Origin of the sequence: Virgibacillus sp. AGTR (genome assembly GCF_016919725.2) — a bacterium.
Classification (GTDB): Bacteria; Bacillota; Bacilli; order Bacillales; family Amphibacillaceae; genus Virgibacillus; species Virgibacillus salarius.
On the sequence record NZ_JAJERH010000024.1, the window covers coordinates 1 to 55,580 of the forward strand.

At 35.7% G+C, this 55,580-nt stretch carries 50 protein-coding genes, 3 pseudogenes and 2 other annotated features; of the genes and pseudogenes, 2 read left to right on the forward strand and 51 right to left on the reverse strand.

Annotated elements, in window-relative coordinates:
- Window positions 1-197: 197 nt before the first annotated feature.
- The 3 genes from JUJ52_RS10660 to JUJ52_RS10670 form a co-directional block, all read right to left on the reverse strand.
- Window positions 198-953, reverse strand: coding sequence for a metallophosphoesterase family protein (locus JUJ52_RS10660; protein WP_121604676.1), 756 nt, complete (start codon window positions 951-953; stop codon window positions 198-200).
- A 176-nt stretch (window positions 954-1,129) separates the two neighbouring features.
- Window positions 1,130-2,953 carry a YhgE/Pip domain-containing protein gene (locus JUJ52_RS10665; RefSeq protein WP_205389630.1) on the reverse strand — a complete coding sequence of 608 codons (1,824 nt, stop codon included), beginning with the start codon at window positions 2,951-2,953 and terminating at the stop codon, window positions 1,130-1,132.
- A gap of 4 nt (window positions 2,954-2,957) precedes the next feature.
- A complete protein-coding gene (locus JUJ52_RS10670; protein WP_226983645.1) occupies window positions 2,958-4,901 on the reverse strand; it encodes an efflux RND transporter permease subunit in 1,944 nt (647 codons plus the stop codon).
- A 268-nt stretch (window positions 4,902-5,169) separates the two neighbouring features.
- Here JUJ52_RS10670 and JUJ52_RS10675 point away from each other — a divergent pair, with 268 nt between their 5' ends.
- Window positions 5,170-5,736, forward strand: coding sequence for a TetR/AcrR family transcriptional regulator (locus JUJ52_RS10675; RefSeq protein ID WP_026679742.1), 567 nt, complete (start codon window positions 5,170-5,172; stop codon window positions 5,734-5,736).
- A 359-nt stretch (window positions 5,737-6,095) separates the two neighbouring features.
- Here the strand turns inward: JUJ52_RS10675 and JUJ52_RS10680 are convergent, their stop codons facing one another.
- The 14 genes and pseudogenes from JUJ52_RS10680 to JUJ52_RS10745 all read right to left on the reverse strand — a co-directional run bounded on the left by JUJ52_RS10680 (window position 6,096) and on the right by JUJ52_RS10745 (window position 16,804).
- On the reverse strand, window positions 6,096-6,407 hold the full coding sequence (locus JUJ52_RS10680) for a hypothetical protein (RefSeq protein WP_026679741.1): 312 nt from the start codon (window positions 6,405-6,407) through the stop codon (window positions 6,096-6,098).
- A 112-nt stretch (window positions 6,408-6,519) separates the two neighbouring features.
- Window positions 6,520-6,717, reverse strand: a pseudogene (locus tag JUJ52_RS10685) (transposase); the annotation flags it as partial.
- Between the two features lie 18 nt (window positions 6,718-6,735).
- The gene (locus tag JUJ52_RS10690; protein ID WP_026679740.1) at window positions 6,736-7,338 is read right to left on the reverse strand and encodes a GNAT family N-acetyltransferase; all 603 of its coding nucleotides are present in this window, start codon (window positions 7,336-7,338) and stop codon (window positions 6,736-6,738) included.
- A gap of 29 nt (window positions 7,339-7,367) precedes the next feature.
- Window positions 7,368-7,853 carry a tetratricopeptide repeat protein gene (locus tag JUJ52_RS10695; RefSeq protein WP_026679739.1) on the reverse strand — a complete coding sequence of 162 codons (486 nt, stop codon included), beginning with the start codon at window positions 7,851-7,853 and terminating at the stop codon, window positions 7,368-7,370.
- An 89-nt stretch (window positions 7,854-7,942) separates the two neighbouring features.
- Window positions 7,943-8,503 (reverse strand): AAA family ATPase, encoded by a 561-nt coding sequence (locus JUJ52_RS10700; RefSeq protein WP_026679738.1) that lies wholly within the window; start codon window positions 8,501-8,503, stop codon window positions 7,943-7,945.
- Between the two features lie 475 nt (window positions 8,504-8,978).
- A complete protein-coding gene (locus JUJ52_RS10705; RefSeq protein WP_026679736.1) occupies window positions 8,979-9,443 on the reverse strand; it encodes a hypothetical protein in 465 nt (154 codons plus the stop codon).
- On the reverse strand, window positions 9,443-9,640 hold the full coding sequence (locus JUJ52_RS10710; protein WP_026679735.1) for a helix-turn-helix transcriptional regulator: 198 nt from the start codon (window positions 9,638-9,640) through the stop codon (window positions 9,443-9,445). Before JUJ52_RS10710 ends, JUJ52_RS10705 begins: the two co-directional genes overlap by 1 nt.
- 264 nt (window positions 9,641-9,904) lie before the next feature.
- Window positions 9,905-10,102, reverse strand: coding sequence for a hypothetical protein (locus JUJ52_RS10715; RefSeq protein ID WP_121604669.1), 198 nt, complete (start codon window positions 10,100-10,102; stop codon window positions 9,905-9,907).
- A 56-nt stretch (window positions 10,103-10,158) separates the two neighbouring features.
- Window positions 10,159-11,187, reverse strand: coding sequence for a S66 family peptidase (locus JUJ52_RS10720; RefSeq protein ID WP_205389629.1), 1,029 nt, complete (start codon window positions 11,185-11,187; stop codon window positions 10,159-10,161).
- 40 nt (window positions 11,188-11,227) lie between these two features.
- Window positions 11,228-11,441 (reverse strand) — a binding site (T-box leader).
- A gap of 86 nt (window positions 11,442-11,527) precedes the next feature.
- Window positions 11,528-12,146 (reverse strand): annotated as a pseudogene (locus JUJ52_RS10725) (AraC family transcriptional regulator); the annotation flags it as partial.
- A 15-nt stretch (window positions 12,147-12,161) separates the two neighbouring features.
- Window positions 12,162-13,883 carry a methionine--tRNA ligase gene (gene metG, locus JUJ52_RS10730; protein ID WP_308036025.1) on the reverse strand — a complete coding sequence of 574 codons (1,722 nt, stop codon included), beginning with the start codon at window positions 13,881-13,883 and terminating at the stop codon, window positions 12,162-12,164.
- Window positions 13,867-14,131 (reverse strand) — a binding site (T-box leader). (Overlaps the previous gene by 17 nt.)
- Before the next feature lie 276 nt (window positions 14,132-14,407).
- Window positions 14,408-14,863, reverse strand: coding sequence for an NUDIX hydrolase (locus JUJ52_RS10735; protein ID WP_121604664.1), 456 nt, complete (start codon window positions 14,861-14,863; stop codon window positions 14,408-14,410).
- Between the two features lie 223 nt (window positions 14,864-15,086).
- The gene (locus JUJ52_RS10740; RefSeq protein WP_034679700.1) at window positions 15,087-15,794 is read right to left on the reverse strand and encodes a metallophosphoesterase family protein; all 708 of its coding nucleotides are present in this window, start codon (window positions 15,792-15,794) and stop codon (window positions 15,087-15,089) included.
- 123 nt (window positions 15,795-15,917) lie between these two features.
- Window positions 15,918-16,804: pseudogene (locus JUJ52_RS10745) on the reverse strand (AraC family transcriptional regulator).
- A 124-nt stretch (window positions 16,805-16,928) separates the two neighbouring features.
- Between JUJ52_RS10745 and JUJ52_RS10750 the strand changes: the two are divergent.
- Window positions 16,929-17,843, forward strand: coding sequence for a DMT family transporter (locus JUJ52_RS10750; RefSeq protein WP_205389625.1), 915 nt, complete (start codon window positions 16,929-16,931; stop codon window positions 17,841-17,843).
- A gap of 152 nt (window positions 17,844-17,995) precedes the next feature.
- Here the strand turns inward: JUJ52_RS10750 and JUJ52_RS10755 are convergent, their stop codons facing one another.
- The 34 genes from JUJ52_RS10755 to JUJ52_RS10915 all read right to left on the reverse strand — a co-directional run.
- Window positions 17,996-18,391: a VOC family protein gene (locus tag JUJ52_RS10755; protein ID WP_026682809.1), complete on the reverse strand. Its 396-nt coding sequence runs from the start codon at window positions 18,389-18,391 to the stop codon at window positions 17,996-17,998.
- 198 nt (window positions 18,392-18,589) lie between these two features.
- A complete protein-coding gene (locus JUJ52_RS23515; RefSeq protein WP_121605866.1) occupies window positions 18,590-18,673 on the reverse strand; it encodes a MerR family DNA-binding transcriptional regulator in 84 nt (27 codons plus the stop codon).
- A 134-nt stretch (window positions 18,674-18,807) separates the two neighbouring features.
- Window positions 18,808-19,425: a lysozyme inhibitor LprI family protein gene (locus tag JUJ52_RS10765; RefSeq protein ID WP_034679703.1), complete on the reverse strand. Its 618-nt coding sequence runs from the start codon at window positions 19,423-19,425 to the stop codon at window positions 18,808-18,810.
- Window positions 19,426-19,982: 557 nt separating this feature from the next.
- On the reverse strand, window positions 19,983-20,708 hold the full coding sequence (locus JUJ52_RS10770; RefSeq protein WP_121604659.1) for a pentapeptide repeat-containing protein: 726 nt from the start codon (window positions 20,706-20,708) through the stop codon (window positions 19,983-19,985).
- Window positions 20,701-21,054 (reverse strand): PadR family transcriptional regulator, encoded by a 354-nt coding sequence (locus JUJ52_RS10775; protein ID WP_121604658.1) that lies wholly within the window; start codon window positions 21,052-21,054, stop codon window positions 20,701-20,703. Before JUJ52_RS10775 ends, JUJ52_RS10770 begins: the two co-directional genes overlap by 8 nt.
- A gap of 955 nt (window positions 21,055-22,009) precedes the next feature.
- Entirely contained in the window at window positions 22,010-22,327 is a 318-nt protein-coding gene (locus JUJ52_RS10780) for a cupin domain-containing protein (RefSeq protein WP_080668761.1), read from the reverse strand.
- A gap of 170 nt (window positions 22,328-22,497) precedes the next feature.
- Window positions 22,498-23,475 carry an iron-siderophore ABC transporter substrate-binding protein gene (locus JUJ52_RS10785; RefSeq protein WP_205389624.1) on the reverse strand — a complete coding sequence of 326 codons (978 nt, stop codon included), beginning with the start codon at window positions 23,473-23,475 and terminating at the stop codon, window positions 22,498-22,500.
- Between the two features lie 86 nt (window positions 23,476-23,561).
- Window positions 23,562-24,389 (reverse strand): helix-turn-helix transcriptional regulator, encoded by an 828-nt coding sequence (locus tag JUJ52_RS10790; protein ID WP_205389623.1) that lies wholly within the window; start codon window positions 24,387-24,389, stop codon window positions 23,562-23,564.
- A gap of 152 nt (window positions 24,390-24,541) precedes the next feature.
- Complete coding sequence (locus tag JUJ52_RS10795; RefSeq protein WP_121604654.1) at window positions 24,542-25,030, reverse strand: VanZ family protein; 489 nt, start codon at window positions 25,028-25,030, stop codon at window positions 24,542-24,544.
- An 80-nt stretch (window positions 25,031-25,110) separates the two neighbouring features.
- Window positions 25,111-25,878, reverse strand: coding sequence for a VanZ family protein (locus tag JUJ52_RS10800; protein WP_121604653.1), 768 nt, complete (start codon window positions 25,876-25,878; stop codon window positions 25,111-25,113).
- Window positions 25,839-26,201: a PadR family transcriptional regulator gene (locus JUJ52_RS10805; RefSeq protein WP_121604652.1), complete on the reverse strand. Its 363-nt coding sequence runs from the start codon at window positions 26,199-26,201 to the stop codon at window positions 25,839-25,841. The genes JUJ52_RS10800 and JUJ52_RS10805 overlap by 40 nt, the downstream gene beginning before the upstream one ends.
- Before the next feature lie 921 nt (window positions 26,202-27,122).
- Window positions 27,123-28,814, reverse strand: coding sequence for a methyl-accepting chemotaxis protein (locus JUJ52_RS10810; protein ID WP_205389622.1), 1,692 nt, complete (start codon window positions 28,812-28,814; stop codon window positions 27,123-27,125).
- Between the two features lie 933 nt (window positions 28,815-29,747).
- Window positions 29,748-30,119: a TniQ family protein gene (locus JUJ52_RS23715; protein ID WP_374488431.1), complete on the reverse strand. Its 372-nt coding sequence runs from the start codon at window positions 30,117-30,119 to the stop codon at window positions 29,748-29,750.
- Window positions 30,109-30,933: a DUF4037 domain-containing protein gene (locus JUJ52_RS10815; protein WP_228088948.1), complete on the reverse strand. Its 825-nt coding sequence runs from the start codon at window positions 30,931-30,933 to the stop codon at window positions 30,109-30,111. Before JUJ52_RS10815 ends, JUJ52_RS23715 begins: the two co-directional genes overlap by 11 nt.
- An 89-nt stretch (window positions 30,934-31,022) precedes the next feature.
- Window positions 31,023-31,244, reverse strand: a complete 222-nt coding sequence (locus JUJ52_RS10820) for a hypothetical protein (protein WP_228088949.1) — start codon at window positions 31,242-31,244, stop codon at window positions 31,023-31,025.
- Window positions 31,245-31,580: 336 nt separating this feature from the next.
- Entirely contained in the window at window positions 31,581-31,772 is a 192-nt protein-coding gene (locus tag JUJ52_RS10825; RefSeq protein ID WP_228088950.1) for a hypothetical protein, read from the reverse strand.
- Between the two features lie 632 nt (window positions 31,773-32,404).
- The gene (locus JUJ52_RS10830) at window positions 32,405-32,602 is read right to left on the reverse strand and encodes a hypothetical protein (protein ID WP_026682825.1); all 198 of its coding nucleotides are present in this window, start codon (window positions 32,600-32,602) and stop codon (window positions 32,405-32,407) included.
- A 673-nt stretch (window positions 32,603-33,275) separates the two neighbouring features.
- On the reverse strand, window positions 33,276-34,661 hold the full coding sequence (gene rlmD, locus JUJ52_RS10835) for a 23S rRNA (uracil(1939)-C(5))-methyltransferase RlmD (protein WP_205389619.1): 1,386 nt from the start codon (window positions 34,659-34,661) through the stop codon (window positions 33,276-33,278).
- An 85-nt stretch (window positions 34,662-34,746) separates the two neighbouring features.
- Window positions 34,747-35,661, reverse strand: a complete 915-nt coding sequence (locus JUJ52_RS10840) for a diacylglycerol kinase (RefSeq protein WP_205389618.1) — start codon at window positions 35,659-35,661, stop codon at window positions 34,747-34,749.
- A 222-nt stretch (window positions 35,662-35,883) separates the two neighbouring features.
- A complete protein-coding gene (gene gatB, locus JUJ52_RS10845) occupies window positions 35,884-37,314 on the reverse strand; it encodes an Asp-tRNA(Asn)/Glu-tRNA(Gln) amidotransferase subunit GatB (protein ID WP_205389617.1) in 1,431 nt (476 codons plus the stop codon).
- A complete protein-coding gene (gene gatA, locus JUJ52_RS10850; protein WP_026682829.1) occupies window positions 37,311-38,780 on the reverse strand; it encodes an Asp-tRNA(Asn)/Glu-tRNA(Gln) amidotransferase subunit GatA in 1,470 nt (489 codons plus the stop codon). The genes gatB and gatA overlap by 4 nt, the downstream gene beginning before the upstream one ends.
- An 11-nt stretch (window positions 38,781-38,791) precedes the next feature.
- The gene (gene gatC / locus JUJ52_RS10855; RefSeq protein ID WP_121604640.1) at window positions 38,792-39,082 is read right to left on the reverse strand and encodes an Asp-tRNA(Asn)/Glu-tRNA(Gln) amidotransferase subunit GatC; all 291 of its coding nucleotides are present in this window, start codon (window positions 39,080-39,082) and stop codon (window positions 38,792-38,794) included.
- A gap of 654 nt (window positions 39,083-39,736) precedes the next feature.
- A complete protein-coding gene (gene putP, locus JUJ52_RS10860) occupies window positions 39,737-41,257 on the reverse strand; it encodes a sodium/proline symporter PutP (protein WP_026682832.1) in 1,521 nt (506 codons plus the stop codon).
- A 922-nt stretch (window positions 41,258-42,179) separates the two neighbouring features.
- Entirely contained in the window at window positions 42,180-42,323 is a 144-nt protein-coding gene (locus JUJ52_RS10865) for a hypothetical protein (RefSeq protein ID WP_161629293.1), read from the reverse strand.
- Between the two features lie 14 nt (window positions 42,324-42,337).
- Entirely contained in the window at window positions 42,338-43,615 is a 1,278-nt protein-coding gene (locus tag JUJ52_RS10870) for a helix-turn-helix domain-containing protein (RefSeq protein WP_026682833.1), read from the reverse strand.
- 418 nt (window positions 43,616-44,033) lie between these two features.
- Entirely contained in the window at window positions 44,034-45,146 is a 1,113-nt protein-coding gene (locus tag JUJ52_RS10875; protein ID WP_205389616.1) for a CamS family sex pheromone protein, read from the reverse strand.
- A 3-nt stretch (window positions 45,147-45,149) separates the two neighbouring features.
- Window positions 45,150-47,162, reverse strand: a complete 2,013-nt coding sequence (ligA, locus tag JUJ52_RS10880; RefSeq protein ID WP_205389615.1) for an NAD-dependent DNA ligase LigA — start codon at window positions 47,160-47,162, stop codon at window positions 45,150-45,152.
- 13 nt (window positions 47,163-47,175) lie between these two features.
- A complete protein-coding gene (pcrA, locus tag JUJ52_RS10885; RefSeq protein ID WP_121604636.1) occupies window positions 47,176-49,398 on the reverse strand; it encodes a DNA helicase PcrA in 2,223 nt (740 codons plus the stop codon).
- Between the two features lie 18 nt (window positions 49,399-49,416).
- Entirely contained in the window at window positions 49,417-50,094 is a 678-nt protein-coding gene (gene pcrB / locus JUJ52_RS10890) for a heptaprenylglyceryl phosphate synthase (protein ID WP_205389748.1), read from the reverse strand.
- A 392-nt stretch (window positions 50,095-50,486) separates the two neighbouring features.
- The gene (locus JUJ52_RS10895; RefSeq protein ID WP_026682838.1) at window positions 50,487-50,789 is read right to left on the reverse strand and encodes a YerC/YecD family TrpR-related protein; all 303 of its coding nucleotides are present in this window, start codon (window positions 50,787-50,789) and stop codon (window positions 50,487-50,489) included.
- Between the two features lie 21 nt (window positions 50,790-50,810).
- The gene (locus tag JUJ52_RS10900; protein WP_166530069.1) at window positions 50,811-51,860 is read right to left on the reverse strand and encodes a DUF3048 domain-containing protein; all 1,050 of its coding nucleotides are present in this window, start codon (window positions 51,858-51,860) and stop codon (window positions 50,811-50,813) included.
- 45 nt (window positions 51,861-51,905) lie between these two features.
- Window positions 51,906-53,648 carry an adenine deaminase C-terminal domain-containing protein gene (locus tag JUJ52_RS10905; RefSeq protein ID WP_026682840.1) on the reverse strand — a complete coding sequence of 581 codons (1,743 nt, stop codon included), beginning with the start codon at window positions 53,646-53,648 and terminating at the stop codon, window positions 51,906-51,908.
- Window positions 53,649-54,156: 508 nt separating this feature from the next.
- The gene (locus JUJ52_RS10910) at window positions 54,157-55,047 is read right to left on the reverse strand and encodes a M15 family metallopeptidase (RefSeq protein WP_205389614.1); all 891 of its coding nucleotides are present in this window, start codon (window positions 55,045-55,047) and stop codon (window positions 54,157-54,159) included.
- Between the two features lie 106 nt (window positions 55,048-55,153).
- Window positions 55,154-55,580: sensor histidine kinase (locus JUJ52_RS10915; protein WP_228088951.1), on the reverse strand; the 427-nt coding region annotated here is incomplete at its 5' end.

Consider the following 55,580-nt stretch of genomic DNA (forward strand, 5'->3'; position numbering starts at 1 on the left):
GCGGAAAGCGAAGTAATTAGTCGGAGCATTGCCAATATACATCAAACATTTCAAAATAATTACTTGGCTTAACGCAGTCATTGCACTGATTTTATACTTTCTTAACTTTTTAAAAAAAAGCTAGGTACCATAAGATCCAGTTTGTATCTACTGAAATGCCGACCACATTGACGATCATACTTAACTAAGCATGAAAATCAGCGTTTCTTTACCAAGCTTTCTAAGATTTCCATTCCCTTACTCTTTGTCATTACATTCTGAACATATGTGTTAACAAACGCTTGAGCCTGCGGATCATTACTAGCACCTATCTCTTTGGCAGCTGCTTCCTCGTCATATGGCGTACGTCGAAATTCATATCCCTGAGAACTGAGTAAGAGCCAATAAGCACCACGTTCATCTGCAAATGGCATTCCTACACTTCCCGCGTTAAGAATACATAGATCCCCAACCTCTGCCTTAAATTGTATATGTGTGTGTCCACATACTACAATTGGTTCGTTCACATCATTAAAAATGGCTTCGAGGCGTTCCTTTGATGTATGGGGTGTAAATATCTCTTCATCGCTAGTTGGGGTAGCATGACAGAATAAAATATTACCTAACCCCTTAATATAAAGCGTTTTCTTTGTTGGCATTTTAGATAAAAAATCGCGTTGGGAGCTAGTTAGTTGATTGGCGACCCATTGTTGCTTCTCACTACCTTTTTCAGACATATGTTCGAGCGACTCACCGTCAAAGGCCATCACCACTTCTCGATCGCCATTCCCACGAATGTAGCGAGCCTTATCACCCAACTGAATCAAGCGTTCTAACGTTTTTTCTGGCATAGGACCAGAAACAATATCTCCTCCAATGAAAATCAAATCCGGTTGTACCTCTTTAAGCTCGTTCAGCACTGCATTGAGTGCTGGTAAATTCCCATGAATATCATAAAGAGCAGCAATTTTCATTTTAACACTCCTATATCTAGTGTTCTTATATATTTCTACAGTCAGATTGCAGAACCCTCTGTCATTTTTATGTATATTTTTTCTTAACTATTTCATTAATGGAGAGATAAATGTTAGAACAGAGCAGTAGATACAATAGCCTCCCCACTTTTCCAAGTAAGGAGGCTTATTATCTTTTATCTAAAAAGATCTAAAAATCGTTCCCAAATCCCCTTTTCCTCTTTTACCGGTGCCTCGGTTATTTCAGGTTCTGGAATTTTAATGCTTTCTGTTTGCAAGACAAACTGAACAACTTCGACATTCTTATTTTGGTCAGATACAAAAGACTTTGGCTCAAAATCGGAGTTATCATATTCCTCCATCATCTCATCTGTCTCTTGTTTAATTTGTCCTGGTAAATCATTCGTCGCCTCCTGTAACTCGTTGGTGCCTTTATGCAGTTCATTTGCACCATCACTGGTTGCAGCGGTTCCTTTTTCCAGTTCTTGTATACCAGTATCTAGCTTTCCGTACGAAGATGCCAGCTTACTTACACCATCTGTATAGCTTAATAGCCCATTATGGAAAGATTGGTATTCGGAAGATAGAGAAGAAAATCCTTCTTGAAGCTGAGCCATGGCATCCATTCCATCCATGTTTTTAAGAGCCTTCTCTAATTCTGATGCCATCGCTTCTAAATTAGCTGCCATTTCCCTTGTGCCGCTAGCAGATTGATTTAGTGAATCTGTCACACTTCCAAATGCGCCTTTAACTGCATTATATGTTTGTTTTGCAGCATTTGCTGCTCTATATGTCTCTACTAATTGATTAACTACTTCCTTATTTGCATTACTTTCATATAACTTGTTTATCTGTGCTTCACTAATATTATAGGAAGGAACATTGGCGATTGCTTCATCCAACTTATGATATGCTTTGCTATAGTTTTCTTTTAACGTGTCAATACCTTGAGCGTTTTTTTTCAAGCCTCCAGCAACTTGACGGAGCCCTGCTGGTAATTCTTGAAGCTGACTAAGATCTAAATTCCCAGTACTCGCTTGAACAGATTTATTTATCTTTTTTATTGCATCCTGAATGGAAGAAGACCCATTAACTAATACGCTAGAGGATTGATCTAGCTCTTTGATACCGCTTCGATATTCACTTGAACCATTACTTATTTCCTTTGCCCCTTGATTGAGTTCATCAATTCCAAGACTTAACTCACCAACACCTGAATTAACTTCACTAATCGCTCCAGCTAAATCCTGCATTTTCCCAGTCATGCCACCGATATCTGGACTTTCAATAGACATGGAATAAGGCGCTGCGTTTATTTCAATTGGCTGCATTTCAAAATTGGTGACATCTGCTGATACAATTACCTCTTCTTCTTGTTCAGGCATTACCGAAAAGGTAATTTGCTTATTTTTAGCATTAGCTTCCGTTCCCTCTGGAGCTTGGATGTTATTCGCTTTTGCCGGATCAAGTGTAATGGCAATTTGTAGTATATAATTCTCAAAGAATACAGGATCTACCTCTTCATTTTTTGATGTCGATAATTGGATTTCCAAAGATCCACTTTTTCCAGCTAAATCATTTGGTTCGATTTCTTTTCCATCCAGCAAATAGGTGATAGAAACATCCCATGGCAATGGCTGGTTTTCCATTTTTCCCTGATAATAAAATTCTTCTTCATCTGCTTGAAAATGCACGGTATTATTCTGTTTTTTTTCCATTTCGTGCAAATTACTTAAATTCCTGATAGCTGTATAATCCCCATGATCTATCATTTTTCCTGGCTCTGTTACACGAAATGTATTCACTACATACAAATCCTGCATCATTCCATTTGCATCCATATTTCCATATATGACTTCATCCTTGGAAGAGAACGCTCCATCGTTTTGAGTAGTAGCATCTTCCTTATCTGACTTTTCAGTGGCGAGCGTAACTGGCGGAAAGGAAGCTAATACAAGAATTGCGCTCCATATCACAAGACTTACTTTTTTTGTTCGCACTTCATCACTTCCCCTTATAAAAATTTGGTTTCCATATGGTTTTTTCAATTATTCGGTCAAAAACGAGTAACAATGCCGGAAGGAGTAAGACAACCATTACAAATGCTAATAACGCACCTCGTCCCAGCAATAGTCCAATGGACGATACGATCGGATTCGTTGACGTAAGCCATAAAATGAATCCAACACTGGAAAGAATGGAAGCAGAAACTCCAATGGAAAATATCTTTTCATTAATGGTCTTTCGGATGGCATCCTTAGCGGTCATTTGCTTGCGGTTTTCTTTATATGCTTCCGTTAATAAAATAGCGTAATCAACTGTTGCCGCAAGCTGTACCGTACTAATAATCAAGTACCCTACGTATACGAGAGATGTATTTGTAAAGTATGGAATGGATAAATTAATCCATACAGCCGACTGAATCGTTACTAATAATACTACTGGAAGTGAAATCGACCGGAACGTAACCAGTAAGACAATTGCTATCATCATAACCGTCAGTACGTTTACGACTGTATTATCTTTTTCTACGATATGCTTCATGTCATACAGAGTTACACTTTCTCCTAGCACATGATAATCATCACCATAATAGTCTGCTGCCGTTGCTTTTACTTCATCAATAAAATCAAATGTTTCTTCACCTTCAGCATCAATAGTCGAATTTAAGATAATCCGGCTATAGTTTTCTGAGTAGAACTGATCTGTTACCGATTCATCTAAATATTCAGGTGGTATAGCAGCACTAACTGAATCAACATAGGATACAGTACTTTTTACAGCATGTAATTCATTTAAATCATCTACCAGCTTTTCCTCTTTGGCAAGATCTCCTTTCGGAACTAATAGAACCATTGGTGTATGTTTGCCAAAACTGTCTTCAATTTTTATCGAATCACTCCCCGCACGGGTCGATTCTGGCTGATCACCAACTCCATACATGAAATTAGTCTGACTTTGTCCTAAGAAAGCTGGGATAATCAAAACCATGACAATAATTAGCGCTGGAATACGTAGTCTTATCAGCGACTTCCCGACATTAGGAATGCTCGGCAATAATTGTTTATGCTGTGTTCTGTCAATCCATTTATAAAACATTACGGTTAGTGCTGGTAAAAAGACCATTACACTAATGAAGCTAAGTAAGATACCTTTTACTAAATTGAGACCTAAATCTGCACCGATTTCGAAATCCATAAAGGTCAATGCAATAAATCCAAAGAACGTTGTAGAAGCACTTGCTGCAATTGCAGGGAAAGATTGCTTCATCGCTAGTTGCATCGCTTTTTCTGGACTATTTACTTCCCTTCGGTGATCAGAAAAACTATGCAGCAGAAATATAGCATAATCGAGCGATACGGCAAGTTGCAAAATTGGTGCAACAGATTGTGTAACAAAGGATATTTCAGAAATAAATACATTGGTACCCAAGTTAATAAGTACAGAAACTCCAATTGCTGTTAAAAAGAATACCGGCTCAGCCCATGATCTTGTGGATAGGATAAGAATTAAAATAATAATTGGTATTAGCAATGCTGCAGCATACATCGTCTCTTTCCCAGTCATTTTCTGTGATGTTGCTGTATCAAGTGCCTCACCAGACATCGCGTTGTCTTTACCAATTAATTGGTAGATTGCATCTGTCGTATCTACTTCTTTTCCTTCAGCAATATGAAAAGAAAACAGTGCATTCCCGTTCTTGTAATAGGATTCCACCGTATCTTCGTCTGCCATTTCTACTGGTGTTTTTATATCGATTACATCATCCAGCCACGTTACTTCTGAGACGCCATCAATGGCTTCTAGATCTTTTTTTACTGCTAAAGCCTCTTGAATACTAACATTTTTCATCATCACACGGGTATTTGCAACCGCCCCATCAAATTCTGCATCCATCGTTTCCATGGCAACGGTAGACGGTGCATCCTCCGGGAGATAATCTACCATATTGTAGTTAACTGATACGGCAAACTGGGCAACAACACAAATAGCTGCCAATATCACAAATGTAAGTACAACCGATTTTTTATGCCTTAGTATCTGCGCTGTCCATTCAATCAGTGTTCATCCTCTCTTGCATCGTTAATTCAAATCTTTTATTATTATAATATACACCGTGTTGGATTAACAACAAACAGTTTATAAACATACGTATAAAAAGCAACAGATTTTTTTGAAATGTTGGATATCAATGTAAAGAAAGTGTGAACAATGTATGAACCCGAAATTAGATCGACGAAAGAAATATACACGCATGGTATTGAAGGATAGTTTAATTAGTTTGTTAAGCACGAAGCAAATCGCAGCAATTACCGTTAAAGAAATTTGTGAGCAAGCCGATATTAACCGTTCTACCTTTTACACACACTACAAAGATCAATTTGATTTACTTAGACAAATAGAAGAAGAAATCATTGCAGATATGAACACCTATTTAAGTCAACATAATTTTAGTGAAATCGAGAAGTCGTTACAAACAACAGAAAGACTATTGGAGTATATCGTTTCAAAGTCTGATATCTGTAACGTCCTATTAAATGAAAATGGGGATACTTCTTTTGAGCGAAGAGTAATGGAAGTAGCACGTAGCTTTCTCATTACTACGTGGATGGATTGTCAGGAAAATGATGCGGCTGTATCTGAATACATAAGTACATTTATTATAAGCGGAAGTATTCACGTCATTAAACATTGGCTTGCCAACAACATGGATAAAACACCTCAGCAAATTGCCCAAATCATTAACAGCATTGCCATTAATGGAATAGATCAAAACTCTTGATCTATAACGTACGGAAAAACACACATCATTTCGTTCAGTTTTCAAATACAGATAAACCAAGACTTTCAAAAGATGATTACGACATAAATTCGTGGTCATCTTTTTATGCATTTTAGTCATAGCATATTTTCAAGCTTAAATTCATTAACAATAAGAAACCCGATAAAGTGAAACATCAATCAGTTAAAGGGTTTGGTTTATCCCCACTGATTGTTCGTGCCACAAGGGTATGAACTAAAGGTCCTAAAACCAATTCGACATTTACTGGCAGTTGCCCCCCTCTTATCCATATTGGTTCACTTTATTGCTTGAAGTGGGAGCTTACTGCAAGTTATATGCGGGATAAAGTGAAATTTCAATTATTTGAACTGATTATAGTACTCTTTCGGATTAGAAATATGGTTCTCAACAAAAAATCTAGCTTCGGCTTTAATCATGCTTGTATAAGCGTTGTTGTCCATCGTATTATTTTCTAATCCTTCCACATTCCCCTTTACATGGACTCTATTTGCCTTTAAATCTACAAGCACGGTTAAATAAATTTTGTCATGAGATGATACAGTTCCAGTTACTTGTTTTTTCTCTAAATCGACAATAGGATATTCTACCTTCACTCCTATTGGTTTAAATATAGTATATCCCTCATTTGATTTCTCCTTTTTATGTTTCATCTGAAATATTCCCTCACCTTTACCATTGTTAAACGAGTCTTATACGCCCATAAGGTGAAATCCCTTCCACCAACCTACAATAATGACTCGCAAGCGTGAACTACTCCCACCACTAACCACCCTTACGGGTTGCTTGAAGTGGGGGGTTTCTCGGGTAATCGCCACTTTTGGTAGCTGACGAACCGCCAGTCGTCAACAAACAAAAACTTCTTGACCAAAACATTTCTTTCCATAACTTTTTACGAACAGGAGGAAAATCCCTCTTGATAAGTCTTGAACTGGCACTTTTATAGGCATTGATGAATTTCGACCTTTATAGAACCAAAAATTAATGATTATTGCGTTGCTCATGATTTAATATTAGCTCATACATGCTACATTCATGGACTCTGTTAAATCTATTCAAGATTTCTTCGTTGTTACCTGTATAGTGGGCGCATGCGGAAACTGGTGTTAATTGTAATACTTCTGATTTCAGCGTGCCTTCTACCTCTTTCCCCTCTATATAAACATGAAAATAAGCATCCTTTTTTATAAAATGATTTGATTCATACCAGCTGTTCACCCATCTATCATCCCGTGTCCATGCTTCGATTCGACGAATCCCCATATCTCTAAGATATTTAATGGCTTTGTCTAATAGTGCTGTAGCAACTCCCTTTCTTTGAAAGTCTGGATGAACTGCAATATGCCAAATCATTCCGCTAATTATATTTTCATTAGAACAGATTGTATTTGGTTTCTGCTCACATTCAATATCCATGATACCTATAATCTGGTTACCCTCTTCTGCAACTAGTTCAACAGATGGATGAGCATAATTTTCCTTCTCTCTTCGTACATCATCAAAATAAGCAGTATCCAGGAATGATAATACTCGACATCGCAACCAGCCTTTCTCATCATTATCTTCGTATGTCCTAATTACCATGTAATCACTCCAAACCTACATGTTCTAATCTACTTCCAAATGTTATCTAATTGATTAGCATAGAAATTAATTGCTTTTTTGTAGCGTTCTATCTTTTCATCAGTTGTCGTATCTACTAGACAGTTTAGTAATATCTCCATTGCTTTACTATGTTCACTTAGATTATATAACGTCATTGAATAGAACGTTTGAATGGCTCGATTATCAGGAAATAACTCGATAGCCTTTAGAAATGTATCTTTTGACTTTTCATATTCGCCTAATGTTCTATACGTACTCCCTAGCCCCAATAATGCGTCTTCCAACTCCTCTGATGATAACCCTAATTGAATCGCTTTTTCATAATAAGGTACAGCTTGTATTTCTACTCCTAGTAAGTCAAAACTCCAAGCACATTGATAATTTATCGATGCATTTTCAGGAAATTGCTGTACCAGTTTGATGAGCAATTCATTCGATTCTTTATGGTTTCCATTTTTACGTAAGTGAATCGCTTTTTCTAATTCTCTTTTCATCATTTTCAGCTCCGATGTTTTTATTAGATTGGATTCCGTAACTCGATTATTGATTAAATTATCTACAATCCAAGTCGGTGATACATAGGTTATACGTTTGCTTCCAAAGTTACTATTCTTTGAATAACAGACTGAACTTCTGTCTCTTTTTTGATTACAAATAAATGATCTGCTTCGTCTATCAATGGTGCTTTTATATCCTCCTTATCCGTTTCCGCTTGTTGTCGCGTAAGCACTTCTTCAAAATTGGAAACAAACCTAAATATAGCTGTACTGCGCTGACTTTTAATCACTCGCTCTTGCAGAATAGGATCAGGGATATCAAAATTAACAAGAATGCTAGTAAAACCGTTACGTTGAAAATACGAAAGCAGTTCTAAACGATCCTTGCGAGAACGATTTGAGTTACAAAGAATGAGATGTAAATTAGTTTGTTGAACAGCATAACTAACAATTGATTGTGTGATCGTGTATTTAATAGCATTGGGCCCTTGTTTTGGTAGTAAGGGTTTGTAATAGGTGTTGATGAATTCAGCATGGTTATCTTGGTCGATCACCAATGAATGATGTAGCTGTTGCTCAAGGGCTTTAGCAAATGTAGTTTTCCCGCTATGTGTTTTACCAACTGTAATAATTACTAATCTTTTCAATAGCACATTCCTCTTCTAAATTTTTATGCTGAAAATTTAGAATTCGATAGATTATTACTAATTTCCTTCTTCTCATTTATAAATGAATTATAGAAAGGCATAGAATAACATGTTACCCATTTTAAAATCTGGATATAAAAGAGAAAAATGACATCCCTCATTAAAGTGAAACCTCAAACAGTGGGGGTTTGTTTTATCCCACACAGATTGTTCGTACCACAAGGGTATGACCTAAAAGCCTTCGAACTAATCGGACATTTACTGACAGTCGATCCCCCACTTCCCCATATTGGGGATGACGTTTCACCTTATGAGAAATGATTACAAAAATAACAGCTATCAAATAATAAGGTAAAGACAAAAAAATAACGATTCCTCTGTTGAAGAATCGCCAGCTTGTAAATAAACCCCTATGTTTTCTACAAGCTTTTTTGTACTGGTAGGCTGCTCGCTCTTTTTTAGTCTGTAAAATGAATTATAACAATTCTTTATTCTTTTTATAGGAGATCTTTAAGGAAATAAAACTTATAATAAACCAAATGAGGCAAATACTTAAAAGTAATCCCAAAAGCTCTCCCCATTCATTTTGCTTACTTGGGATACCGACAAAAATGAAATAGAGCAACATATAAATAATCCCAAAACTACATGTCCTGCTAAAAATATGCTTTAGCTCTTTCTTGTAGGCATGTTCTGTAGCAACATCTGTATATTCCATACCAGATATAATATACCTTAATAGAACATATCCTAAAAAAATGAATATAGAAGCAAACAAAGCAAATTCTATATCGAGCTGAAAATTGAATACGTACCGACTACTGATAAATATACTAAATAACGCTATCAGTAGAACAATGGATCCTTCTGATAAAAAGTAAAGAATCTTTTTTTCTTTATATTCGTCATTTGGTAATAAAAACGATAGCCATGACTTCATTACATTTCCACCTCCCAGAATAATTCATCTAACGTTTTATGAAGTTCTTTTGCTATGGCAATGCAAAGTTGGAGACTCGGATTATATACTCCCTTCTCGATTAGTCCTATTGTCTGCCTTGTTACGCCTACTTTTTTGGCTAATTGTGCTTGCGTCATCGATAATTTTATTCTTGCTATTTTCACATTGTTTTTCATACATTCACCTACGCAATGTAAATTATATATTACTTTTGCAATTTATATATTACATTGTAATTTAAAAGAAGTCAACCTAAGCCGATTAGTTACATAAAAAAGCGATCCCTCCTAAAGGACCGCATGATTATCACCAATATAGCTTAATAAATAGGCTATACCATTGGCGATAGTCAAAATCTTAATCATTTTACTTTAAAAGCACCATTTTCTTTACTAACTATAGTGTACAACTTTTTGCATTCCAATATAGCCTGCAAACAACTATTCACTAGATTTGCTATTAGCCATTTTTATAGCCATCTTTATTCCTGTTGCAATCAACATACCAATTAATCCAGCGATACTCATTGTCATAATATGATCCCAATCTATCTCTTTTTTATTCCACAAGCTTATTGCAACTACTGCTACGATTACACCTAGCACCCAAGGTAGCCAGAACCTCGATAAGCTCTTCATACCCATTCCCTCCTCCTTCCTTCATTTCTCTTACCGTCATCGCTTCCAGTTTATTTTTATTTAAAATGTATATCTATTTTCCCAGCACCTTTTTCATAGAATACCTGTGCCAAAGCACCATTGACTAAGGTGAGTTGTGGAGGTAAGTGACCTGTATCTACATCGTAAATAAATGAGATATTCTCCTTAGAGAAAATATCGATCAATACATCCTTTAGTTGATAATCCTTTGTAGGAGTATATCCACTTAATCTACCGATTAGGACACCATTTGTATTTTTAAACCATCCATTCGCTTTCATTTGCCACAAAGCACGATAAATCTCAGCTGCACTCATATCAACACTTTCAAGATACCAAATCGTCCCTTCATTTTCTGTATACGTATCTAGGTAATTTTCCACTTGATCAAATGGTGTACCATGAATATTTTGAAGTGTATTAATGACACCACCTAACAATCTTCCAGAGAAAGTTTCCTTCGTATTGAGACTTTTCCATTCCGTTTGGCTATCCAAATAGAAGCCAGTTGCCGGGTTTTTAAACACCTTCTCCCATGAAGACTGAAATTTAGAAGATGATTGCTGTGTAACAATTTCTTTCTGATTAGCTGTTAATACACGCTCCCAACCACTACTTGTTTCATCTAAAGTTGGTGCAGACATCTCCACAAAATTTATTCCATGGGCTGATGCATTGCCAGTAATTGTTGTATACACAAAGTTCATTGTACTAATATCGGAATATCCTAGTATCCACTTTGGAGGCATCTTCTTGATTTTCTCCCAATCTAACAATGGAAAAATTTCTAATGAAAATTGTCCACCCCACGGTGGAATAATTGCTTTAACTGTCGGGTCCATATAGAGATCCATAAATTCTTTTGCTCTTTTTTCTTTTGTTGCACTTCTTGCTTTTTCTTCAGTCCATACGGTTTCTGCCAATTCCACTTGATACCCAAGGGATTCCATATTACTTTTTGCTTCCTCTAATAAAATATGTAACGGTCTTTCTACACCACTTGAAATAGCAGTAACAGCAATTTTATCCCCTTTTTGTAGGGGAGTTGGATATTGTATTTTCAATTGTACTCCCTCCTTATCATATAAAAAAGCCCATCATCCCATAAGAGACGACAGGCTTTACTTTCGTGGTACCACTCTTTTTGATTCATTTACAAAACAAATCCACTTCATTAACCAATTACTGAGTTAACCGTTAAGACCTACATATCAGCCTTACCACTCCAGGGCGAGTTGGGGTTATATTGACTACCTTACACCAACCGGCAGCTCTCTTAACAATAATAATCCTTAATACTCCCTATCATCGTGTTTCCTTTTATGAAATTTCCAATAGTTTATAATTGATACACATTTTTGTCAAGTTTAGAACCCAAGAATTCGATTAGAAAAAACATCCGCTTTAACTAATTTCCTCCTCGAATGATAGGTTTACTGGCTCATCCAATAATTCTGTTTGTATTTCCAAATTAGTTGTTGCCACATTTTTATCCACTTCTTCAAAACGAAATTGGTCTGCCCATATAATGCCTTGACCCGTTAATATAACTCCAAATGATATGACCGAGCTTTCAGAAGGAACATCCAAAACAATCGTATATCGGTTCCATTGCGTAGTCCCTTTGATAGGGCGATTACTCATATTATCAAACTGTAAAACATCATCAAAAGCATTATCTACTCTCATCCACATACCAGAAAAAGTGTCTACATCTTTTGTTTTTAAAAAACAAGATAGTCTCATTCGTTTTCCGATAAATTTATCTGCTTTGAATTGCTGCATCATCGTAGCAAAGTTTGAAGAATCAATCACCGTTTTAGCTTAAATAGCCTGATGATTTTCCACAATGTACGACCTCCCGATCCATTCCCATCTCATAATTAAACGGGTCCGACCCACTTAAAAACCAACCTTTCACTTGATTATCCATATAAGATTCCTCCTTATTTTTCAGTACATCCGACATTAATTTTCGATACTTCCCAGGAGGCAAATGATAAGCCTTTTTAAAGACCCTAGATTTATGATATAAAAATCACAACGAAGCTTGTTTATGCAACTTTTCAATTTCCATTGTGATCGTTTTAACATCAATTCTTTCAAATAGAGGACTAACGTGCTTTACAGCAGTTGCATATTTATCCGTTGGATTCCAAGTAAAGTTTGATATTCCTAACATTACCTTGACCTCATTACTGGAAAATGGCAGGAATGGGCTCAATAGCTGCGCTAAATTTGCAATGATATATATACAGGTTGCTAATGTATGTTTACATGCATTAGGTGATTCATTTATTTGAATCCAAGGTTGTTGAGCATCAAAATATTTGTTCGCTCTTCTTATAAAATGGAATAGTAATTCTAACGCTTGTTTGAAATGTGCTCCTTCAATAAGTGACCCTATTTGTTTATAAAGATCTTGAATCTCATTCATTATGCTTTTATCAACTTTTCCATCTGGAACAAATCCCTTAAATGATTTCTCTATAAACTTTAATGTCCTATTCACAAAGTTACCATAGGCTCCTAGCAATTCACTATTATGACTATATACAAACTCTCGCCACGAAAAATCGGAATCTCTATTTTCTGGTGCATTTATGGTTAAGAAATACCGAATGGAATCAGGATGATATTTTTCAATCATATCTGGTACCCACACTGCCCAATTCTTACTTGTTGAAAGTTTCTTTTTTTCAACTGTTAAATACTCATTCGAAACAATATGAGTAGGTAAACAATCCTTTTCAATTCCCATTAATATAGATGGCCAAATGATAGAATGAAATGGAATATTATCCTTTCCGTGAATATAATATGTTTTTGTATCATTACCCCAAAAAATGGAATCCTCCACGTTATTTTTCTCTGCCCATTTTTTACTGGCTGCATAATATCCGGAAACAGCTTCGATCCATACATAAATCTTCTTCTCCTCATATCCCTTTACTGGAACTGGAACACCTATTGGTAAATCTCTTGAAACTCCTCGATCGGGCAATCCTTCCATTAAATATCTTTCCGATAATTGAATCGCATTTTCTCTCCATAAGTTCTTCACTTTCGCATTAGTTACGTACTGCTGTAGTTCTTTTTGGAATGCACTTAACTTAAAATAGAAATGTTCTGTCTGTTTCGTAGTTGGAGAATCACCACAAATCTTACATTTCTTATTTATAAGGTCTAGTGGTTCTAATATTTTTGAGCAGTGGTCACATTGGTCACCACGAGCATCCTGTCCACATTGTGGACAAGTTCCTTCGACAAACCGGTCGGGTAAAAATTGTTCACACCTATTGCAATACGCCTGTTCAATTTCCTTTTTATAGATTTTTCCATTATCAAATAGCTGCAAAAATATATTTTGCACAATTCTATGATGATGGGCACTATCTGTCCTTGTATAGCAATCATAAGTAAAACCCAACTTTTCAAAACACGCACAAAACTCTTTATGATACCTATCAGCAATCTCCTTAGGTGTTACATCTTCTTGCTTTGCTCTAATCGTAATTGGAGTTCCATTGCAATCACTTCCTGATACATAAAGAACATTTTCTCCTTTCATTCTATAATACCGGGCTAAAACGTCACCTGATAATAAACTAGATATGTGGCCTAAATGTAGTGAACCATTGGCATAAGGCCATGCTCCTCCGATAAATACATTCATCTTATTTCCTCCCTTACTATTTTCATCTCTTGAAAATAAAAAACCTCGTCCAAAGACAAAACAACTGTCTAAGGACGAGATTATTCTCGTGTTACCACCTTAATTTGCTAACCACTCACATGATTAGCCTCAATAAGTACGGAACGATAAAGTTCTTATACCCTGACATTTATAACGAGTGCCAAATCTCGTCATAGCCTTACGCTCAATAGAACGTTCAACTATGCAGCTCAGAGACCATATTCAATCAAATAATTCCATGCTTCTTTTCAGCCAACGAAGCTCTCTGTAACGGAATAAAAATGATTTACTCTTCTCATCATTGCTTTTACATTTAACTTATTATTACATTTCATATTCATAAACACAATAGGAAATTATATTTCTACTTTGATCAACGGTACAATTTAACCTCTCCTCAATATTCCACCCAACAGCATTTCACGGCCACTGTATATATGCAAATCTCATATTTAGCATGTAAACTTCAATTACTCTTTTAATAAAATATATTTTATACATCCTTCAGCATCTTACAATAAAAACAATTTATTTTAATAGTAAAATTAATACGTTCATCCACATGCTTATTTAAGAATTGCAGAAACTTAACCAAACACCTTAAAAAACACTTTAAATAGTGAAATTTTAAATCGAGAAACGGTTATTGAATCTTTTATTACTGTATTTTTATGTCTAAGAAAATTTTTAATTTGCTTTCTTCTATTGGGAATCATAAACATAGGTAATTTTTTTGGATGAAACCAATCCACTTTATCTGTTTCAGGACCATTTTTAATTAGCGTACCACCTAGCAATTCCCCTAAAAATATGTGTTGTAAATCATCAAATTGAGGTTGATAATATTCTCCTATTTTTCGTTTAATCGAAATGATATACCCCGTTTCCTCTTTAGCTTCTCGTATAGCACAATTCTCTAAGTGTTCATCTTTTTCTAACATTCCCCCAGGTAAATCCCAGACAGGATAATCCTTTCTCTTCACTAACAATATGTAACCCTTTTTATTAAAAACGATGGTAAAACAGCCTGAAGTTTTTGCCATATCAATTATTGCTCCTTTTTGAAATAAAAATATACATTTTACCATAAATTCAAAATATTTTAACTGGATTATCTTTAGGTTAATAATTTTTTAATCATCTCTTCTAAACTCCCCATTTTCTATAGTGGTGTTAAGAATTTTTTCTCTTCTGCCTCTGTAATTTTAATAAGGAGAAGTTACATCTTGAGTATTTTAGATGAATTAAAAGTAATAACTTATTGAATTATGGACCAATATTTGGAGGGTTTCGTATATGTTCAGCAAAATCTTCTTTATATGGACAGGTACCTTGGAGTATTTCCTTCACAGCTTTTTCTATGTCATACTGCGTTTCCTTATGTTCTATTTCATCATCATGAATAAATAGCCAACAAGCCCCCTTAGCTTTACTCTGTAGACCAACACTACCAGCATTGACTATTCGCCTACCAGCTACTAATCTGTCAAACTGAATATGCGTATGGCCGCATACTATAATATTCGCTTCAGTATCCTTTACCATCTCATTAATTTCTCGTTCATCGGTATCAGCTCTTATTGCTTCTTCGTCATTCCTTGGAGAACCGTGTACAAACAATACATCGCCTAACCCGTTAATAGCCATCCGTTGTCTCTCAGGCAATTCTTTCAAAAAACTCAAGTGCTCCCTTGTTAATTGATCTGCACACCAGTAATTTATTTCTGCTACAAAATCCTGACAGCCATCTTCTATGCTATATCGATGCGCTACCTCTCTATCTGCATTACCCATTATAAATAAAAATGTATCCTTATATCTCATTAAAGTTTCCATGACTTCTCTAGGCTGCGGTCCCCAGACTAAGTCCCCACCAACTATAACTTTTTCAGCCTTTTCATTTGCCACTTCAGTTAAGACAGCTTCTAATGCAACGTTATTACCGTGAATATCATAAATTGCTGCTATTTTCATAACAAATACCTCCACGTATTAACATTTTCAGATACTAGATTAAGATGATAATCAATCATTTTTGCTAAAAGGTATATAGTGCCGTTCACACAAGATATCAATGTTCTTCAACACTCGCGGTCATTAATAGCTATTTTTATATTTTTTATATGCTAATGGTGTCATGTTCATCGATCTGCGAAACTGAGCAATGAAATAGCTTGTACTATTAAAGCCTACTTCATAGGCAACATCCGTGACATTGGATTCTATTTGTTGTAGTAAAATTAAGCTTTTTTGAATTCGATAATCGGTTACATAATTCAATGGTGTTTTCTTTAAAATTCGTTTGAAATATCTACAACATTCGGATCGACTCAATTGACCAGCACGTGCAATATCGTCTAAAAGAATTTTTTTCGCATAATGTGTGTGTATCCAATTTAACATTTGCTTCATTCGATGACTCTTTAGCTTTTCTACCTGTTCGTACTCTAAATCAAAACCATTTATGATTAAATTTTTCCAAATTATCGTTAGCTGCATGCTAATATCGATTTCATAACATGAGGGATTTTGTTGTATCAGTTGATTGATGTTTACAATAGCAGCTAAAATATTTTTCTCCCAAACTTCCTCTGTATCCAAGTGAAGGTAAGGCAAATTAGTGGCTTGCGTATACGGACTTACATGGGTTGTATAAAGCTCTTGAGATAAAATAAAATGTGGAGATACATTACATTTAAACAAATATAAATACAGCCCGAATCATTTTCATCTGTTGCCATGTGCAAACACCCACTATTTATAAACAGTCCCTCGCCCTCTCGAACAGTTATTTTTTCTTCATTAACTTGGAAGATTGCTTCTCCTTTTATAATGAGAACAAATTGAATTTCATCATGCCAGTGCAGTGGTATAAAGCCATGTATGTTTTTAGTAATCATCGTTTCGTAACATGCAAGCGGTAATACAACCGTGCGATGTTCCGTTAATTCTTTTAAATTTTGGTCAACGATAAAATTTTTTATTTGCATAGCAAAACCTCAATATAATTATACTTTTTGATTCGATTTACGTATTATTCCAAGAATTCTCCTCTTATTATTATCCATATGATAACACTATTTTTATCATAAAGGTGGAGAATTCATCATGAATAGAGGGAAAGGAATGTTTCTTGTAATAACGGGAGCAGCATTTTGGGGGATTGGTGGCACAGTTGCAAAAAAGCTATTTCAAGAATTCTCTATTGATGTAGATTGGCTTGTTGCGACCAGGTTACTACTGGCTGGTTTATTACTATTAGCAGTTCAATTTTTTGAAAAAGACCGTTCCCAAATAATTGCTGTTTGGAAAAACAGAAGGATCGCTATTCATTTACTTATTTTCGGGTTACTTGGTATGCTTGCTGTTCAGTACACATATATGGCTTCGATTGAACATGGCAATGCTGCGGTAGCAACACTATTACAATATTTAGCACCAGTAATGATTATTCTTTATCTCATTTTAAGCAGACAATCTGTTCTAACAAAAAAAGATGTGTTAACTATTTTGCTAGCTTTCGTTGGATGCTTCTTCTTATTAACCAATGGCTCATTCTCACAACTATCTGTACCGTTACTAGCAATCGTTTGGGGTGTTTTATCTGGGATAGCTTTAGCATTTTATACGTTGTATGCCATTCCTTTGCTAAAGCAATACGATTCGCTTGTCATTGTTGGCTGGGCTATGATTATCGGAGGTACTGCATTAAGCTTTATCCACCCACCTTGGGAACTTAACAATAGCAGCATAACGCTAGAAGCATATTTATATATAGTCTTCGTTATCATTTTCGGAACGATGATTGCATTTTGGTTTTATATAGAAAGTTTACAGAGCCTGTCACCTAAAGAAACGAGTCTTATAGGTAGTATTGAACCCCTAGCAGCTGTTTTAACAACTGTTTTCTGGTTAAAACAACCCTTTGGCATTTTCCAATGGGTTGGTACAGCTTGTATCATTATCATGATTTTAATAGTAGCTTTACATAAAGATTCTTCAGCAAAAAATCACGCCGTCTAATTAGAAAAAGCCCCCCAGGATTAACTAGTTTCGTTTTTCGCTGAGAGGGCTTTGCGTCTCTAATCTGAACTAAGTAAACAAGGATATATTCGTTGTTTTTTAGTAACAATTAAGGGGAGCTCAAATTTTCACTAAAGGTAAAGGTCTATTTGTTATTCTTTTCTAGGTTCGAATAAATCAAGATTATTCCCATATAAATCTTTAAATACTACCCCTTTACCTCCTGGTACCCCTTGTATCTCTCCTTGAAAAACTACTCCTCGCTCCTGCAAATCACTAACATCTCTTTCAATATGATCGGATTCAAACATTAGCATGACCGTATCGCCGCCTTGTTTGCCTATCAATTGTTCTTGTTTAGGAGTTTTAGCTTCAGCTAGTTCAATCATGGTTTCGTTACCATTCTCAGGGGAAACAGCAAGATAACGCCACCCTGGTTCGAACTCCTCTTCTTCCCGTACTACAAATCCTAACTTGTTCACGTAAAAATCTTTCGCTTCTTTTAAATCATGGACGAACAATGTCAGTTGAATCGCCTTTTTTATCATAATTATCCTCCTTCTAGCAAATTACTACTAGGTTAGCATAACAACAACCGGCAAACTTCTTTTCAATTGCTCCATATAACTTTTTTTGAGGACATTTACTGACAGTCGATCAATATGTAGACGCTTTAAAAACAAGATTATTTTAATTGCTTCAATTTTGTCATAATCATAATAACGATAATTCGTTTCAACTTCTATTTACGAAGGCTTTAATAAGTCAATTTCATCATAATACCGTAATATTTTAACAGACACATTACATATTTTTGAGAACCTTTCTATGGTATATCATTTTATTCTTTCAATCATTTTAATGTTCTGTATAAATAGTATTAACTATTTATTTTATAATAAACAATATTTTTTTAAATTATCATAATTTTCAACGTATTCCCCTTCACGGTAATAATGAAGGGTTATTTCATATAGTCTTCAACTAATTCAAAACACTTTTCTTCGGTAAGATTGTTCTGGACCGTTACATATTCTAACTGTTCCATCGTGCCACCTTTATATTTTAGCGATGCCTCTTTTGCAGTATGATCTCGGTACGCTATCCATTCACGCTGTTCCTTCCTTAGTTGATCCATCTCTTCTTTAGGTAGTTGCTCCTTTAGGGCTCCATAAATTTCATTTAACAATTCATCCCAAATATCGTATGCATCTCCTTCAACTTTTTTCAACGCATATGTTGTATCGTCTATCGGATTTTTTCGCATCTCCTCCACTTCATTCTTCGTATCATTTAATTTCTTAAGGTACTGATCCTTCAAACTAGCTGTATCTTTTGCTGGTACATTGTTTGTCGTATCTCCCTTTTCATCGGTACCATTACTTCCAGTATCTGTGTTCGTATTGTTGGTATTTGTGTCATTATCTGTCGAAGCTGCACTTGCAGAATCGTCATTTGTATTTTGACTAGAGTTTTTATTTGGTGACTGATTGTCCAATGTAGACTCGTCAGATGAGGTTCCACAAGCAGTCAATATTACTAAAACTACTGTTAACATGCCTAATAAGAATTTGCGTTTCATTGAAATACTACCTTTCTTCTCATTATTCTTCCTCGTGACTACATTTAATTTATCAAAAAAGATGCTCTTCCTAAATTAATCTACCTAAAACTTTCCCGAAAGCCATCCATTTTTGTTTTTGTAACCTATTGAATTTGGTTTACTTTGTTCAACTCTACTAATTCAATGGCTTCCATTATTTAACCCCCGTCACATATTAAATCCTATTACTGAAGTATCTGGTTATCACTATTTAACAATCTTCGTTATGTTTTTTTATTTTATCATATTTTAAAATTACTTATGATCTAGATCTATCCTTACACTTCTCATTTCAATTAAATTCAACTTGGATTGATATTGATTTTAGGATTGAATCTAAATAAGTACTATTGCTCACTCTCTTCTTTTTCCTCCCTCTTTCTTCTTTAGACTATACCAACTTTTTAACAGAAAAAACTAGATGAAAGACCAACGATAAGTTTATAACAATAAGGTAACCACTTTATGATCCCCAACCATTAGAAAAGGAACGAGGTCTAATGAACTCCGTTCCAACTAATAATGCTTTATTTAGTTTAAATTACTGTAACATTGGTCAAATCTGCTTTATTCTTCTTCAGTACTGCATATGTTACCTTATCCATTGTTGCACCATCAAAATTCGCTTTGTTACAAGCGTATGCATACTTGAACGAAGCATTTTTAAATACAGCATTTTTAAAATTCGTACCCTTTAATCCCGAACTATAAAAATTCGTGCCATTGAAAATTTGATTTTCGAATGGAACACCCGATAAATCAGAATAGCTTAAATCTGTATTATTCAACTTGGCATGTTTAAAACTTGTCTTGGATAAATCCGACTTTGATAATTTAGCTCCTGTAAGATTTGCACCATCGAATATTACATTCCTTAAATCACAAACGATAAATGAGCTATAAGATAAATCGGCTTCAGTAAAATCGGCATCTCTTAGATCGCTTTTGCTAAACTCTGCTTTTTTTAAACTTACCCCTTTAAAATCAGCTTCACGAAGATCCATTTTAGTGAAATCCATTTCCTTTTCCTGCTGCTGGAGCATAGTTTGCTTTTCTGCATTAGAATCCAACATTTCGGATATATTCCCAATAGATTTTATCGTCATGCTAAAAGCAGTTTCATCATCATGTCCCTGTTCTCTTAAATCATTTAATTTCTCTTGCAAATTATTCATTATTTCTTCTTTTAATTCCTTAACTGAGTTTGTCTCCACATAAGGTGAAAACTCATTATCCAGATATTTACTTAACTTTTCATTCATTTCCATATCCACCTTTCTCTAATAATTGATCTAAAATCCGTTTAGTGTTCTCCCAGTTCTTTATATTTTCGATATACGTGTCTTTCCCTTTTTCTGTAATTTTATAATATTTCCTTCTTCCACCAGAGGTCTCATCTCCCCAGTAGGACACGATATGGCCATCTTTTTCAAGCCTTTTCAGACTTGAATACATGGTAGCCTCTTTTAATTCATATTCCCCAGCTGAGTTCTCTACTATTAACTTGGTTATTTTATACCCATATTTATCTCCAGTCATCAACAGGTTCAAAATTATTGTATCGGTATGTCCTCTTAGTAGATCCGAGGAAACTTTCTTATTTACCATATTCACACCTCCTATACCATACCTACAATACTTCTAACTTCAGTGTATTGGCAGTTGTATCGTTGATCATCGCCCCACTTCCTTATAATTATAATATACATCATATTACTATGGTCGTCAATGTACTTTTACGATAATTATACTTTTCCAATTAAAATGATGTCTCGATATAGGAAACTATAAAAGATCCTTCCCAGTCTAAATCGTCCTACATCTCTCCTTAATCAGAGATTCCCCCTATTGTTAACCTAAAGTCAGTGTACTAAGTTCTCATTTAGAAATCGAAAGAAGAAAGATTATTATGTTAAATGTAGAAGCATTAGGATGACGTTATAGTTGGGAATTATACTGCGTATAAATTGAAAAAATCGTGCAGATTGATATAGTGAGGACTGCAATTGGAATGGGTGGATACTGCCCAAAACACTATTGATAAGGATTGAGGGGGTATTAGGGAATAACAAAAGCGTAAGCACCCGATTAGAAACAGAGCGAGTCAACGGAGACAACGAAATTACGGTGTGCTTGTGAGCCGATGATGACTTTTGCGTAGGGGGTCGTGAAGTCGCCTCGTTTCTGGGTGCTGGAGCTGGACGCGGCCCAATACGCCCATATTATATAGGCTCAAATTTCATCATTTCCTAGTCTATGAAAAGAAACTGGATCACTTGGATTCAGCCCCGGATTAGAATGGATATTATATTGCATCATAATTGAGTTGAGTACCTATTATTTCGTCACCGCTGCTTTTTTACATAATAGTAGAAAGAAGCGTTTAGGAGATTGGAATAAGCGTACTCTGGGTAATCAAGCTCTTATTGGAGTAATTTAAGTATGCCATCATTTAGCGAAACAAAAGGTTTTTTATTAAAAAGCGTCAAGTGCTCACGCAATTCTGAATTACGTAAGTACTCGACGCTTATTTTAACTGCCAACAGACATTAGATGCTTATTATCAGTCTATTTTCCTTTTAGGCTCCACCAGCATGATGTGTGATTCCTTTTCGGCGAAAGGCTTATGCTCGACGCCTCCTGGGACAATACACATCTCGCCCTTAGAAATTTTTACTTGCCCATCACGAAAATCGATGAACATCTCCCCTTCAAGCACGATAAATAGCTTATCTGTATCAGGATGCTCGTGCCATATAAAATCTCCATCAATTTTAACAAGCTCAATTTGATCGTCATTCATTTCACCAATAACTTGTGGGGACCAATAATCGTTAATTTTAGATAACTCGTCCTTTAGTTTTATAGGTTGGTAATGGATAATAATCCCTCCTTATTTTGACTTCCGCTATACCGTTACAGTAATGAGTAAAAAAATAGTATGCATTAGTAAAGCTCTTTACGTTTAAAAAGAAGATGCTCAGGCCAAACCTTGTCGTTCGGTTGTTACAACTGAGTGATTTCAATAACTTTTATCTCCACCTTTTAGAACTAACGTAAAGAATTTATTATATTTTGTAACGCATATTCGATAGCCAATGGACCACCAGTAATAGCGGAAGTATCCATTAAATAGACATTGCTTTTCTTCACAGCATTCAGGTTGTTCCATACATTACTTTGTTCTAATTCGTTCATCAATTTATCCTCTTTTGTAATGTCGCCTATAAGGAAAATATGATCTGCTTGAATCGTTGAAATTCCTTCAAACGTAATAAACTCATTATTAGTACCTTTAAATGTCTTATCTGGTGTAAGCCCCAGCCCCCTACTTTTATCAAACGCTAGTGTATAGACAGGATTTTCTTCACCTAGAACATTAAACGTTTTTCCATCCCAAGATACTATAAATGCTACTGACTCTCCTTCAATTGCCTTTAATGCTTCACGACCCGTTTCAATCGCTTTCATCATATGATCGATTACTTTTTCCGCTTCGTCTTCCTTTCCAATAATCTCGGCTACTGTACGAAGACCGTATTGCCAATCTTCATAGATGTCATTGGAGTTTAGTGTAATGACAGGCGCAATTTTTTCTAAAGAGTCATGTATCTCTTTATGATGTTCTGTGGCTATAATATAATCAGGCTCAGTAGATAGAATCTTTTCAATATTAGGGGACAGTTTATCTCCTAATTCTTCAGTTGAATCCAGCTTTCCTTTTAAATAAGATAGAGAAGATAGATATTCTTTTTCTGTAGAAGCAGTAGGTGGTTCACCTAGTGCAACTAATATTTCAGGATAAAAATACCATAGCGTGGCCAATTTTTCAGGTTTCTTCTCCATAATAATTTCTTTACCAGATGCATCCTTAAACGTTCTCGGCCATTCCGTTTCATCTATATTAACTTCTGTTTCAGGTTCAACTTCTGAGACTGATCCATTATTATTTTCAGTAGGCGTTTTATTACAACCAGCTAGTATGCCTACTAATATTATTAAGAACAGAAGTCCTTTCATTTTTTGCATATTAATTTCCCCCTATACCATGTTGCCTGTGGCTTTCCATTAGTATAGTACATTCATTTTCAGTTAAGAATGGATGCTTGTTGAAATTAGCATGGATTATTGATGAACTTCTCGCGATATTTAGTAGGAGAAATGCCAACTTGCTTCTTGAACACTCTACTAAAATAGAAGGGGTCAGTGATTCCAACAGCTTGTGCAATTTGTTGTATAGACACATTTCTTGTAAATAACATTTTTTGTGCCATCTTTATTCGATAGTTTAATAGATATTCTGCCGGTCCCATCCCTGCATGTCTTCTAAATACGTAAGAAAGTCGATTTCGATTAACGTTATATTGTTCTTCAAGCGATGCTATTGTAAGGCTTTGATAATAGTTTTCATGAATATAATTAGATACCCGTTCGAATAAAGTATGTGATTCACAGCTATTTTGCCTATTAATAACAGATAATAAGACTTCATTCAGTGCTTCGCGAAACAGCATTTCGGTCTGAAACATTGAAATGCCTCCACGCTGATTATATACTTGCCACAGGCGCATAAGTAATTCGACAAGTCGAGGGGATTGCCCTGTTGATAATTCAAAATGCTGTTGAGAAAAGCTAGTGTCTTCTAGTTTTGAGTTACCTATCCGATATAGAACTAGAATATATTCCCAGTTTGTGTCACCAAACATTTTTTGAGCCAGTTCCATTTTTGCACCCCCATGGATAATTTTCCCTGGGGAAAGGATATAAGGTGTACCATTAAATTGAAATTGTGTCCTCCCTGCAAGTGGAAAGACAAATCCAGGAAAAGAGTCTGTATAATCAGCGTCAGGTACACCTGGGTTTTTAGCATAACGATATATTCCTTCTACTTGAAAAGGATTGTCTGCGAGATACTCTGCTAATTGATGAACGTCCATTTTCAAAATGCTTGCCTCATTTCACTAATAATTTGCCTGTAAGCTGTGAAATCAACCGATGTACATGCTGTACCACTCTACACCTAAGTATTACATACACTTCAACAAGCACGGTTGGGTTTCCCATAAGCCGTGCAACTTACCATAAATTTCTTCATTTAATCCATTACACTCTTTTGTTGTCCCTGCCTGCGGTTAGTGTATATGCTAATGGGTAGATACCCTAATATTCCTCCGAGTGTATTCAAAATAACATCATCAACATCAAAACTACCAAAGCCGAAAATAAGTTGAATTAGTTCGAATGTTAAACTTAAAGAAAGAGCTGCAATTGTAATCTTTTTAAACCTATGGAACTTGCTTGATAACAGTGGAAGAATAAATCCGAATGGCATAAACCCAATAATATTTCCAGTTAGATTTTCAACCCGTATGTTGATGTTTATATCATTCGCCAAGAACAAATAATACGTAATCGTCTTAAATGGAATAAAATTGTGGTTATTCCAGTAATAGCCATCAAAATTAAATGTAAAATGGCTCATAATGTCTGGAATGGCAAGGTGTTTGAATAGAATTAGTTTTGAAAGAATGAACAAATAACAGCATAATACAACTGTTAATCCTACTTTCAATAAAATTTTCATAATCACTATTCCCCTAATTCTCGATATTTCTACAAACCTTTTAAAAAATCTATTGCACTTTGTATGGAATGTTAACCGAATCAATTTGTTGTTCTTCGAACGAAACTTCCCTTTGGAAAAGTGATGACACTTTTGGCTATCTTTAAAATCAGAAAACCAATGATACTGCCAATTGTATTCAAAATGACATCATCAATATCGAATTGCCCAATTTTTAAAGCCAGCTGCAAAGTTTCAATTGAAAAACTAATAACGGTTGAAGCAACAATTACCCTAGTAAATCTACTGTATTTTTTAATTAATAAAGGAAGAAAAATTCCCAGTGGCAGAAAAATTAAAATGTTTCCTAATGTGTTATTGATGATGATATCCATATTAAAACGGTCAGCTCCAGATATGTATTCGATGGTATTTTTAAACGGAATGAAATTCGAATTGACCTTTATAAATTCAACATAGCCTTCTGAATTCATTGGAGTAAAAACATATCTGTTAAATGTACCTCCAGTTACGTAGTAATCGTTGATTCGGAAAATGATACGTTGAAAGAGTAACTTAAATAGAATAATAAATGAGTAAAGACCAAATAAAATCCATGTTCCTATCTTAGTTGCTTTATAGAATGGAAACAGTGACTCCTGTAAACCTTTCGTTAATTGTTTTTGTTCTCCAAAACTCTCTAACGCCTTTTTTGTTGATTCTTCCTTAGTAAAACCTTGATCTATATATTCATTTTTTAATAAATGTAAATGATCTCTCATTTCATCAATTATTTCTCTCTTTTCTTCCTCGTCACAATGTAATTGATTCACAACTTTATCAATATAATTTTCGATTTTTTTATCCATGCGATACCCTCCGAACATACTTTAATTAAATTACTTATTTGATTCCATTCCTTTAATTTCTTATCTAACTCTTTCTTCCCATCTTGTGTGATCCTATAGTACTTCCTTCTCCCGCCATTCTCTGAACTGCCCCAATAAGATTGAAGCCATTCTTTGTTTTCTAATCGCTTCAAAGCGGGATATAACGTCCCTTCACTCATGTTGTATAGTTCATTACTATTTTCTTTTAATGTTTTTACTATTTCATAACCATACATGTCCCTTTTATTTAATAGAGATAAAAATAAAATATCAATACTACCCTTCATTATCTCTTTGTCCATAAACGACACCTCACTTTCAAACGAATTATATTTACATCGTAACACAATAGTACATCGCATTACAAGGTTAAAAAAAATTGACCTATCAAATTCACACTTTACAGACGAATTAGTCCCAAAATAGAGAAACAACAGCCAGTGAAGACAATTCTATTTCTATTTTTGAAAAGAGGGATAAAAAATATAATTATAAAAAAGGAGCCCCAGAAAAGAGTAAAGTCAGCAATGAACAAGAGGTATGAAAAAGACCCGAAAATCGGAAAAGATTATTTTCACGAAAAACGGGGTCATTGTCATTATTAAAATCATTTGTCATAGAGCCCATTACGGACACGATCTATCTTCAAGGCACTTCTCCAATAAGCCGCTCACAATAGGCTATCATGTCCGCTACTCTCTGAAAACGCAAATATTGAATAGTAAAGTATGTCATTCTATGAAGCAAAAAATTGCATATTATTATTTGCTTCCTCAACTCTAACATTGAATTAAACTTTTCAAATTTAACAAATGCCATTAACTATCTATCATTAACTTTAATAGCTTCTCTCTATAATTCAACATTCTTTTCTGCCTTATTCATTTCAAATGCTATAGAACCTAGTTTAGCCCGTAAATCCTTTTATAATTTCCTCATTCTTTCAGTGAATTCAGGTGAATGAGTATGTTAATGAATAATATTGCTTGACCGAAAAGGAGAAATCTAATTTATATAGTTTTCTATTGAATGCATGTCCAATTTAATAGAAAAGCTTATTCTCTTATCATATTATGGGGGGAAATATTATTTCTAAGTAACATTTCACAACTATAAATTGAATTCCAATATGAAATATCGGTTGTTAAACATGTTATACATTTTTACCTTTATTCAAAACATTAATGACCACTCTGCTACTTATACAAAATTGATTTGTAACATTACAACTTAAACCGCCCTACCAATTCATTTAATTCCTCAGCCAATTTAGCAAGATGCTCAGAACTTCCTGCTACTTCTTCCATGGACCCACTTGATTGCTGTGCTGATGCTGATGTTTGTTCTACACCCGCTGCAGCTTCTTCAGAAACTGAGGCTATTTCCTCTATAGAACCATTCATTTCTTGACTATTAGCCGCAATTTCAGATAAGTGTTCAGATACAGCCTGAATACTTTGAACCATATCTGTAACTGCAGAACTTATATTATTAAACGTTTTACCTGTGGTTTCTATTTGAGATGTCCCTTGTTCTACCTCTGTATATCCATCTCTTAATGAGTCAGCTACAACACTGGATTCAGTTTGTATGGTGGTTACAATTGTCGTAATATCATTTACGGATAGAGCAACCTGCTCCGCCAGCTTTCTTACTTCATCTGCCACAACTGCAAAGCCCTTACCATGCTCACCCGCTCTTGCAGCTTCAATGGCAGCATTTAAAGCCAATAGATTTGTTTGCTCTGCAACATCTTTAATCACCGAAACAAGTTTTGAGATTTCTTGCGATTGGTTATCCAAATTTTGCATCTTTTCTACTGCATCTTTTACAATCCGATCAATTTTAATCATTTGCTCAGTTGAAGCATTCATTAGTTGACTTCCTTTTGTTGTCAGCTCTAATACTTTTCCTGAATTCTCGTGAATACGTTCTCCACTTTCATTTGCTTCTTCAACTCTGTTAGTGAACGTTCCCATAATGGATGCTAACTCACTGGCACTATTCGCCTGTGTTTCTGCCCCAGTTGCAAGCTCTTCCATTGTTATTGCAACTTGGTCTGCTCCTGCTTTAACCTCACTGGCTGCCTGCGTTAGCTCTTCGCTTTGACTTGAAACAGATTCGGATACTTCAGAAATTCTATTTAATAGATTCCGATTATTATCACTCATTATATTCGTTGCTTTAACAAGTTGCGCAACCTCATCTTTGTTGTTGGTTTTCAACGGTTCTTGACTTAAATCGCCTTTTGCCAAATCATTCATTCGTTTCATAATTATTAAGATTGGATTAGTAAGAGACTTTGCAGTTATTAAAGCTATAATAATACCAATTATTAAAACTAAACCTGATATGATTAAAATAAAGAACACTGTTGAATCACCATACAATATAATTTGTTTTCCTTGTTTATTGACATCATTTTGACTTCTTGAAGATAATTTTTCATTACTATCCATTATTTCATTGGAAAGTGACTTAGCTTCCAATAATATCTCAACAGCCTTATCACGATTACCCGATTCATATTCGGTGATTGAATTAGTTACCATATCTGTCCATTTAGCTTTTTTGTCTATAATGGATTTAATATTTTCTGAATCACTTAAAGTCAACATTTCTTTCTCTATTTCTTTACCTTTTTCCAAATTAGCCTCTAATTGTTTCTTTATCTCCTTATCATTATATAGGAAATAGCCACGAACCATTGATGCACTCTGTGACATATTATAAGAAAAATTTTCATTAATAATTAGGTATGGAACGTCCTTTTCAACAATTTGCTTTGTATTATTATTTAACTTTTCAATAGCAATATAGCTTACCGTTCCTACTATAAATGCTAATGCTATAAGTAACCCAAAACCGAATAACAATTTTGTTTTAATTCTTTTAAATTTGAGTAGTTTTTTCATGCTAGTATCCCCTGTCAGTTTATATAATGGTATAAGATTAATTGCAACCAAACCGAATGACATCATTTGTAATCAAGTTTAATACTTGCACATCCTTTTAAACCCCACCAATATTTGATGCAGGTTTAATCTCTATTTCTTCACTATCTACCACGCTTGTAGCTGCAACGAATAGAAAACTAACGTTATCATTATCTATGCCTACAATTAAAAATACGATTTTCTTCTGTTCTATTTTGTTTTATCAATCTCTTTTTCCAACCAAAATGAATATGCTATTATTCGTAAAATTATAATGCTATTTGGCAAATCGAATGATTTACAAATGACTATTAGTTACTTTTAAAACCTTGGATAGATAGGATTTGATACACAATTAATACAGAAATATGGATCTTCAGCTTACATATAATTATTTTTATAATCCTCTATTTCTTTTCCTCCCTTACAAGTTTATTTTTAAATTCATACTAAAGAACCATCACTAAATACTCATTACATATATCGGTGAATATTATGAGATTGTTAGTTATTTCACTATTGGAAATATAAGGGATTTATGGAGAAGAGTTTGATTACATTCTTGCAAAGAATTGGAGGAACGGGAACGATGTTTGAAGTAAATATAAATGGACAACTGTGTTTAGCAAAGGAAAAGTATACAAGATTGTAATGAAATTTTGAACTTAATACTTGGTCCTAATCTATACTCCATACTTGGCTTTTTAACGGCATCAATAATATTAGTAATTGCAAACATCATTTATGTGTTTTATACAAAAATAAAATCAATGCAGAAAGAAATAAACCTTTTGTTTGTCAGGCTTATTCGGAATGTTGCTTTAAAGTAATACAAAATCTCCCCCAAGTAAATTCCATATTACAATGAAATCAATCTCCGTAATCAGATGCGTTCCTATTAATAATTATTTGCTAATTAGTACTCCAATAGCTTTTACCTAATGTATCAATATCTTCCTTAAAACATAACGGACAATACCTTAAATAACTCAATCTAAGTACTTTATTCCCACCAAATCCAACTAGCTTTTCAAAGTTCATTTTTAAACCATTCGACCATTTTTCAGTCGTCTCGTATATGAAATCCGTTTTCCTTGTGAAATAAAATGGGGATAGAGTATGTTTATCGTTAATTTCCTTAGATGTTACTTTTGAAGTTTGTGGTAGGCATTTAATAAATGAATCAAAGTATTGAGGAAAATAAGAAGAAGATACTAGAACGTTCCTTCCGAATAAATCTTCTAGAGAGTGTAATACATTGAAATAAGAATTGCTATTTCGCATATCCAATATTTTTCTTTTGTTCACTAATGTTCAATTTGGGATTATGCTTCTCTACTAACACAATTACCTCTTCAATCAATAACTCCAATTCTTGTACAGCATTCTGTGGATCACCTATCATTATACTTGTCATTCTGTCATAAAGATTTTCCGGTTTAATCTGCATACGTTCAATATTGAACCGCATCCACTTATAAGCAGGGTGATTTACGTACATATGATTTAAACCAAACAAAACACCAAACAGTTTCTTTTGTACTCCACAGAGGACATCATAAAGCATTAACCAGTCTTGTCGTTTTAATAGTGCATTACGGTTACTCCATCGATTACTCAACCAAAGATTTTCAGTAATCATTTGTTTGGTAAGTCCTAACGGATATTTAGCTATTCTATTTTTTAACCCATTAACTATTTCTTCTCCGAAAAGACTAATTCCATCATCAATAGATGCTAGAATACACTGTTTATTAAAATCAGTTTCGCATCTATCAATTACATCGAAAATAAAACGGTCAACTGTCGTGGACAAAAAGCTACTTATCTCAAACTTAATACCATCTTGATTCATATAAGCTTCGGACCACTCTTCCTCTTCATAGGGATGATACGATAAAATTGTACCCTTAACTTCTTCGATGGGATATTGGCGATCCTCATCTGTTGGAGAATTTGACCACAAAATATGCAATTCAATATCTGAATACTCATCCTGTAAATTCTTTGATACCGAACCAGCCAAAATAATGGCTTCCACTTTTTCATTCTCCCTATATATCTTGGACATGTCTATTGCTTTCTTAAATAAGTCCATTTGTGCTAACTCCCAACCAATTCTATTTGTTCCGTAATCTTGCTTTATTCTAAAATAAAGTGTAGACGCTTACTCTGTAAATAAACCCTTTAATTTAATAACTCTAAAACCACATCTGATCTATGCCTCAATACTAATTGTGTTTTTCTAGCTTTTATATTTAAGTCTTCAATATCTTCTGTTTGTTCTTCCCAGGATAATTTGGTTTCATTTTCTAATTTAACCACTTCATCCTCTATCCATTTTCTATAATACCTATACATTTTTTCCTTATCAATATCAAAAGTCAAATCTAAAAGGTATTCATTCATATCTTCTTATTGATTATTAGGTTCGAATATATCATACATCACTGCAATATAATATCGTTTCATAATATCACCGCTATAATATAATATCTCTATTGATCCTTCTTCAGCTCTTATACCCGTTACTACAGTTACTTTAATACTTTTTAATCATTATTTAATCATCAGAAGGAGTTAGATATTTCTTTTCTCCTATTGTGAAATCAGCCCCTCGTTCTACTTCAACATATAACTTCCTTAGAAGTTTTTTTCATCATACAAACTTTCCCATCATCAAAATTATATATCTTTAGTTTACTTCTAAAGTTGTAAAGTTAAATACTTTAGTTGTATTTTCCCTTAGAAGTCAACGATATTTTTAAGCATTCTTCCTACACTCTTTATTAGCCAATAAATTAGGCGTATAGGTAAAATTACTAACTCAGGTATCCAACACAATACGTCAAGAATGACATTCCAAAACGTATAATTCTCTTTTTCTTTTTTTCTCCTCCTTGCTTTCACTTTCTTCCTCTCCCACCATTCTTTCATTCATATCACCCCCATGAATCCTTCTTTTGAATCTCTATATTTTTTCACATCGTCATTATCTAAATAACCATTATTCAATACGAAAATGATTTAACCTTCCCTTCTAAAATAAATACACTTGGCACTAATTGTTTTAGTATAATTACGATGAATCAGTAAATTAGTTCGTCATTTTGACTGATGAATAATATAAAAAGATTAAGAATTATGACCTCCCCCTAAAGTGGACAAAAAATACGCTTCAGCTTTAGGGGGGATTTTATATCCAAAGCTCAATTTATTATTTTTTTAACTAATCCTCGACTTAATAGCAAGAGCTATTACCTTTTTTTAATTCTATTTATCCTATGTAAAATTGATTTAGAAATAAAAGGAGTTTTTCAAAGAATGTTTATTCTTGATATTTATATTGGTGAAACTAGAGGATTGCATCCAAGTAGGGAGACGAAGCAAAAACCTATTCGAAGAATGTATTGATTTAAAAGGTGGTCTTATAATATGCACTACGATTTAATTTTAAGAAGATTATGTTTGAAAAATAAATAAAAAGAGCGGATAATGTAACCCGCTTTTTTCTAATTTTTCTGCTTGTTATCCATCCAGGATTAAGCTATTTATATCCATAGTTTTTATTAATTTCCCTCTGTTGACTTCTTTTTTTTATAAATCACACGAACAGCATCCGTAATAAATAATATTATTGCAGCGGTTAAAAAGCCTAGAGTGGTGTATACATTAAGATCAAATATTAAGGTTAAAACAGCTGCCACAACAAAGGCACCTGTACTTGCTATAGTAAGGTACCACCTCGATAGTTTTTTTGATGACATCAAATTTTCTCCTTTCTCCGGTAAGAAGTATACATACCTAAAATTTTACCACTGCAATTAAAATGAATGTTTTGTTACTATTATTAATAATAACAAAATATTCATTTTTTTAAATTCGTAATTAATCTAATTTTATCTACTAATTCCAAAAATCAGAACTAGATCAGCTAAATTAATACTTAAAAAATTTTCGCGAATAAACAAAACATTACAATATAAATCTAGTAAACGTTTACAAAGGTGATGAATAGGAGGTTTTCGCTAAAATTTCTAGTTACATGTTTTTAATTTCGAAAGAGAAATGGACAATAAAAGGGGTTGTGGAAGGTGAGTAGACTACTTAAAACTAGCCACTGTAGCTATTACGGACAAAACAATTGAAATGGTGGAACCAGTTGGCAAATATGACTTCTTAATCAATGGAGAATTAAATCACTTCGATGTTACTATCAGTGATGTCTCAGAGGATGACCAAACACTTTCTGTTAATGAATCCAATGGTCATCTTTTTTGTTTTAAAATAAAGCTCTCTTAAAAAGTTGCGTAGGAAAGAAGAGAAAACCGAGACAAGACAAGGGATGAGCATGAAAAAGACCCGGAAATCGGAAATGTTTATTTTCACGAAATCGGGGTCTTAATCGGAAATGTTTATTTTGTGTCGGAAGTTTACTTTTTAATTAGACACTTTCCTTTCCAACCAAGTAACACACTCCACATGATTGGTCTGTGGAAACATATCAACTGGCTGCACTTCCTTCGTTTCATAGCCACCTTCATCTAATATTTTTAAATCACGAGCTAAGGTAGAAGGATTGCAAGAGACGTAGACAATTCGCTTTGGCTCCATTTCAATCATAGCTTGAAGGAATTCCACTTCACAGCCTTTTCGAGGCGGATCAACGACTATGACATCTGGTCGAAGTCCTTGAGCCTTCCACCACGGCATAATTTTCTCAGCTTCACCAACAACAAATTCAGTGTTCGTAATGCCGTTTAATTTGGCATTCATTTTGGCATCACTTATTGCTTCTGGAACCACTTCAATACCGTACACCTTCTTCGCCTGCTGAGCTAAAAATAAAGATATCGTTCCTATTCCGCAATAGGCATCAACAACAATATCATTTGCTCCAAGTTTTGCATATTCCAACGCTTTATCGTATAACACCTTTGTTTGAGGTGGATTCACCTGATAAAAGGATTTAGCGGAAATAGCAAAGCGAATATCACCTATCGTATCGTATATATAGGTTTCGCCCCAAATTACCTTTGTTTTCTTTCCCAAGATAACATTTGTCCGTTGGCTATTCACATTGTGAACAATCGATTTTATATGTGGGTACGTTTCCGTTAATTCCTTTATTAGCTTGTCCTGATACGGCAGCTTTTCCGTTCGTGTAACGATAACGATCATCGCATCATTTGTTTCTCTACCAGTTCGGACCATAATATGTCGTAATACTCCACGGTTTTGCTTTTCATCATAAGCTTTAATCCCTAATCGATCGGCAATTCTGCGAACAGCTTCTACAAGTCGGTCATTACTATCATCCTGAATGACGCACGTATCCATATCATCAATAATCTGGTGACTTCGTTTTTGATAAAAACCTGTTATTAATTCACCATGCTTATCCCCTACCGGAATTTGTACTTTATTACGATATCTCCAAGGGTCCTTCATACCAATGGTAGGATGTACGGGAACTTGTTCCATATGTGCTATTTTTCGCATAACATTCTTTACTTGATTCTGTTTCATATCCAACTGCATAGCATAGCTCATATGCTGCAGCTGACAGCCGCCGCATTTATAATACACATCACATGGGGGCTCGACACGCTCTGAGCTTGCTTGTCTCACCTCTACTAGTTTGCCGAATCCAAAGTTTTTGTTTACTTTAACAACTTTTACCTCGGCTTCCTCCCCTGGTAGCCCATAAGGTACAAATAGTGGATACCCATCAATTTTGCCTACACCATTTCCTTCATGGGTAAGATCTTCGAAAGTGAGCGTGATGGTTTGATTCTTTTTTACTGGTGCTGTTTGTTTCGCCATGTATATCTTCCTTTACGTGCTAGTCTGTGGTCTTATCTTAACATAACTCTAACCAATAGTATGAACAAAAAGAAGACTACTGCATTCAGTAATCTTCCCCTTCTTTATCGATAAATTCAGTTGGAACACAAAAGTCGATATGTTGCTGCAAATTTATAAATTCTCCGGGCAACAATCCACCAAATTCCCCATCAATATTTAATTGCATCTTCTCATCTGTCGTAACTGTCACATGCTTCGCTTTTTCATAAATGACATGCTTGTCTTCTAAATGAGCTCCCCGCAATGCAAGCGTGGCAATACGAATAAACTCTGCTAAGTTCGTTTTGCGCAAAATAATTAAGTCAAAATATCCGTCTTGCATATTTGCTTCAGGTGCTAACTTCTCAAAGCCACCAACAGAATTCGAATTGGAAATAAGAAATAACATAATATCCTCATCAATAACATTGCCATCATACTCTATTTTTGCTCGAATTGGCTTTAAGGACGGAAGCATCTCGATTCCCTTCATATAATAAGCTAACTGTCCAAGCATTGTTTTTAGCTTACTCGGAACCTCGTAGGTTAGCTCCGTTAACTTTCCACCACCGGCAATATTTATAAAATAATGTTCATTTACTTTGCCGATATCTAAAAGCATCGATTGACCATCTACAATAACATCAACCGCTTTTTTTATATCTCTTGGAATGCGTAATGCTCTAGCAAAATCATTGGTTGTACCAACTGGTATAATCCCCAGCCTTGGCCGATGTTCCTGTTCGGCAATTCCATTAATCACTTCATTAATGGTGCCGTCGCCTCCAGCAGCAATAACGAGATCATATCCTCGGTCAACCGCTGTCCTTGCAGCTGTTATCGCATCTCCTTCACAGGTGGTTGCGTGGGTTGATGTTTCATATCCAGCAATTTCGAGCTTTTCTAGAACTGCCGGTAATTCTTTTTTAAAGGCTTCTCTGCCAGATGTGGGATTATAAATAATACGTGCTTTCTTCATTTCATTCCCTCCGCATTGCATGAAATATGCAGGGTCCTTCAACTATTTAAGTCACTAGGTCTCATGGTTTATTTTTCAGTCCAACATCTATCATAGACCTTTTCCATCATTTTGAAAAGGGGAATTGTTGAATTGTTTCGTGAATATGCATTATTTTCCAATGTGTAACTGACTGCAAATACGAGACTACCAATGCTTTTCATTGGTAGTCTTGCCTCCACACTATTTTTTATTTATTTCCTCTAATAGGAGCTTATTTACCATAGGTGGATTTGCTTGTCCTTTTGTTGCCTTCATTACTTGACCGACTAAGAAGCCGACTGCTTTATTTTTACCATTCTTATAATCGATAATCGATTGTTCGTTTTGATCTAGCACACCCGCTATAATTCCGCGTAATTGCCCTTCATCGGAAATCTGCACAAGCCCTTTTTCTTTTACTATCTTTTCTGGGTCTCCACCCTTTTCTACTAATTCAGCAAAGACTTTCTTTGCAATTTTCGAAGAGATGGTACCATCTTCAATTAATTGGATCATCTTAGCTAATGCTTCTGGTGTAATTGCTAATTCATGCAATTCCTTGTAATGCTTATTCATATAAGCAGAGATTTCTCCCATTAGCCAGTTCGACACCTGCTTCATATCCGCATCATGAGCTATTGCTTCTTCAAAGAAATCAGCCATTTGCTTGGAATTGGTCAATACGGCAGCATCATATTCTGGTAAACCAAGTTCTTCCATATAACGTTTTTTACGCGCATCCGGAAGTTCAGGAATTTCTTGACGAATTCGCTCTTTCCAAGCCTCATCAATATATAGAGGTACTAAATCAGGTTCAGGGAAATATCGATAATCGTCTGATCCTTCCTTCACTCGCATTAGAATTGTTTCTTTTGATTTTTCATCATAGCGGCGCGTTTCTTGGAGGATTTCTCCTCCGGAAAGCAATACTTTTTCCTGACGCGTTTCTTCAAACTCTAAGCCCTTTTGTACAAAGCTAAAGGAGTTTAAGTTTTTCAGTTCTGCTTTGGTGCCAAATTCCTCTTGGCCAAGTGGACGTAGAGAGATATTTGCATCACAGCGCAGCGAACCTTCCTCCATTTTCACATCCGATACACCAGTATATTGAATAATATTTTTTAATTTTTCTAAGTAGGCATATGCTTCCTCTGGGGAACGCATATCTGGCTCAGAAACAATCTCTATCAATGGCGTACCTTGACGATTGAAGTCTACAAGCGAATAGCCATCATCACCATGGGTAAGCTTACCAGCGTCTTCCTCTAAATGTAGACGTGTAATTCCGATCCGTTTTTTCTTGCCATTTACTTCTATTTCAATCCAGCCATTTTCGCCAATTGGCTGATCAAATTGGGAAATCTGATACGCCTTTGGATTATCTGGATAAAAATAGTTCTTACGGTCAAATTTTGTATTTGTAGCAATGTCACAATTAAGAGCCATCGCTGCCTTCATTGCGAAATTAACAGCTTCCTCATTTAATACTGGTAATACACCAGGGTATCCCAGATCAATTGGGTTTACGTTGGTATTTGGATCTGTACCAAATTCATTCGTACTTGGACTGAATATTTTGGATTGTGTTTTTAATTCAACATGTACCTCTAAGCCAATAATTGTTTCGAAATTCATGCGTTGGCACCTCCTAATTGAGGGCGTTGTTTATGATGATCTGTCGCTTGTTCATATGCATGGGCTGCACGGAATACGGTGTTTTCATCAAAATGCTTCCCAATAATTTGCAGTCCGATTGGTAAGCCTTGATCAGAAAAACCGCAAGGAACAGAAATTCCTGGAACGCCTGCAAGGTTGACTGGAATGGTTAAGATATCATTTGCATACATCGTTAATGGATCATCCACCTTTTCCCCAACCTTAAATGCTGGCGTAGGCGTAGTAGGTCCAATAACAACATCATAGTCTTCAAAGATTTTATCAAAATCATTTTTAATTAATGTCCGTACTTTTTGAGCCTTTTTATAATAAGCATCATAGTAGCCAGAACTAAGCGCAAAGGTTCCTAACATAATACGACGCTTAACCTCTTCTCCAAAGCCTTCACTACGTGATTTTTTAAACATATCAATCATATTATTAGCATTTTCCGAACGCACGCCATAACGGACACCGTCAAACCGAGCTAGGTTCGCAGAAGCTTCAGATGATGAAAGTAAATAATAAGTTGCCACTGCATATTTGGAATGTGGTAACGACACTTCCTCCCACGTTGCACCTAATGATTCATATACCTTAAGTGCTTGCAGAACCGATTCCTTGACCTCAGGTGCTACACCTTCAGCAAGGTATTCCTTTGGTACGGCAATTTTCAATCCTTTCACATCACCGGTTAGTGCCTCCGTATAAGCTGGTACTTCTACAGCTGCGCTTGTAGAATCCATTGGATCATGTCCAGCGATTACTTCCAGAACACGTGCATTATCTTCTACATTACGTGTAATTGGGCCGATTTGATCTAAGGATGAAGCAAATGCAACCAAACCAAAACGTGATACGCGTCCATATGTCGGCTTTAAGCCTACCACTCCACAGAATGCAGCTGGTTGACGAATTGAGCCGCCCGTATCTGAACCTAAAGAGAATAATACTTCTCCTGCTGCTACGGCTGCTGCTGATCCACCACTAGATCCACCAGGTACATAATCGGTATTCCAAGGGTTACGAGTTGGTTCGTAACTGGAATTTTCATTTGAAGAACCCATTGCAAACTCATCCATGTTCAACTTTCCAATCGTAACTGCTTGCTGGTGATTTAATTTGTTAACTACAGTAGCGTTATACAAAGGGTCATTAAAATTGTCGAGGAATTGACTTGCACATGTGGTGCGTAACGCCTTTGTGACAATGTTATCCTTAATACCACTAGGCATTCCAAATAATGCGGTATGTTTATCTGCTGCCTCGTCCAATTCTTTCGCATAGGCATTAGCATTTTCTTCATTTAATGTAAGAAATGCATGAACCTTGTCATCGACTTCTTTAATCCGTTGATAAGAAGCTGCTACTAAATCTTGAACGGTAATTTCATGATTATGTAGTTTTTGTTCTAATTCTTTAATCGTATGATCAAATAATGACATGCTTTTCCCTCCTACTCCAAAATAGATGGTACACGATACTGTCCATCTTGCTGATCAGGAGCATTTTTCATTGCTTCCTCCTGCGTTATCCACTTCTTTGGCTCATCCTTACGAAGCACATTCTTAATGTCTAACACGTGCGTCGTTGGCTCAACATCTGATGTATCTAATTCGTTAAGCTGCTCCGCATATGTAATGATCGAGCTTAATTGCTCTGTAAACATTTCTACTTCTTCCTCGCTAACTTCCAAACGAGCCAAATGAGCAACATGCTTTACTTGATCCTTCGATATATCTGCCACTAGCTTTCCCTCCAAATCTGTTTCTTCTATATTATATACATCTATTGCTTATCCATAAACTTTGGTAACACTATTGATAATAGCAGAACGACCCAACAATAATCAACTATGAAAGAAAAGCGAAGGTGTTTGATTTACGGTGCAGGAACTGCATCCATGCCTTACGTACGAAGCAGTGTTATTCAAAATGGCAATTTGCCGTTTATGCTTCTATAGGGCATCCACAATTTATAAAGTAAAACTTCCATTCATGGGGGCTGTTTATCTCCACGGATGGTTAGTACCACAAGGTTATGAAGGCGTCTGAACCAATCGGACATTTACTGGCAGTTGTCCCCACACTTTTCCTTATTGGATTCACCTTATTGCTTGAATGGGGGGGGTTACTGCCAGTTATATGCGGGATAAAAAAAGGCAAATTATTTTAATAAAGAAAAAGCCGAACTATTATTCGAATTAATGGTTGCCCCAGAAGATAGATTTTTCACTCTAACTTCTGGGAGCGATACCTACCTTAACATTCGAATCTGTTCGGCTTTGCTGGTTCTAAAATTTGTTGCGGCTTTGATAAAGTCCTTGAATTCGTTTATACTTTTTTCTATTGTTCTTTCGTTATTAGAAGCAGCGTTTAAGCCACATCTTATTACTTGTGATTTACTCTTTCAATTTTTCTAAGGTCTCGTCAAAGTCTGATTTTAGCTCAGGATCTGTTTTGCCAAGAAGACTCACAACGATTGCTACAATCATATTCATAATGAACCCGGGAACAATTTCATATAAATCAAAGATTCCACCAGAAAGTAGATCTCCCCAGATAATAACAGTAACTGCACCAACGATAATACCTGCTAGTGCACCATTTCGAGTAATGCCTTTCCAGAATAGTGACAGGATAATGATTGGACCAAACGCTGCACCGAAACCAGCCCATGCATAACCAACGAGATCAAGAACAGAGCTTTCCGGGTTCATGGCAATAATTAATGCTACAATCGCAATCAATACCGTTGCTATTCTTCCAACCCAGACTAATTCCTTCGCAGATGCTTTTTTACGGAAAATCGCTTTATAGAAATCCTCCGCTACTGCTGATGAAGATACGAGCAATTGTGAATCTACTGTACTCATAATTGCTGATAAAATAGCAGCTAACAGCACACCAGCTACTACAGGGTGGAATAAAATCTGTGAAAATGCAATAAAGATTTTTTCTGGATCAGCCAACACTTGAAGTCCATCTTGATTAGCCACTTCAATTCCAAATTGGCTTAGAATCGGTACTTCTTGTGTACTTATAAATGCTAATCCAATAAAACCAGTAAATATGGCACCGTAAAGTCCTAAAATCATCCACGCCGTACCAATAAATTTCGCTTTTGGTACATCTTTCGCTGAACGCAATGCCATAAAACGGACTAAAATATGCGGCTGACCAAAATAACCAAGTCCCCATGCTAGTGAAGAAATAATTGCCATTATTCCAACACCTTGAACCATATTAAGATGTGATGGATTGATTTCTCCGACTGCTTGTACAGCGTCACTCCATCCACCCATTTGGTTTAACGCGACAATTGGTACAATAATGAGTGCAAGAAACATAAGAATACCTTGTATAAAATCAGTCCAAGATACTGCCAAAAATCCTCCAAGTAACGTATATGATACAACAACGATCGCACCGATCCAAAGTGCTGTCATATAGTCAAGACCAAAAGATGCCTCAAATAATTTTGCACCTGCAACTAATCCTGAAGATGTGTAAAAGGTGAAGAATAATAAAATTACTAAAGCAGATATAACACGGAGAATATGTGATCTATCCTTAAATCTATTTTCAAGGAAATCAGGGATTGTAATCGAGTTATTTGATACTTCGGTGTAAATACGTAAACGTTTGGCAACAAACTGCCAATTTAAATAAGCACCTGTTGCAAGACCAATTCCCATCCAAGCTTCTGACATTCCAGATGCATAGATTGCGCCTGGTAAACCTAGTAACAGCCATCCACTCATATCAGATGCCCCAGCACTTAATGCTGCAACGCCTGGTCCTAGGTCTCGCCCACCGAGGACATAATCGGATAAGTTATTGGTACGATAATACATGACGACGCCGATAGCCAGCATCCCAAGTAAATATACAATAAAGGTTATTAATGTTGTAAGATCCACGTACTATTTTCTCCTCTCAGTAAATAAAGTAATGATCGATATTAAAAGTACAATTGGCATTGGAACAAATAACCAAAACCAGGTAGCACCTCGAATCGCATATTCCATACAAACAATGCCCCTCTCTCTAAAAATATAGCATTATTATTTTGAGATTCATTTCTCAAATAAGCACATCGACTATGATTTCATATAATTAATTATTTTTCAAGTTACATAGGGCTCACAAATGGCGCCCTATCAAGCTTCCTACTAAATAGAACTATCATATACAGTGATATGTTATGAAGAATAATCATTTTCATACATGAAAGAGATAAGAGTTCCGTATATGTAAATATAGTCCAAATCCTTTTAAATAACTCCTAATAACTCAAAATTTCTATATAAAAAATTTTTTCAATAAATTTTTCAATCTGAGCCATATGCTGTAGATTATTCCGCTAAAGTGCTGGAAGACTTCAACTTTAAGAGCCTGTGTTGGTACAAAAGGGACTAAGTGGGAGAAAACGACACCTAAATACCCAATTTGTTCAGAACCTTTGGGTCATACTCTTGTGGTACGAACATTCAGTAGGGTATGGAAGAAAACTTCTACGGAATGAAGTTTCACTTTATCGGAACATAAGTGCAAGCGCCAGATTAGAAACGTAGAGACTGGAGCGAATCAACGAAGATAAAGGAATCACGGTGAGCTTGCGAGCCGATGATAACTTATCCTAGGGCGATTCGTGAAGTCTATCTGGACGCTAGAGCTGGACGCGGCTCAACACGCCCCTATTTCTCCATAGCCTCAAATTTTATATTTTCCTAGACTACAAAAAAAGTCCCGGAATGGGTTCCACGCCATCCCAGGAAAATCCATCATATAGTAATAGGGTAAAAAAATTTAAAAACCAGTTTGCGAAAAAATCAAAAATAACTAAAATTGTGATACAGGTTGCCCAATAGACACAACCTCAGGCTCGAGTTCATGAGCTAATTCTGTTGAATTATTGTCATGAGTATTTAAAAATCCTATCATAAGAAGTGAGCCTAATGCCATTGAAGCAAATAACTTCTTCATTAACATCCCCCCCTTTAAAGATTAATTAATTCATTATAAGCTGAATTTGCTAGTTTATAATATTTAACAGATTCTTTATACTTACCAAGCTTTTCAAAATGGCTGCCAAGCATTTTAGCATAGACAACTAAATTGCTATGGTCGTCATGCTGCTTCAGATAAGGTATAAATTCATCTGTTACTAATGCCCTGAACTTTTCTTGCTCATTGTTTAATGCATAGGTGTACGTATGAATAATATAGTAATACAGTTGATAATAATGATCATCACTAGCTAAGTCTAATATTGTTAAAGCTTTTTTAATCATTTCCTTTGTTTTTTCATAATCTCCAATATTATAATATTCTTTTATTAATGATGTTATTGATGCAAGTCTTTCTTTTATTTTTATCGCTTCATCATCTTCTTCTTCAATAACAAAAACATAGTATTTAATAGCTTCTTCAGTATTGCCAATCTTAGAGTGAGCATATCCTAAATTTAGATTCGCTAACTGAATTACCTGTTTATTTTTATTTAGTTCACCTAAATGCTTTGCTAAATTATAATTTTTAATAGCTTTATCATACATATCAATTCTACGGTAGGAAATCCCTAACAGTATATGGCATTGGGCACAACGGATAAAATTATAATTTCGTTGAAAGACATCCATCGCCTTATTGGCATAATCAATAACTTCCAACGTATTTCGTAACTTACTATTTGTGACTGAAATCGTATAATGTAAATCCGCAACTTCCTCTTCATCAAGATCTACCTGATTTATTTTATCCTCTGCCATCTTATACAATCGCATTGCTTGATTAAATTCTCCAGTAAATGAATAATAATTCCCCTTAAATTTGTACCAATAATAAAGATGGTCATTATCAAATGAATTAACCATTTCACTTAATTCATTCATCTTAGATAACGCTTTATCGATTTGTCTTAAGATTATATAGTATCTAATTTTGTGAATCTCAAATAGAAAAAAGCTATCATTAATGCTTCTGTCCATTAATGCTTGTAAATCCTTATATGTATCGATTATCTCTTTTTTGTCATATACATCAAAAAGCATTGCATACCATTGCTTACACTTTTTTTGTAAGTCTGTATCAACTCCATCGATCAATTCGATACCAAGTCGATTACATAGTAATTGAATTATTTCAGGGCTCGCGTCTGTTTTTTTATTTTCGATCTTGGATAAATAGGATAGTGAAACGATGCCTTCTGCTAACTCTCCTTGTGTCATCTCTTGCTTCGTACGCTGCAGTTTGATAAAGGGACCTATTTCTATCAACCTTCCCACCTACCATCTACTTTTTATTATGCTACTTTATTTTGTATAGTCATATTATAACATAATTTCAGATAATTCATATTGGGAAAATAATAGAGAAATGAACACTATTTATAGGCGAAACAGGCAAAAAAACTTTCCAATTTTCCTCACAGAGGAAAATTAGTCCTTGTTCGACATGAATCATGGTAAGAAACCTGAATTATTTATATGACTATTTTATTATGAATTTACAACTTTTCGGAAGTCTTCGAAAAACACAAGTCACTTTTAGGTAATCTGGTCTGTCTCTTTCGTATAAGAATTTACGAAAAATTGTACATTATTGTTTAGTTCTCGTTTGTTTTCCTGACTTTCCTAACCAAATAAAGTAAAAGGATGGAGACGATCTCCATCCTTTTACTTATTACTTTCTTTATTAATGGAAAATATGCACCGTCGGCTTATCGGCTCCTGCCTCACGGTATATCATACTTTCTAGTTTATCACTGGAAGTAATTTTAATCTCTAAATCATAGTAATCCTTAAACATATCCTGTACTAATCCATAGGCATACTGTGTGAAGCCAACCACTTCACCTTTTCCGTAGAATTCAATCGGGATTTCAATTGTCATCTTTTGCAATTCTTCATTCATATAGAATCCTTCCCCAATGACTCCTACATAGTTTGGAAAATATGAAGCAATTTCTTTTCCAAAGCTAGTAACGATCTCTTGATCCTCATAATATTTTTTCTTCCCCTCGTCGGAAGGGAATAAAACATATTCTTCATCAAGCGTATCCCAATCACCAATGGATGCACTATTACTAGGAACATTAGTCTTTGCAATAAAATTTCCTGGAACTGGGGAAGATTGATCTTCCTCCCTATATAAAGCCATCATCACGGGTACTTTTTCTAAGCCCTCGATTTCTCGAATACTTTTTATGACCTTCTGGGCAATCTTATTTCCTTCCTTTAGCATTTCAGACTTGGAAATCGATTCATAATAGTAGGGACCACCGGGCTCCGTTTGGAAGCGATAGACGGACTTCATTGCAATTCCAATCGATATTCCGGCTAATTCTACAGATTTATCCTCTTTTTTTACCAAGTAATTTTGCTCTAAAATATGAGAAAGATAACGTGGATTATCCTCAAAGTATTTTTTCTTGGCCTTTTCCTTTTTAGGCGGGTTTAACTTATCAATCCACTTAAGCACAGTATCTTCATCAATATACTGACCTTCCTGAAATAAATATTTCTTCGGATCATACACTTCCTTGGATTGACGACGTAATCCTTCCTCCATCTCATCAATATCTAGTCGATTGGCCACTTGTCCAACGATGACTCCCCTAGCTTTCCCCGGTTCAAAGGGAAGAATCATTTTATAATTTTCCTCCGATAATTGATAGCTTGGTACGATTGCTGTTTCCTGCTTCGAATCAGACTCATCGTTTTGAACAACTTCTTCTTCATTGACATCGGGAGCACAGCTTGTCACGAATAAAAGCACGCCCAGTAACCAAATACTTAATTTTTTCATGACTTACACTCCTCCATTTTCAATAGCTTGCTGAAATTGTTCTTCATTCCATACGTCAACTTCAAGCTTCTGGGCTTTCACCAGCTTCGATCCGGCATCTTCTCCCGCGATTAGGATATCCGTCTTTTTACTAACACTGCCAGTAACAGACCCACCTAACCCCTCAATAATTTCCTTTGCTTGAGGCCGAGTAAAATACTCCATTTTCCCTGTTAATACAATCGTCTTCCCATGAAATATGCTTTCCTCTGTTTGTGTAGAAGGCTTCGTCCCTAAATACGTCATGTTAATTCCCAGATCTCTTAGCTCATTTAAGAGATCAATAACTTGCTGCTCTTGAAAATATTGCGCGATTGAATCAGCCATTTTATCTCCAATTTCATTTATTTCTAATAGGTCTTCATATGTTACTTTTTGCAGGTTATCCATCGTTTCAAATTCCATTGCTAATGTCTTTGCAGCCTTTGATCCGACAAATCGAATACCTAATCCAAACAGCAGGCGCTCCAGTGAATTCTCCTTTGATACTTCAATAGCACGTAATAAATTATCAACTGACTTTTCGCCCATACGTTCTAACTCAAGCAATTCTTCTTTTTTCAGACGGTAAATATCAGCTATTGTATGCACAAGGTTCTCCTGAAAAAGCTGAATAATTACTTTCTCTCCTAAACCATCAATATTCATAGCATTACGTGAAACAAAGTGAATAAGCCCTTCCTTCAATTGCGCAGGACAACTAGGATTAATACAACGTAAGGCAACTTCCTCTTCTAATCTAACTAATTCACTCCCACAGGCTGGACATTCAGCTGGCATATGGAATTCCTGCTCTGAGCCAGTACGCGCTTCGACCATCGCTCGTACCACTTTCGGGATAATATCACCAGCTTTTTTAATCACTACGGTATCGCCAATACGGATATCCTGTTCTCGGATAAGATCCTCATTGTGCAAGGAAGCTCGTTGTACGGTAGTTCCAGCTACTTTTACAGGGTTGAGAATAGCCGTTGGTGTGACAACGCCAGTTCTCCCTACACTTAATTCAATATCCGTTAATTTTGTTACTGCTTCTTCTGCTGGAAATTTATAAGCAATTGCCCAGCGTGGACTTTTCGCAGTAAAACCTAACTCCTCTTGTTGCTTGAGATTATTTACTTTTATAACTATCCCATCGATTTCATAATTTAAATTTGGACGTTCATTCGTCCAATAGGAAACATACTCTAAAACTTCATCAATGGTATCGCATTTTTTCCACTCTGGGTTTGTTTTCAGCCCTAACTCCTTCAGTCGTTCCAAACGCTCACTATGTGTGGTTAGTTTACTATTTTCCCACGCACCAACCCCATAGAGAAAGATGTCCAAATTTCGCTTAGCAGCAATCTTTGGGTCAAGCTGCCGTAAAGAACCTGCTGCCGCATTACGAGGATTCGCAAATGGCTCTTCCTCATTTGCTTCTTTTTCCTTATTTAAGGCTAAAAACGATTGATGAGGCATAAATGCTTCACCACGAACTTCAATGGTTTCCGTTTCTTTAATGGATAGTGGGATACTACGAATGGTTCGCAGATTACTAGTAATATCCTCACCTGTCGTACCATCCCCACGCGTAGCTCCACGTACCAATTTTCCATTTTCATACGTCAGCGAAACAGCTAAACCATCAATTTTTAATTCACAGACAAATTGAACTGGTTCATCTGTTCCCTGACTTGCGCGTCGTGCAAAATCTCGCAAATCCTGTTCATTAAACGCATTTCCCAAGCTTAACATCGGAATCTTATGCTGAACTTTTTGAAATGCGTCTAACGGTTCTCCGCCCACTCTTTGCGTTGGAGATTCGGCAGTTACCAGGTCTGGAAAAGCCTCTTCAAGTTTTCGCAGTTCCTGCATTTTCTGGTCATAGACCACATCTGGAACGGAAGGGTTATCCAGCACGTGATATTCATAATTATAGTGATTTAAAATTTCGGTTAATTGCTTAACCTTATCTTGTGCCTGTTGTCGATCCATGCAAGCACCTCCCTTACTCCTTCGTGATTGGCGCAAATTTAGCCAAGACTCGTTTTATACCTACTGGCGCTGGAAAAGCAATATCTAACTCCATTGCCTCTCCTTCTCCTTGAACTTTAACAACTGTACCAACACCCCATTTTTTATGGCGTGCCTTCTCACCAGGTCCCCACGTCTCATTCTCTGCACCTGTCGTTTTTTGCATACGCTCCGCTTTACGTTTCATAGGTGCAGGAGCTGGCTTAGATTTCTGTCCGATACTTCCACCAAACATAGACATTTTCGCTTCTTCCATTCCATCAATTAATTCTTCTGGAATTTCATTAATAAATCGACTAACGGGGTTCATGTTCGTCCGGCCGAAAAGTGTACGCATTTTAGCATGCGTCATATAAAGCTCTTTCTCCGCTCTCGTAATGCCTACATAAGCTAGTCTTCGTTCTTCTTCCATTTCTTCTTCATCTAACATCGAACGACTGTGCGGGAAAACATTTTCTTCTAAACCGATTAAGAAGACAACCGGAAATTCTAGTCCTTTGGCCGCGTGTAATGTCATTAATGTAATTTTTTCCTCTGCCTCTGTCTCTTCTTCATCTACTTGATCAATGTCAGCAATTAAAGCCAGATCTGTTAAAAAAGCAACAAGTGTCTTGTCCTCACTGGTTTCTTCAAAATCCTTTGTTACAGTCATAAATTCTTCCAAGTTTTCCAAGCGACTTTGCGCCTCGATCGTTCGTTCATTTTTCAGCATTGTTTCATAGCCTGTCCGTTCTAAAACGGCTTCTACCATATCGGTTGCAGTAAGAAACTCTTGCTGCTGCGATAATGTACGAATAAGATTACCAAATTCCGCTAGAGCATTTGCGGCCTTTTTCGAAACACCGGTAAAATCAACCTCTTTAACTGCTTCATGAAAGGATATATCATGGAGTGCTGCATATTCACGTAATCGATCAATGGATGTTTTTCCGATTCCTCTTTTTGGAACATTAACAACGCGTTCAAAGCTAAGGTCGTCATCGGGATTAGCTATAAGTCGAAGGTAAGCTACCATATCTTTAATTTCCTTACGATCATAGAACTTAGTACCACCTACCATTTGATAGGAAATATTTGACTTCACTAATGTGTCCTCAATCGCACGTGACTGTGCATTTGTTCTGTACAGTATTGCCACTTCACTTGGTGAATATCCTTGACTACGCGTTAATTCTTGAATCTTTTCAGTTACAAACAATGCCTCTTCTTGTTCTGTAGCACCTTGAAAGTAATGAATATTTTTACCTTCTGGATTTTCTGTCCACAGCTTCTTTGGTTTTCTTCCACTATTGCGTTCGATAACTTTATTAGCGGCTTGTAAAATTGATTTCGTTGATCGGTAATTCTGCTCCAACAAAATTGTCCGTGATGTTGGATAATCCTTCTCAAAAGTAAGGATATTGGTAATATCAGCTCCCCGCCAACGATAGATCGATTGATCCGAGTCACCAACAACACAAAGGTTTTGATACCTGCTTGCAAGTTGTTTCACAAGTGCATATTGTGCATGGTTTGTATCTTGATACTCATCAACATGAATGTATTGAAATCTCCTTTGATAATATTCCAATACCTCTGGTACTCGTTGAAAAAGATGTATCGTCTGCATAATTAAATCATCGAAGTCCAGAGATTGATTTTTTTGTAGCATCTTTTGATAAGCCTCATATACTTGACCTACTTGACGATCAAAGAAGTTACCTACCTTTTTATTAAATTCTTCAGCAGTAACTAATTCATTTTTCGCAGCACTAATTTGTCCTAGCATTGCTCGTGGCTCAAATTTCTTTGGATCCATATTAAGGTTTTTTAAAATTTGTTTAATCGCAGACAACTGGTCACTGCTGTCCAAGATAGTAAAGTTACTGTTATAACCAATTCGGTCAATATCTCTTCGTAAAATTCGTACACACATGGAGTGAAAGGTCGAAACCCACATTTGATCACTCTCAGGTCCAACTAATTTACGCACGCGTTCTTTCATCTCACGTGCAGCTTTATTCGTAAATGTAATTGCTAAAATATTACGAGGAGAAACGTCCTTTTCTCCTAATAAGTAAGCAATCCGATGGGTTAATACTCTTGTCTTTCCACTTCCTGCACCGGCCATAATAAGTAAAGGGCCGTCTGTATGTGTAACAGCTTCTTTTTGCTGTTTATTTAATCCTTTTAATAAGTCATCTTTTGTTTGACTCATTTTTACACCGCCTAACTATTAACTATCTTTTACCGCTTTTACCGTTTTTAATGCTTGCTTGATATCTGTATATATACGATTGCCAACGATAATTACATCCGCGTGTTCTTTCATTTCCCGTGCCTGTTGGACTGTTTCAATACCACCACCGTAAAACAATAGTGAATGTTCCAATTGAGCTTTTACTTTTTCGACCAGCACTGGGTCCCCGTAGGTTCCACTATACTCCATATAAAAGACAGGCAAGTGAAAAACCTTATCTGCCATATAAGCATACGCAATCACATCATCTTCATCCGGTAAATAACTGTTCGTATGTATGAAAGCTTTTGCGTCCTTATTCAATATACAATATCCTTCAAATAATATCTCACTATACTCAAGCATATCAACAAATTCTTTAATAGCTTGATGCTGAATATCCATCATCCACTTTTTTTCCTTCGAATTAAGCACCATAGGAATATAGTAATAATCAAAGCCTGGAGTTATTGCATCCATGGATGAAATCTCTAAAATACAAGGTACTGTATATCTACGTATTCTTGAGAGTAGATCAAGCACGCCATCTAATGTTATGTTATCTGTCCCACCTACAATTATGGCATCTGTCCCTGACTCACAAACCATTTCTAAATCTTCATCTGAGATTTCTTTGGCAGGATCAAGCTTAAAAATATGCTGCCAAGCATTCATTGTTTTATCCAAAATAATAGTCCTCCATCATTATAATCCATTAGTTTATTATACCAAAAAACATTCTAGGAATTTAGAGATAAGGATAATCTTTTTACGTAAAACATGCGTGAGTCCATATATTTTAACGAAAACGCTGTACACTGCAAACAAGTGGATTTATTATCAACTGTTAAGCAAAAAGTTAACTTCATCGTTTCTTGCTGTATGTGCTTCTATTCTTGACCTTCATAGGACAGCTTCCTAGAGCACATATAGTGGTCGGGAAACCAGCGTTATCTTACCAAGAAGTTTTTTGACCCACATTAAAGCTTCCCAGAACCCTTGGCATAGCTAGGGAGGTTTAAAACAAAAAACTAGAAATGTCGATGATGACATTTCTAGTTTTTTGTTTAATCGTCTTTGTCCCCTATGATGCGATCAAGTACTAATTGATACCCTTCACTTCCAAAATTAATGCACCGTCTTACTCGTGATATCGTAGCAGTTGATGCATTTGTCTCCTGTTCAATTGCATTATACGTACTTCCATCCATTAGCATTTTTGCTACTTGTAATCGTTGGGAAATAGAATGGATTTCTGACATCGTTGCAATATCATCAAAAAAACGATAGCATTCTTCCCGGTCTTTTAATGAAAGGATTGCATCAAATAATTGATCCAATTGTTTCCCACGTAGTTTATCTATTTGCACACCAAAGCCCTCCTGCTTCCATTACTCATTTGATATCATTACGGCTCTCTTTATACCAGGTTCGGTCGGAATCACATTAATCCACGTTTTTCCTGGAGCAAATGCAACTTCTTTCCCGTCTTTCATTGGAACAATTCTTCCATTTCTATTTTCCCAGCGAAGTTCTTGAACTACACCTTTTTGCAAGAGATAAGCATCTCCACCTGATTGTAAATCGATAGCCCGACGACCAGCATCATCAATTACTTCATGATGAGTCTCTATTATAAATACATTACTAGCCTGAATAGCTTCCTCTGATTCTAACTCTATTGTCTTTTCCTGATCACTGTATCTTGTATATGCTTGCGAACGTTTATTATAATCAAATTCAACAATCTCCGTAGGCGTATCGGAATATACAATTTTCACATGGTTACCAGGTTCACCAGCTACCTGCTCACCTTCTGATAAGAAAGGCAAGGGCTCATACGTTGCTTTCGTATCATAGCCTTTCGCTTCTGCTTTTTCATAGACAGATCCAAGCTGTAAATACGAATTATGCGGTGCCTTTCTAAAAGGTTCACGTTTAAATAATACACCATCATTATCATAAAACGAACCATTCAAATGGTCAATTCCCCGCTGTTCTATCCTATCATTTACAAATCCAGCAGCCCCATGATAAACATAGATTGCATTATAATCATTTGCTAGTTCGAAATAGTATTCTCTCGCACTTCGTACAGGTCCTACAACATCTGGCATTTCACTTTGGAAGAGTGCTAAAAACCGAGTAATTTTACCTTCTGCTAGCATTTCAAATACGATATCTGCTTTCGATAATCCTGTCTGTGGTCTAGCTTTTGTGTGATTATTAACCATTACACCTACCATTCTATTATTAACGACTTCATCTGTACCTATTCCTGTTAGTGGATACATATTTTCATATTCTTCCGGGACTTGGAACGAATCGGACTTCTGTTCCAAGCCAGAATCCTTCGATTCATTATCACGAGCTTCCTTTTCATCATTACACGCTGCAAGAAATATAAAAGCTAGAAAAACGATACATAATAATTTTTTCATATTCCACAACACCTTTGAAAAGTTAGTATAGTATTATATTATACGCTAACACATCGTTGCCGGGAATAGAACTTCTTTTTTCTTCACATCGATAATTCCTTGTTGTGTAATTCGTATATAAGGTAGATGTGTTGACGCAAGAAAGAAGATGGAATATACCGGATCTTGAAATGGATAGCCAAAATCCTGTAAATAATCCTTTAATTCTTTCTCCTTTTCAATAAGCTCTTTCATATCTCCATCAAACATCATACCACTTAGAGAAAGCGGAATTTCTAAAAGGATCTTCCCTTGATGGACGAGGACAATACCTCCACCCATTTCTTTTATCCGTTTCCCCGCAAGTATAATATCTTGTTTATCCTTACCAATGAACACAAAGTCTCCAGTTGTTGAATACGAGCTGGCAAGTGCACCTAATTTACTAGTAAATCCGCGTAATGTTGTATTAACTCGCCACTTTCCTTTTCTGTCCAGCATTAATAAAAAGGCCTCATTTGTTTGCTCAGGAAGTCTATCGACCGTTATATCGATTTCAATTGGATAAGGCTTCATAATGACATCATTCACCATTTCTAAACCAATTGGAACGGAAAATTGCAGTTCATTTTTTCCTAGTTCCCAATCTAAATTCAACGGTTTAAGTCCGTATGCTTGCCAATCAATTTTTTGGTGAACGGTTTCTTCCGCTCCATTTTTTACAATCCATTTTCCTTTAGCAAGGACACTTTCTGGATGCGGATTATCCTTTGCATATAAAATATTAATATGAGCAAGCCGACCAGGCGCAATACTTCCCAATTGTTCTTCCATGCGAAGATGCTTAGCAGCGTTAAAGCTCCCCATCAGATATGCCTCCTCCAATGGAATACCTTTTTTGATAGCAATATCAATACAGACATTCATTAAGCCATCTTCATAAAATCCAGGTGTAGCTCCATCCGTTGTCATCGTTAAATGATCAAATGACTTTAGGTCAAGCGCAATCAGCTCTGCTAGTATCCTTGGCAAGTCTGGTCGAATGGAGGAGTAGCGTAAACCAACTTGATACCCTAGCTGTAAACGCCGGATTACTTCTTCTCCTGTCATCGATTCATGGTCTGCATTAATTCCTAATAATTTCATTTTCGTTAATGTCCGTTCAGACGCACCCGGAAAATGCCCTTCAACCGGCTTTCCATGTCGCTTCGTCTCTTGTATCCAGTAAAGTAGCCGATCATCCCCAGCTAATAGTTCTGGCCATGCGGTTAATTCGCCACCCTGTAAAACGGCTGGATGCTTAATCCATTCTAAGACGTCTTCCGTACGAAAGATATCATCTTGCTGCTGCATTTCAGTTTGAGCGTCAAACCTTGCCCACCAATACATTGACACAGGTAGCTTACGAAATTCATCCAATATAGAAAACGCTTTCTTTTTTTGCAACAAAAAAAGCCATAACAGGTTATCATTTACTAATGTCGTTGTACCAGTCCTTCCAGCATGTTTTGCCAATTGTTCTGGATTATACAGTTGGAATGGATGTGCGTGTGGCTCGATATAACCTGGCACTGCATACTTTCCCTGACAGTCATAAACTTCCGTACGGTTCATATTTTTAGGAGTTTTGTCTCCAACATATACGATCCGATCCTCATCGATCCAAATGTTCGCTTGTAACCATTGTTTTGTATACGCATTTAAATACGTGCAATTTGTTAAAACTAATGTCGGTGACGACGCTTCATCAATCACTCGAACATGTTGCCTAATTTCTCTATTTCTCCAGTGATATCCGTTATTTTGCATGGTTAAACAACTCTCTCCATCTTAATATTTCTTTTTCATTTCCTAACCGTATACCTTCTGTAAAGATATAAATACTGTTAACAGCTAACTTTATCCGTAACAACCAAATCCCTTCGTATTTGCTTAGCTAAACCCTGTTCGGCAGGGAAGCATAAGTGAACTCATGACTTACAAACCTCTAGCTTACTTGAATAAAGTGGGAGGCTTACTGCGGATAAAAAAGATCTAAGCCGATATTTCCCTTTATTTTACCATATTTTTTGCTTTCTCACTGTAATGTTTTTGTAAACTAAAGTGAAATTTTTGTGAAGACAGGAATGGCACTTTTCAAGTGTTACTAACTCTAGGTAACGATCACAGTAAACAGTAATAGATAAATTTTCAGTAGGGATTCTTCATTAATAGTTATATGTGGGATATAATTCGAGTTTAACTGATTCTTTCAGGACATTAAAAAGACTAAACCAACACTAGATTTAGCCATTGTATCAAATTTATGTCCATTCTGCTATACTTGAGTACCGCTATCCATATTCTGCCTTGTTGTCACAATTACTCCATCCATATTATTACCTGAGATAGTATATTCACTATCGGTTGGTACCAATATTTTTGGATGGTCTTCTGAAACAGGAAAGAAACAAATAAGGAATTTCTCCCCTTGGTATGTGGTTGCTATTTGCTTTTCTTTCTTTAAATAAGTTAAATACTCTTCCAATACGAGATTCTTTTCATACATAATTGCACTATGAGGCAGACCAACATAACGTAAATGCCATGGCTCATATTCAATACCTGTAATATGCACTTTAGCTTTAGGATAGCGAAGTACAAAACCAAATTTCCAAGCGTTTTTTTGTATCCAAGCTCCCTCCGCTGCATATTTAATACTTTCCTTTGTAGATCCAACATCTAGAGCCAATCCTAAATTATGCTCACTATAACCTGGTGGTAAAGCATAATCTTTTCCCTTTTCCTCGTATAACACTTTTTGTTCCTCTTGGTCTCTAAAAGCACTACTTAATAAAAAGTTATGCACATTATCCTTTTGGGCAGCTTCAACCATGTCCGAGAATTTTCTAGCTACTTTTTCGGATAAACGTAGATCTTGATGGAGCAATCCATAATTTGCGATTAATTCTCGATGGTTAATTAATTGGATCATATCTTTTTTAATATATCGTTCCTTTACAGGAAATTCATCATTAACTAATAATAATTCACCCTGATACATTTCTTCCTTATTTATTTCTTTTTCTTGTAAATCAAATTGTTCCAAATTGATATTTTCCTTTGGAACCATATTTGGTTTATCTTCATTTAATACGGATACAGGGGTAATATATACTATGCCTATTACAATAGATAAAAACAACAATATGAAAAACCACTTCTTCATGTAGAACTTCCCCTCCTTGATTTCTTCTCTCTATACACATCTTAGGAAAATATCTTTAATAAAAAAGTGGGTAAAATCTTAAATATTTCTTAACTAATTCTGTTTCTTACTCATCATCACTGCTAGTAAGACGAACTTCAAATACGGTTTGCTTCAAATTACTCTTTGCAGTGATTGTGCCGTTATGTTGCTCTATTATATTCTTTGCTATAAATAAGCCCAGTCCGCTTTTATTTTTTTGCATCGTTCGTGATTTATCTCCTGTATAAAACATATCAAATATATGTGGTAAATCTTCATCTGCTATGATACTTCCATAATTAATAACTTGGATAATAGCTTCCTGATTTTCTTGAAAAGCACGAATATCAATAAATTCCCCATCGGACCCATACCGATTGGCATTTGTTAGTAAATTTTCAAATACACGAGCTAGTAAATCACCATCCCCTAAAGTCATCAAATTAGATTGGATATCCTGTCGTAAATGTAGAGAACTTTTTTCAAAAATTGGATACATTTCTTCTGCTAAT

What these genes read in the sequence shown, in the direction of transcription:
- JUJ52_RS10750 (WP_205389625.1), top strand. Translation starts at nt 16,929, where the DNA reads ATGAATAGAGGGAAAGGAATGTTTCTTGTAATAACGGGAGCAGCATTT.
- JUJ52_RS10710 (WP_026679735.1), bottom strand. Translation starts at nt 9,640, where the DNA reads ATGAAAAACAATGTGAAAATAGCAAGAATAAAATTATCGATGACGCAA.
- JUJ52_RS10785 (WP_205389624.1), bottom strand. Translation starts at nt 23,475, where the DNA reads ATGCAAAAAATGAAAGGACTTCTGTTCTTAATAATATTAGTAGGCATA.
- JUJ52_RS10900 (WP_166530069.1), bottom strand. Translation starts at nt 51,860, where the DNA reads ATGAAAAAATTATTATGTATCGTTTTTCTAGCTTTTATATTTCTTGCA.
- JUJ52_RS10775 (WP_121604658.1), bottom strand. Translation starts at nt 21,054, where the DNA reads ATGGTAAATAAGAAAGTTTCCTCGGATCTACTAAGAGGACATACCGAT.
- JUJ52_RS10735 (WP_121604664.1), bottom strand. Translation starts at nt 14,863, where the DNA reads ATGGCAAAAACTTCAGGCTGTTTTACCATCGTTTTTAATAAAAAGGGT.
- JUJ52_RS10875 (WP_205389616.1), bottom strand. Translation starts at nt 45,146, where the DNA reads ATGAAAAAATTAAGTATTTGGTTACTGGGCGTGCTTTTATTCGTGACA.
- pcrB (WP_205389748.1), bottom strand. Translation starts at nt 50,094, where the DNA reads ATGAATGCTTGGCAGCATATTTTTAAGCTTGATCCTGCCAAAGAAATC.
- pcrA (WP_121604636.1), bottom strand. Translation starts at nt 49,398, where the DNA reads ATGAGTCAAACAAAAGATGACTTATTAAAAGGATTAAATAAACAGCAA.
- JUJ52_RS10800 (WP_121604653.1), bottom strand. Translation starts at nt 25,878, where the DNA reads ATGGATAAAAAAATCGAAAATTATATTGATAAAGTTGTGAATCAATTA.
- JUJ52_RS10825 (WP_228088950.1), bottom strand. Translation starts at nt 31,772, where the DNA reads ATGAAAGAATGGTGGGAGAGGAAGAAAGTGAAAGCAAGGAGGAGAAAA.
- JUJ52_RS10820 (WP_228088949.1), bottom strand. Translation starts at nt 31,244, where the DNA reads ATGAATGAATACCTTTTAGATTTGACTTTTGATATTGATAAGGAAAAA.
- ligA (WP_205389615.1), bottom strand. Translation starts at nt 47,162, where the DNA reads ATGGATCGACAACAGGCACAAGATAAGGTTAAGCAATTAACCGAAATT.
- JUJ52_RS10690 (WP_026679740.1), bottom strand. Translation starts at nt 7,338, where the DNA reads ATGGTAATTAGGACATACGAAGATAATGATGAGAAAGGCTGGTTGCGA.
- JUJ52_RS10740 (WP_034679700.1), bottom strand. Translation starts at nt 15,794, where the DNA reads ATGAAAATAGCAGCAATTTATGATATTCACGGTAATAACGTTGCATTA.
- JUJ52_RS10815 (WP_228088948.1), bottom strand. Translation starts at nt 30,933, where the DNA reads ATGGACTTATTTAAGAAAGCAATAGACATGTCCAAGATATATAGGGAG.
- JUJ52_RS10660 (WP_121604676.1), bottom strand. Translation starts at nt 953, where the DNA reads ATGAAAATTGCTGCTCTTTATGATATTCATGGGAATTTACCAGCACTC.
- gatA (WP_026682829.1), bottom strand. Translation starts at nt 38,780, where the DNA reads ATGTCATTATTTGATCATACGATTAAAGAATTAGAACAAAAACTACAT.
- JUJ52_RS10840 (WP_205389618.1), bottom strand. Translation starts at nt 35,661, where the DNA reads ATGAAGAAAGCACGTATTATTTATAATCCCACATCTGGCAGAGAAGCC.
- JUJ52_RS23715 (WP_374488431.1), bottom strand. Translation starts at nt 30,119, where the DNA reads ATGCGAAATAGCAATTCTTATTTCAATGTATTACACTCTCTAGAAGAT.
- JUJ52_RS10770 (WP_121604659.1), bottom strand. Translation starts at nt 20,708, where the DNA reads ATGAATGAAAAGTTAAGTAAATATCTGGATAATGAGTTTTCACCTTAT.
- JUJ52_RS10680 (WP_026679741.1), bottom strand. Translation starts at nt 6,407, where the DNA reads ATGAAACATAAAAAGGAGAAATCAAATGAGGGATATACTATATTTAAA.
- gatB (WP_205389617.1), bottom strand. Translation starts at nt 37,314, where the DNA reads ATGAATTTCGAAACAATTATTGGCTTAGAGGTACATGTTGAATTAAAA.
- JUJ52_RS10670 (WP_226983645.1), bottom strand. Translation starts at nt 4,901, where the DNA reads ATGGTAGATTATCTCCCGGAGGATGCACCGTCTACCGTTGCCATGGAA.
- JUJ52_RS10765 (WP_034679703.1), bottom strand. Translation starts at nt 19,425, where the DNA reads ATGAAACGCAAATTCTTATTAGGCATGTTAACAGTAGTTTTAGTAATA.
- rlmD (WP_205389619.1), bottom strand. Translation starts at nt 34,661, where the DNA reads ATGGCGAAACAAACAGCACCAGTAAAAAAGAATCAAACCATCACGCTC.
- JUJ52_RS10795 (WP_121604654.1), bottom strand. Translation starts at nt 25,030, where the DNA reads ATGAAAATTTTATTGAAAGTAGGATTAACAGTTGTATTATGCTGTTAT.
- JUJ52_RS10715 (WP_121604669.1), bottom strand. Translation starts at nt 10,102, where the DNA reads ATGAAGAGCTTATCGAGGTTCTGGCTACCTTGGGTGCTAGGTGTAATC.
- JUJ52_RS10695 (WP_026679739.1), bottom strand. Translation starts at nt 7,853, where the DNA reads ATGAAAAGAGAATTAGAAAAAGCGATTCACTTACGTAAAAATGGAAAC.
- JUJ52_RS10705 (WP_026679736.1), bottom strand. Translation starts at nt 9,443, where the DNA reads ATGAAGTCATGGCTATCGTTTTTATTACCAAATGACGAATATAAAGAA.
- JUJ52_RS10830 (WP_026682825.1), bottom strand. Translation starts at nt 32,602, where the DNA reads ATGTCATCAAAAAAACTATCGAGGTGGTACCTTACTATAGCAAGTACA.
- JUJ52_RS10910 (WP_205389614.1), bottom strand. Translation starts at nt 55,047, where the DNA reads ATGAAGAAGTGGTTTTTCATATTGTTGTTTTTATCTATTGTAATAGGC.
- JUJ52_RS10675 (WP_026679742.1), top strand. Translation starts at nt 5,170, where the DNA reads ATGAACCCGAAATTAGATCGACGAAAGAAATATACACGCATGGTATTG.
- JUJ52_RS10755 (WP_026682809.1), bottom strand. Translation starts at nt 18,391, where the DNA reads ATGATAAAAAAGGCGATTCAACTGACATTGTTCGTCCATGATTTAAAA.
- JUJ52_RS10810 (WP_205389622.1), bottom strand. Translation starts at nt 28,814, where the DNA reads ATGAAAAAACTACTCAAATTTAAAAGAATTAAAACAAAATTGTTATTC.
- JUJ52_RS10865 (WP_161629293.1), bottom strand. Translation starts at nt 42,323, where the DNA reads ATGAAGAAGTTATTTGCTTCAATGGCATTAGGCTCACTTCTTATGATA.
- JUJ52_RS10905 (WP_026682840.1), bottom strand. Translation starts at nt 53,648, where the DNA reads ATGCAAAATAACGGATATCACTGGAGAAATAGAGAAATTAGGCAACAT.
- JUJ52_RS10805 (WP_121604652.1), bottom strand. Translation starts at nt 26,201, where the DNA reads ATGGACAAAGAGATAATGAAGGGTAGTATTGATATTTTATTTTTATCT.